The sequence below is a fragment of the Candidatus Methylomirabilota bacterium genome (assembly GCA_035709005.1).
In the GTDB taxonomy this organism is placed as follows: Bacteria; Methylomirabilota; Methylomirabilia; order Rokubacteriales; family CSP1-6; genus 40CM-4-69-5.
Genome location: DASTFB010000110.1, coordinates 1 through 43,102 on the forward strand (window position 1 = coordinate 1; position 43,102 = coordinate 43,102).

General features: G+C 68.5%; 33 protein-coding genes. 31 read left to right on the forward strand and 2 right to left on the reverse strand.

Features of this window, described 5'->3' with window-relative positions; genetic code table 11:
- Positions 1–369: 369 nt before the first annotated feature.
- From VFR64_20240 to VFR64_20330, 19 genes are all read left to right on the forward strand, one after another.
- On the forward strand, positions 370–1,791 hold the full coding sequence (locus tag VFR64_20240; protein ID HET9492067.1) for a putative porin: 1,422 nt from the start codon (positions 370–372) through the stop codon (positions 1,789–1,791).
- A 69-nt stretch (positions 1,792–1,860) separates the two neighbouring features.
- Complete coding sequence (locus tag VFR64_20245; protein HET9492068.1) at positions 1,861–3,819, forward strand: hypothetical protein; 1,959 nt, start codon at positions 1,861–1,863, stop codon at positions 3,817–3,819.
- Between the two features lie 120 nt (positions 3,820–3,939).
- The gene (locus tag VFR64_20250) at positions 3,940–5,151 is read left to right on the forward strand and encodes a hypothetical protein (GenBank protein ID HET9492069.1); all 1,212 of its coding nucleotides are present in this window, start codon (positions 3,940–3,942) and stop codon (positions 5,149–5,151) included.
- Between the two features lie 20 nt (positions 5,152–5,171).
- Positions 5,172–5,837 carry a hypothetical protein gene (locus VFR64_20255; protein ID HET9492070.1) on the forward strand — a complete coding sequence of 222 codons (666 nt, stop codon included), beginning with the start codon at positions 5,172–5,174 and terminating at the stop codon, positions 5,835–5,837.
- 17 nt (positions 5,838–5,854) lie between these two features.
- Positions 5,855–6,838 carry a hypothetical protein gene (locus VFR64_20260; GenBank protein ID HET9492071.1) on the forward strand — a complete coding sequence of 328 codons (984 nt, stop codon included), beginning with the start codon at positions 5,855–5,857 and terminating at the stop codon, positions 6,836–6,838.
- A gap of 80 nt (positions 6,839–6,918) precedes the next feature.
- Entirely contained in the window at positions 6,919–8,532 is a 1,614-nt protein-coding gene (locus VFR64_20265; GenBank protein HET9492072.1) for an FAD-dependent oxidoreductase, read from the forward strand.
- 384 nt (positions 8,533–8,916) lie between these two features.
- Complete coding sequence (locus VFR64_20270) at positions 8,917–9,756, forward strand: transketolase (GenBank protein ID HET9492073.1); 840 nt, start codon at positions 8,917–8,919, stop codon at positions 9,754–9,756.
- The gene (locus VFR64_20275; protein ID HET9492074.1) at positions 9,753–10,742 is read left to right on the forward strand and encodes a transketolase C-terminal domain-containing protein; all 990 of its coding nucleotides are present in this window, start codon (positions 9,753–9,755) and stop codon (positions 10,740–10,742) included. The genes VFR64_20270 and VFR64_20275 overlap by 4 nt, the downstream gene beginning before the upstream one ends.
- Positions 10,743–10,751: 9 nt before the next feature.
- Positions 10,752–13,607: a bifunctional transaldolase/phosoglucose isomerase gene (locus VFR64_20280; protein HET9492075.1), complete on the forward strand. Its 2,856-nt coding sequence runs from the start codon at positions 10,752–10,754 to the stop codon at positions 13,605–13,607.
- A 10-nt stretch (positions 13,608–13,617) separates the two neighbouring features.
- The gene (gene gnd / locus VFR64_20285) at positions 13,618–14,514 is read left to right on the forward strand and encodes a decarboxylating 6-phosphogluconate dehydrogenase (GenBank protein HET9492076.1); all 897 of its coding nucleotides are present in this window, start codon (positions 13,618–13,620) and stop codon (positions 14,512–14,514) included.
- A 15-nt stretch (positions 14,515–14,529) separates the two neighbouring features.
- Entirely contained in the window at positions 14,530–16,071 is a 1,542-nt protein-coding gene (zwf, locus tag VFR64_20290) for a glucose-6-phosphate dehydrogenase (GenBank protein HET9492077.1), read from the forward strand.
- Positions 16,056–17,174 carry a glucose-6-phosphate dehydrogenase assembly protein OpcA gene (locus VFR64_20295; protein ID HET9492078.1) on the forward strand — a complete coding sequence of 373 codons (1,119 nt, stop codon included), beginning with the start codon at positions 16,056–16,058 and terminating at the stop codon, positions 17,172–17,174. Before zwf ends, VFR64_20295 begins: the two co-directional genes overlap by 16 nt.
- Before the next feature lie 7 nt (positions 17,175–17,181).
- Positions 17,182–17,937: a 6-phosphogluconolactonase gene (gene pgl, locus VFR64_20300; GenBank protein HET9492079.1), complete on the forward strand. Its 756-nt coding sequence runs from the start codon at positions 17,182–17,184 to the stop codon at positions 17,935–17,937.
- Positions 17,934–18,932, forward strand: coding sequence for a class 1 fructose-bisphosphatase (gene fbp, locus VFR64_20305; GenBank protein HET9492080.1), 999 nt, complete (start codon positions 17,934–17,936; stop codon positions 18,930–18,932). Before pgl ends, fbp begins: the two co-directional genes overlap by 4 nt.
- A 14-nt stretch (positions 18,933–18,946) precedes the next feature.
- Complete coding sequence (locus tag VFR64_20310) at positions 18,947–19,864, forward strand: class I fructose-bisphosphate aldolase (GenBank protein HET9492081.1); 918 nt, start codon at positions 18,947–18,949, stop codon at positions 19,862–19,864.
- Positions 19,861–20,853, forward strand: coding sequence for a glucokinase (gene glk / locus VFR64_20315; GenBank protein HET9492082.1), 993 nt, complete (start codon positions 19,861–19,863; stop codon positions 20,851–20,853). Before VFR64_20310 ends, glk begins: the two co-directional genes overlap by 4 nt.
- A gap of 260 nt (positions 20,854–21,113) precedes the next feature.
- Complete coding sequence (locus VFR64_20320) at positions 21,114–23,768, forward strand: glucosidase (GenBank protein ID HET9492083.1); 2,655 nt, start codon at positions 21,114–21,116, stop codon at positions 23,766–23,768.
- Positions 23,769–23,926: 158 nt separating this feature from the next.
- Positions 23,927–25,762 carry a glycoside hydrolase family 15 protein gene (locus tag VFR64_20325; GenBank protein ID HET9492084.1) on the forward strand — a complete coding sequence of 612 codons (1,836 nt, stop codon included), beginning with the start codon at positions 23,927–23,929 and terminating at the stop codon, positions 25,760–25,762.
- A gap of 100 nt (positions 25,763–25,862) precedes the next feature.
- Positions 25,863–26,582, forward strand: coding sequence for an alpha/beta hydrolase (locus VFR64_20330; GenBank protein HET9492085.1), 720 nt, complete (start codon positions 25,863–25,865; stop codon positions 26,580–26,582).
- 9 nt (positions 26,583–26,591) lie between these two features.
- On the opposite strand, the gene VFR64_20335 is transcribed toward VFR64_20330, so the two are convergent.
- Both VFR64_20335 and VFR64_20340 read right to left on the reverse strand, forming a co-directional pair.
- On the reverse strand, positions 26,592–28,652 hold the full coding sequence (locus VFR64_20335) for a caspase family protein (GenBank protein ID HET9492086.1): 2,061 nt from the start codon (positions 28,650–28,652) through the stop codon (positions 26,592–26,594).
- Positions 28,653–28,744: 92 nt separating this feature from the next.
- Positions 28,745–30,115, reverse strand: a complete 1,371-nt coding sequence (locus tag VFR64_20340; GenBank protein ID HET9492087.1) for an autotransporter outer membrane beta-barrel domain-containing protein — start codon at positions 30,113–30,115, stop codon at positions 28,745–28,747.
- Positions 30,116–30,326: 211 nt separating this feature from the next.
- On the opposite strand from VFR64_20340, the gene VFR64_20345 reads away from it, so the two are divergent.
- The 12 genes from VFR64_20345 to VFR64_20400 all read left to right on the forward strand — a co-directional run bounded on the left by VFR64_20345 (position 30,327) and on the right by VFR64_20400 (position 42,669).
- Positions 30,327–30,989, forward strand: coding sequence for a hypothetical protein (locus VFR64_20345; GenBank protein HET9492088.1), 663 nt, complete (start codon positions 30,327–30,329; stop codon positions 30,987–30,989).
- Positions 30,990–31,010: 21 nt separating this feature from the next.
- On the forward strand, positions 31,011–33,098 hold the full coding sequence (locus VFR64_20350; protein HET9492089.1) for an adenylate/guanylate cyclase domain-containing protein: 2,088 nt from the start codon (positions 31,011–31,013) through the stop codon (positions 33,096–33,098).
- A 296-nt stretch (positions 33,099–33,394) separates the two neighbouring features.
- Positions 33,395–34,954 (forward strand): ribonuclease Y, encoded by a 1,560-nt coding sequence (gene rny, locus VFR64_20355; protein HET9492090.1) that lies wholly within the window; start codon positions 33,395–33,397, stop codon positions 34,952–34,954.
- A 4-nt stretch (positions 34,955–34,958) separates the two neighbouring features.
- Complete coding sequence (locus VFR64_20360) at positions 34,959–35,735, forward strand: TIGR00282 family metallophosphoesterase (GenBank protein HET9492091.1); 777 nt, start codon at positions 34,959–34,961, stop codon at positions 35,733–35,735.
- 13 nt (positions 35,736–35,748) lie between these two features.
- Positions 35,749–36,597 (forward strand): bifunctional 5,10-methylenetetrahydrofolate dehydrogenase/5,10-methenyltetrahydrofolate cyclohydrolase, encoded by an 849-nt coding sequence (locus tag VFR64_20365; GenBank protein HET9492092.1) that lies wholly within the window; start codon positions 35,749–35,751, stop codon positions 36,595–36,597.
- A gap of 319 nt (positions 36,598–36,916) precedes the next feature.
- Positions 36,917–38,206 carry an exodeoxyribonuclease VII large subunit gene (xseA, locus tag VFR64_20370; GenBank protein ID HET9492093.1) on the forward strand — a complete coding sequence of 430 codons (1,290 nt, stop codon included), beginning with the start codon at positions 36,917–36,919 and terminating at the stop codon, positions 38,204–38,206.
- The gene (xseB, locus tag VFR64_20375; GenBank protein HET9492094.1) at positions 38,187–38,429 is read left to right on the forward strand and encodes an exodeoxyribonuclease VII small subunit; all 243 of its coding nucleotides are present in this window, start codon (positions 38,187–38,189) and stop codon (positions 38,427–38,429) included. Before xseA ends, xseB begins: the two co-directional genes overlap by 20 nt.
- Positions 38,426–39,322 (forward strand): farnesyl diphosphate synthase, encoded by an 897-nt coding sequence (locus tag VFR64_20380; protein HET9492095.1) that lies wholly within the window; start codon positions 38,426–38,428, stop codon positions 39,320–39,322. The genes xseB and VFR64_20380 overlap by 4 nt, the downstream gene beginning before the upstream one ends.
- Positions 39,323–40,612 (forward strand): phosphopyruvate hydratase, encoded by a 1,290-nt coding sequence (eno, locus tag VFR64_20385; GenBank protein HET9492096.1) that lies wholly within the window; start codon positions 39,323–39,325, stop codon positions 40,610–40,612.
- Positions 40,609–40,890 carry a septum formation initiator family protein gene (locus VFR64_20390; GenBank protein ID HET9492097.1) on the forward strand — a complete coding sequence of 94 codons (282 nt, stop codon included), beginning with the start codon at positions 40,609–40,611 and terminating at the stop codon, positions 40,888–40,890. Before eno ends, VFR64_20390 begins: the two co-directional genes overlap by 4 nt.
- A gap of 16 nt (positions 40,891–40,906) precedes the next feature.
- Complete coding sequence (locus tag VFR64_20395) at positions 40,907–42,409, forward strand: glycosyltransferase (GenBank protein HET9492098.1); 1,503 nt, start codon at positions 40,907–40,909, stop codon at positions 42,407–42,409.
- On the forward strand, positions 42,406–42,669 hold the full coding sequence (locus tag VFR64_20400) for a hypothetical protein (GenBank protein HET9492099.1): 264 nt from the start codon (positions 42,406–42,408) through the stop codon (positions 42,667–42,669). The genes VFR64_20395 and VFR64_20400 overlap by 4 nt, the downstream gene beginning before the upstream one ends.
- The last annotated feature ends 433 nt before the right edge of the window (positions 42,670–43,102 follow it).

The following is a 43,102-nucleotide window of genomic DNA, read 5'->3' on the forward strand; positions in this document are numbered from 1 at the left end:
ATCGCTCGCATAGCGAGTGCTGCGAGTGGGTCACCGCTCATGGCCGCGCTCCACGGGCTGAAGATTCCCCTTGACAAGGGACACTATAAATGGTGTTTTTCCGGTCCCGTGCTCTCGACATCCCCGACGAGGTGAGAGGCATGTTGAAAAACGGCCTGCGCAACGCAGCAGCCTGCGCCGACGCGCCTCTTACCCTACACCCTGACCGGGAGCGCCGCTATCGTACTCAAGGGGCGGGCGCCGCTCACCGTCCACCCGCCCCACATCGAGATGGCCCCAACCCATGGTGACCACGAGCCATGGCCGGCCCCGGCTTTCCGTCACCATGCCTCGTCAGGACCCTTCGCCCTCCGGGTCGAGGAGGTCTCCATGAGACCGTTTTTCGGCGTGGTCGTGGCCTTACTGGTGGCTCTGCTGCCAACCGCTCCCGTCCGGGCTCAGCAGGAGCAGGCGAACGCGGAGCGGATCCGAGAACTGGAGCGCGAGTTGGAGAGGATCCGGACGGAGTTGGAAGCGCTCAAGGCGCAACAACAGGCGGCGCCGACCCCTCCACCGCAGGCGGCGCCGACCCCTTCACCGCCGAAAGAGCCGGCGAGATGGCCCCTCAGGTTCGGCGCCAGCGTGACGTTCCGTTACGACAGCACCGAAGTGGAGGATCAGACCGATCTGTTCCAGGACGAGAACGAGATCAATGGTTTTCGTACCCGGATCCGGCTTTTGGTGGACTACAATCTCGACGGCGCGGCAGGCGCGGGGCTGCGGCTGTCGACGGGTGAAGATCCGAACCCCGCCTCGCCCTTCATTCGCCTGGGCGACGTCTTCGTGAGCAAATCGTTCAACCTGGATCAAGCCTTCATCCTCACCCGCCCGCTGAAGTTCTTCGGGGAGCCCTACGACGTCCTCAAGCCCGTCGAGAATCTCTCCCTGACGTTCGGAAAGATGCCCCTGCCCTTCTGGCGCGGGGACCGTGGCACCTGGCGCAGCGAAATCATCTGGGATGACGACATCAACCCCGAGGGAGCCTTACTGAAGTTTCCCATCCCCACCGGCCTGCCCTTTCTCAAGCTCGAGAACACCTTCGGCTACTTCATCGTGAGCGAGGTCACCGATGTGCGGTTCGCGGGCCTGACGAACGACACCTACCTCCTCGCCAACCAGTTCAAGCTTCAGGTCGATCCGGTGACCCTGGCCATGGCTGTCTACGATTACAACAATCTCAATGCCGGGCTCAGGGCGCCCAGCTTCGTCCCGGGGCAGGGCGCGTTCCTTTCCCCCGGAACGAGCGCCCTGCTCATGCGGCCGGGCCTTCAGGCGACCAACAACCGCATCAACTTCGGACCCGGCGCCGAGGGGTTCGTGGAGGAGGATTTCACCATCCTCAACCTCACCGGTCAGGCGTATCTGCCCATCCCTCCCCGCTGGGTCGACCCCGTCGGATTCGCTTTGCTGGAGCCCTTCGTGGCGGGGGACTGGGTGAAGAACACGAGCGTGGACCGGGACGATGAAGGGTACGGGTTGACGGTGGGGCTCCGGGGCGCCGGAAAGCGATTCCTGGACGGCCTCTTCAACGTTTGGTTCACGTACCGCGATGTCGACGCCGATGCGACGATCGCGACCTTCGCCGACTCGGACCTCGGCGCGGGGACGGCGTATCGCGGCTACGAACTGGGGGTCAACTACCGCATCCTTCCGGATCTGATGATTGTGTTTTCTTACCTCAACTTCGAGGGATTCCCGAGAAAAGACAACGGCGTGGAGCGCTGGTTCGTCGATTTGGTGTGGACCTACTGACGGACTCGCCGGCGATGGCGACGGCGGTTCCGTGCGACCACCCGGCCGGTCGGGCCGGGGGAGGGGACCATGAAAGCGCTACGGGGTGACATGCGGCGGAGCGTGTGGCTCGTGGCGGGACTGCTCACTTCGCTGATCCTCGCTGGATGCAGTGACAGCGGGGGAAGCATCACCGAAGACCCTAACACCGTCGGCGACCGTGATCTCTCCGGCATCGCCGGTCCCCCCGACCCGGCCCAAACCCAGCCCGTCGAGCGCGTGCCGCGCGGGACCTTCGGGACGGCGAACACCGCGGCCGCCCTGGCCTACCCGAGCTTGAGTTCCGACGAGCGGGGCGTCTTCGACCGCGCCCTGTCGTTTTTCATCACCGACCGCACCCCGGACGATGGACTGGGCCCGATCTTCAACCAGCCCATCTGCCTGGGTTGCCACCGGAACTCGGAACAACTCGTGGGACTTGCCCCGGTCACGACTCCGACGCCGGCTTCCCGCGCGGCCCGGTCCGGACTGACGAACCACGCCCTGATCACGAAGGCCTCGGCGGCGAACACCCTGGATCCCGAGCACCCGCCGACCGCAGCCTTTACGCTCTTCGGGACCTTCTTCCCGGCCTCGGGCGGGTTCGATCCGCTGAGCTTCTTCGGCGGGCCGATCCAGCACGTGCGGGCCACCTTCGACTGCGCGACCGACATCATTCCCGATGAGTCGATCGACCCCACCCTGCGGGGCGGCATCGACCCCGCCACGGGCCTCAGCGCCCTGGGCGGGCGGCGGGCGGTGGGAGAACGGGCGGCGCCACCTTACATCGGCCGCGGGCTGATGGAGGCCATTTTCGCCGGCGACATCGTCTTCAATGATGCGCTGAACCCGGGCCTGGGCCTCCGGGAAGATCCCAGCGACACTCAAGGTCACAGCTCGTCGCTGGCCGCAGCCTCGGTCACCAACCCGGAATGTCCCGGAGACTGCATCTCCGGCCGGCACAATGAAAACCACGCCGATGCCGCCTTCATCGGGGGTGATCCCGTCGTCCGGCTTTCGCGCTTCGGGCTGCGCGCGGCGGGCCCCACGCTGTTTCAGTTCATGATCGGGGGCACGCAGGGGGAAGTCGGGCTCACGAGTCCGTTCGCTCCCTTCGAGCAGAACAACAATCTGAACGTCGGCCGGAACTGCGACGTCGCTCCGGATCCGGAACTCAGGGCCGAGGAGGTGACAAATCTCCGCAGCCTGATCCGAATGATCTCGCTCCCCGACCTCGATGCGTGCTTGCTCGTCGGCGGAGGTGGCTGTGCGAGCATCGAGAACGGAGCGGTGCTGTTCGGTGTCGACCTGGCTGCATTCCGGAGCCGGTTGATCCCGGGCATGGTCCCCGTCGGTGATCCGAACGGGATCAACCAGGCCGACCGCCAGTTGAACTGCGTCGGCTGCCACACCCCGATCATGCGGACAGGCCAGTCGCCGGCCCGGGTCGGGGCCGGGCATCTGAGCAACAGGTGGTTTCCGATCTTCTCGGACCTGCTCATCCACAATATGGGGCAGCTTCCCCAGGGGCGTTCCAATCCAGTCCCGCCGACTCCCTTTTCTCTGCTGGCGGGTACCGTCGAGATCTCGCGGAATCTCGCCGACTTCGCCCTCCCGGGCCAGGGGCTGGCCTTCGGCACCGAGTGGAGAACGCCACCCCTCATGGGGATCGGCCTGATCGGTCCGCCGTTCCTGCACGATGGGCGGGTCTTCCTGTCCACGTTCTCCCGTGGCGGGATCCGTGGCCGCACGGTTCAGACCAGTACGGCCGGGACGAACATCCCTCTGATCGTGGATAGCTTCGACAACGCGCTCCTCGCTGCCATCGAGCTGCATGATCTGCCCCAACCGGGCGCCGGCTGCCCGGTGCCTCCCGGGGGAAGCGACGCCGACGTCTGCCCTCCGCTGGCCAGCGGCAATCGCAGCGAGGCGCGGAACGTGATGCAGCGGTGGCGCGTTTTGACCCCGGCACAGCAGCAGGACGTGCTGAACTTCCTGAAGGCGCTTTGATACCGGGAGCACATCGGCCCAGGGTTGGCGACCCGGCAGGAGCGGGTTAGCCCGGGCGGCAGCGCCGTCCGGGCCCTCGCCACGCCGGCGTTCTTCGATCCCTGGAGGTCGTCACTTCGGATGAAGGCCGCAGTCCTTCGGCTCCACCACGGGCAGGCCTGGGCCATCGCCGGGCTCATGGTCCTGCTGCCCGGCCTGGCCCTCGCCCACGAGCGGTTCATCAAACACGACATCCTCCGGCCGCTCCACCGCGAGTTCTTCCGCCGCCTCGACCCGAACATGCTCGACGTCGCCGTGCGCATCGCCGCGCTCCTGGCCGTGATGCTGTTCATCTGGTTCCTGCGAAACCCGCTCGACAACTTCATCGAAAATCGGCTCCTGTGGCGGCTGCAAGGCCGGGCCAAGCGGTGGGTGCACCTCATCGCCTCGTTCGTCACCGACAAGCCGGTCGACCACCCGTGGTTCAAGAAGGTCGGCGAGTGGGTCGTCATCCTGTTCCTTCGGAGTCCGGCGCTCGTGCTCATGTTCTCGGCGGTCAACGACTCGCTGGTCATGCCCAGCTACCCGCTGGAGCCCTCGACCGCGCTGGTCTTCAAGTACGCGCAGGTCGTCATGGCCATGGGGATCATCACCCAGGCGTTCCTCCCGTTCGGCGGGGCGACGATCTTCGGGACCTTCGTCTATCTGCTCTATGCGTTCGACTGGAAAATCGCCGTGGACGTGCTGCCGGTGCTCACGGCCGCCGTGATCTACGTCTCGTCCCCCTGGTATTCCCACAAGCAGATCATCACCAGTGTCACTCCTCGCCAGATGCGCTGGGTGCGCCTCACCCTGGGCTTCGGATTCGTGGCCCTGGGCTGGATGAAGCTCTACAACCACGATCTGACCGCGGGCGTGGCCGACAATTACCCGAGCGTCCTGGAAGACCCGCTGATCAAGATGTTCTACGCCGGCACCGATCCGGCGTACCACCGGGAGGCCTGGATCGTGGCTTTCGGGCTGACGGAAGTCCTCACCGGCTTCCTCATCATGGTGGGAGCCTTCACCCGGGTCTGGTCCGTGATGATGGTCTACGTGTTCACGAAGCTGATGGTGATCGATTTCGGCTGGGCGGAGATTCCTCACCTCTACCCGATCGGCGCGTTTCTGGTCGTCATGTTCTCCAATAGCCACTCGGACGAGTTCTACCAGATCGAGGAAATGGAGGAGTACCAGGCCCGGAAAGGCAAGACGGGCTTCCAGATTCTGATCGCGCTCGTCGGATCCGTTTTGATCGCTGCGCTCGTCATCTTCCCCATGCTGTATCTGCTGACCCGGGTCGAGCACCCGTGAACGACGCGCAGGAGTCCTCGGTGCGTTTCAGCAACGCCAGGCAAATCATCGCCATGACGGTCGCCTGGGCGCTCGTGCTCATCCTCACCGACCTGTTCTTCAGCAAGCAACTGTTCGCCCCCAGTCCGGAGGCGCTGGCGAAGTTCACCAGGCCGGAGGTCAGGGTGTGGATCGACCATGTCGGTTGTCGCGGGGCGCTGGAGGACGTGCGTCGGGCGATGGAGGACCTGGGGTGGGCGGGCAAGGTCGAGGTGGTGGGCGAGGGCGATGCCGGGAGTCCACCATCGCGTTCCTCCTGCGGCAGGGGATTCGTCCTGAATGCGGCGGACGTGCAGCAGGCCGACTTCATCGGGCTCACCAGCGCGCTCCGGAAGGCCGGGGCGGTTCCGGGAGCGATCGAGTTCGGAGGTGTCCCCCATTTCGCACTGAGAGCCGAAGTGGCGGAGCTCGTCGGCTGCCCGGAGTGTACGTTCGCGGCCCGACAGGCGATGACCCCGGAGCGCGATCCCCGGCTCGGCGGCACCTTGCAGTGGCTGGACAGCGCGAGGGTGAGCGCGGAGGAGGGGACGATCACCGCCTATGTTCGCTTCGGCTACGTGGCGGACGTGCGGGAGATGCTCCAGAAGCTGGAGCAAGCAGGCTTCGCGCCTCGGTCCCTCCGCATCGAGATCGGCCCCCGGGCATAAGAGAGGAGAACGTGGCGATGAGCCGGATCATGGGAGCCGTCGGTGTCCTCGTGTTGGCCGCGTGCTTGTCCGTCGTCGGGGAGGCGGCTGCAGCGGAGCTCCAGACGGGCGCGCGGCCGGCGCAACAGGACGATCGGTCCCGCGCCGCGCGACCCGAGGCGGGCAGGGTCGCAGTCAAGCTTCCCACCCCGACTGCGTACGCCGTCCTGCGCCACCCGGACGGCCGGGGCACACTGCACGCGACCGGGGAGGCGGTCTTCCATCCGGGTCGATCGAGCCCGATCGTGACGGTCGTGGTCGAGCGCGTCACCGCCGACCGCCTGACGCTGCGGAACACCGCGACGGACGTCCGGCATGTCGTCAAGAGAGGTCAACCGCTGCCGGGGCTGGGCGGATTGATCTTCGTCAGGGCGGCGGTGATCGAGGAGCTCGAATACTGGTACCGGGCCGTCGACGGCACGCCGAAGCTCGACCGGTCCGTCATCGCGCTGGAGGCGTCGCGCGCTCGCGTGGAGGTCGAAGTGCACCGTCGTCGAGGCGGCCGCACGGATCATCTCGACGACTACCGTTCGCAGGGAGACTTCAGCCCGTTGCGCGACCCCATCGAAACATTGTCGATGATCCCGGTGGAACGCACAGGCCCCACCACCTATGCGGTTCGGGAGGGCTACTGGCTGGCCATCCAGTGGGCCACGAGCCGGATCGCGACCACGATTCGCCCGTCGTTCTTCCTGGAGGGAGGGCCGGGCGTCTCGATCGCCTCGCAGGTGGCGGCGGGAGATCTCAATGCCCGCGGGTTCGTCGTGACCGATCCCAGGCTGGTCGGCCGGCTGGGCCTCGAGGCCGGCGACATCATCCGGCGTGTCAACGGGCAGCCCGTCGACGGCATGGCCGGGCCCCAGCAGCTCATGTCGCAGGCCCGGAGGACCCGCCCCTCGACCGTCGCGGTAGAAGTGGAGCGGCGCGGCAAATCCTTCACCCTGACCTATCGGCTCAGGTAGGAGGCGTACGATCGCCTCCTCGGAGTCGGTCCGGAGGGAGGGCGAGCAGAAGGGTGAGTTCTGCGATACTATGACCGCTCGTGGCCGGGTCGCGACGCACCAAGATTCTCATCCTCGGAGGCGGCTGCGCCGGGGTCTACGCAGCCATGGCGCTGGAAAAGCACCTCGGCCGAGACGCCGAAGTCGAGATCGGCCTGGTCAGCCGGGACAACTACCTCGTGTTCCAGCCGCTGTTGCCCGAGGTGATCTCCGGCAGCATCGGTATTCTGGACACCATCGCGCCGATTCGTCGCCTCTGCCCGAACACCAACCTCTACGTCCGCACGGTCGAGGGCATCGATCTGGAGAAGCGCGTCGTGACGACCAGCTCGGGATTCCGCCCTCGCCCGTATCAGCTGGAATACGACCACCTGGTGCTCGCTCTGGGGAGTATCACGGACTTCGCCAGCCAGCCCGGGCTCCGCGAGCACGCGTTTCCGTTCAAGTACCTGGGCGATGCTCTCGTGCTCCGCAACCACATCATCCATGCTCTCGAAGAGGCCGATATCGAGCAGGACCCCCAGCTCCGTCAGGCGCTCCTGACGTTCGTGGTGGCCGGCGGGGGCTTTTCCGGTGTCGAGGTGGTGGCCCAGATCAACGACTTCGTCCGCAAGGTGGCGGGGAGCTTTCGCCACATCGAGAGGGACCGGATCCATGTGGTGCTGCTCGCGGGGGCGCGGATCCTGCCCGAGCTTCCCGAGGACCTGGCCGCTTTCGCGCACCAGGTGCTCCAGCGCAACGGCGTGGAGATTCGTTTGAACACGCGCCTGGCCGGGGCGACGGCCGACTCGGCGCTGCTGCAGCGGGGCGAGAAAATCCCCACCAAGACACTGGTAAGCACCGTTCCTTCCGCGCCCAACCCGCTCCTCGCCGCGCTCGCATGCAAGAAGGATCGCGACCGCATCGTCGTGAACGACTATCTGGCGGTGCCGGACTTCCCCGGAGTCTGGGCCATCGGGGACTGTGCCTGGGTTCTGGATCGCCACACCGGGCAGCCTTGCCCGCCGACCGCCCAGCACGCGACGCGCCAGGCCGTCTGCTGCGCCAACAACATCCTGGCGACACTCCGCGGTCGGGCGCCGCAGCCGTTCTCCTTCAAAGCCCTCGGAAAGTTGGGTGGCCTCGGCCATCATTCGGCGGTCGCCGAGATTCTCGACCTGAAGCTCTCCGGGTTCTTCGCCTGGCTCCTCTGGCGGCTGATCTACCTGATGAAGCTTCCAGGCCTCGATCGAAAGGTGAGGGTGGCAACCGACTGGTTCCTCGACCTCCTCCTCAAGCCTGACATCGTCCAGCTCCGGACCCACGACGCACCGGCCGTCGGCCGCGAGCACTTCGAGCCCCGGGAGACCATCTTCGAGCAGGGCGACCGCGGGGATCGCCTCTACATCGTCGTGGACGGTGAGGTGGAAGTGGTGAAGCGGGACGCGGGCGGCAGCGAGGTCGTCCTCGCGGTGCTGGGCCCCGGGGACTGCTTCGGCGAGATGGCGCTGGTCAGCGACCTGCCACGAATGGCGTCCGCACGCAGCCGAACGAGCGTTAACCTTCTGACCGTGGACCGCACCGCGTTCTCCGCGCTCTTCGGCGCCCTGCCCCCGCTCCGCGGCCTGTTCCAGCAACTCATCGAGCAACGGAGCGCCGCCGTCGCCGAGCGATAACGGTTCGCGATACGGCCGCAGAGCCCCCGGATGCCGGCGGCGCCGTGTGGCGCGACGGACCTTGCGTTATCTCCTCGGGCCCGGCCATGTCGACGAGCGGTGTTCGTGTGCTCGTCCCGGGCGACAAAGCATGCGCTCTCTACAGTCATCTCGAATGGTGTTGTCAAAGCGCTCGACCTTATGTAATGTAGCGCCCTCGCTCGAAACGGGAGGATCGGCCCGACGCCCGTTGGGGAGGGCCGCAATGAAGGGATGGTCGGTCGCCCAGGGTGTTTCTTCCCTCGTGTCTCTTCCTTGCTGTCTCGCCGAGTGTGTTGCCCGCAGTCGGGTGCCCGCCACCCAGACCGGTCCGGCCTGGGAGCGCAGGTGAAAGGAGCTTGAACGATGGCCTCTGAGAACATCGACGTCGCCGCAATCGCCACCCGGGCCCGCAATCTCCGGCGCCTCGTCATCGAGATGCTCGCGGCGGCCGCCTCGGGCCACCCTGGCGGGAGCCTTTCGGCGGCGGACATCATCGCCTGCCTCTATTTCGGGGTCATGCGCCACCGGCCGCAGGAGCCCTTCTGGGTGGATCGAGACAGGCTGGTCCTCTCGAAAGGGCACGCGTGCCCGGTCTTCTACGCGGCGCTCGCCGAGGCCGGCTACATCACTCACGATCTTCTGACCTCGCTGCGCCGGCTCGGCTCACCCCTGCAGGGCCATCCCGACCGGCGAAAGCTCGGACTGGTCGAGGCCTCCACCGGGTCGCTCGGCATCGGGCTGTCGATGGGCATCGGGATGGCGATCGCCGCCCGCCTGCGCGGAAGCCCCTGCCGGACCTATGTCATGCTCGGCGACGGCGAGTGCGAAGAGGGGCAGATCTGGGAAGCGGCAATGTACGCGCCGCACATCAAGCTCGGAAATCTCTGCGCGATCATCGATTTCAACCGTCTCCAGCTCGACGCGCGCGTCGACGAGATCACGGATCTCCAGCCGCTCGCGGACAAGTGGCGCGCGTTCAACTGGCATGTGCTGGAGATCGACGGGCACGATTACGACCAGATCCTGGACGCCTTCGCGAAGGCCGAGCGGGTCACGGAGCGTCCCACCGTCATCATCGCGGCGACCGTGAAGGGCAAGGGAGTGTCGTACATGGAGAACCAGCTCAAGTACCACGGCACTGTCCCCGACAAGCCGGAGGATGTTCTCAAGGCCCTGGCCGAGCTGAGCGGGGGCAGGTCATGATCCGCCGCTGGACGTCACCGCTGGAGCCCGGCCTGGCCACGCGCGAGGCGTACGGCCGGACGCTCGCCGAGCTCGGCGAGGAGAACCCGCGCATCGTCGTGCTCGACGCCGACCTCTCAAAGTCGACCTACACCTCGCTCTTCGGCAAGAAGTTCAAGGACCGGTTCTTCGACGTGGGGATTGCCGAGGCCAACATGTGCTCGATGGCCGCGGGTCTCGCGGCGGGGGGCTTCATTCCGTTCGCTTCGAGCTTCGCGTCCTTCCTGATGTGCAAGGGCTACGAACAGCTCCGCGTCTGCTGCGCCTACATGGAGTTCAACGTGAACTTCGTGGGCAGCCACGGCGGAATCACACTCGGTGAGGACGGGCCGTCGCAGCAGTCGATCGAGGACGTCGCGCTGGCCTGTTCGTTGCCCGGCTTCACGGTGGCCGTGCCGGCGGATGAAGTGTCGACCGCGGCGTTGGTGCGGGCCGCGGCCGAGCACTACGGTCCGGTCTACATCCGGGTCGGGCGACCGCGTGCGCCCAAGATCTATGCGGCCGGCGAGCGGTTCTCCTTCGGCCGGGCCAAGACCCTCTCGTACGGGCGCGACGTCACGGTGGTCGCGAACGGCCTGATGGTCGGGGTCGCGTGTGAGGCTGCCGAGCTCGCCGAGCGCCGTGGCATCGACGTGCGGGTGATCGACTGCCATACCGCCAAGCCACTCGATGAGGCGACCATCGAGATCGCCGCCGCCGAGACCGGGGCGATCGTCGTGGCCGAGGAGCATCTGTCGCGGCCGGGACTGGGCAGCCTCGTCGCTCAGGCCGTCACCCATAGGCACCCTGTTCCCATGGAGTTTGTCGGGATGCCGGACGTGTTCGCCGAGTCCGGAACGCCCGAGGAGCTTCTCCGGGTCTACGGTCTCACGGCGGAACACATTCTCGGGGCCATCGATCGCGTCCTCACCCGGAAGGTCACGGGTGCGGCGGTCGTGGCCCACTAGGAGGGCGAGATGGCGCTCACCGACCTCCGACACTACGGCCAGAGCGTCTGGTACGACTACATCAGTCGACACCTGCTGGCCTCTGGCGAGTTGTTGCGGATGATCACGGAAGACGGCCTGGGGGGCGTGACGTCCAATCCCACCATCCTCGAAGCGAGTGTGAACTACGGCAATGCGTACGACGAGGAGATCGCCATCCTCGCCCGGCGCGGGATGTCGGTCCAGGAGATCTACACCCGCATCGTGGTCGCCGATATCGCCGAGGCAGCGGATGTGTTGCACCCGGTCTATGATGCGACGAACGGGGCCGATGGCTACGTCAGCCTCGAGGTGTCCCCGGCCCTCGCGCACGACGCGGATGGCACCGTGGCGGAGGGGATCGCTCTGTGGAAGCTGCTCAACCACGACAACGTGATGATCAAGGTTCCCGGCACGGACGCCGGCTTCGATGCGGCCCGCCGCCTCATCGCCGAGGGCGTGAACGTCAACATCACCACGCTGTTCTCCGTGGCGGACTATGAGGCGGCCGTGCAGGCCTACCTCGATGGGCTGAAGGACCGCACGGCGAAGGGGCTGGACGTCTCGAAGGTTGCGTCCGTAGCCAGCTTCTTCGTGAGCCGTGTGGACACCGCGGTGGACAAGGCCCTGGACCGGATGATCACCGCGGCGCGCGCCGCGGGCGACAAGGGGCGCCTGGAGGCGTTGAAGGGGAAGGCGGCGATCGCCAACACGAAGCTGGTGTACCAGCGCTTCCAGCAGCTCTTCTCGAGCCCCGAGTTCCAGAAGCTCGAGTCGTTGCGCGCGCGTCGGCAGCGGCCGCTGTGGGCGTCAACGGGGACCAAGAATCCCAAATACAGCGACGTGCTCTACATCGAGGAGCTGGTCGGGGCCGACACCGTGAATACGATGCCGCCTGGCGCCCTCAACGCCTTCCGTGACCACGGCAAGGCGCGCCCCACGATCACCAGCGACGTGGACGCTGCGCGCAATGTGTTCAGCGAGCTGGCGAAGGCGGGCGTCGACACGTCGGCGATCCTGAAGCAGCTCAAGGCCGATGCCGTTACCACGTTCGCCGATTCCTTCACCCTGCTCCTGCTCGGCATCGACACCAAACGCAAGGCGGCGCTGCTGCGGGGCCGTTACGAGGTCGCGGGCGCGGGTCTCGGCAAGGCGCTGGATCGATTCAATATCGAGTTCCAGCTGTCCGGCTTCGCCAGAGGCCTCTGGTCCAAGAAGGCCGAGCTCTGGTCGGACGACCCGGACGAGCAGAAGCGCATCGCCAACCGCCTGGGCTGGCTCGAGGTCCCCGAGCTGATGGCCAAGAGTCTGGGCCGCCTCACGCGCTTCGCCGAAGGCGTGCGCAAGGACGGCATCAAGCACGTCGTGCTGCTGGGCATGGGCGGCTCGAGCCTCGCGCCCGAGGTGATGCGCGCCGTGCTCGGCGTCCAGCCCGGGGCGCCGGCCTTCGCCATGCTCGACTCGACCGATCCAGGGGCGATCGATGCGGTGGAGCATTCGCTGGCAATCAGGGAAACCCTCTTTCTCGTCGCGAGCAAGTCGGGGACGACGATCGAGCCCAACACGCTGGCCGCCTATTTCAAGCGGAAGCTGGAGGCCGCGGGAGTCAAGCAACCGGGCCGTCACCTGGTAGCGATCACCGACGAGGGAACGCAGCTGCACGAGCTCGCCCAGCAGGAAGGCTACCGTGACATCTTCGTGAACCCGTCGGACATCGGTGGGCGCTACTCGGCGCTGTCCTTTTTCGGGATGGTGCCGGCTGCGCTCATGGGTCTCGACGTCAGCGGGCTGCTGGCGTGGGGGCGAGGCATGGCGCTCCTGTGCGGCCCGACGAACGCCATCGGGCAGAACCCGGGCGTGGCGCTGGGGATCGTCATGGGTAGCGCGGCCCGGGCAGGACGGGACAAGCTCACGCTCATCACCGGCCCGCGGCTCAGATCGTTCGGCCTCTGGGTCGAGCAGCTCATTGCCGAGTCCACCGGCAAGAAGGGCACAGGCATCGTCCCCATTGCCGGCGAAGCGCTCGGTACGCCGGAGGTCTACGGCAATGACCGGTTGTTCGTACGGCTGCGCCTGCATGGAGGCGATCCCGAGGAGCACGACCGCGACGGCAAGGTCGAGCGGCTTCGAGCGGCCGGCCACCCCATCGTGACCATCCGGCTCGTCGAGCCCCTCGGGATCGGCGCCGAGTTCCTGCGCTGGGAGATCGCGACGGCGACGGCCGGGGCCATTCTCGGGATCAATCCCTTCGACGAGCCGAACGTGCAGCAGGCCAAGGACGCCACCAAGGTGCTCCTCAAGCAGTATCTGGCGGAGCGGAGCCTGGCCGCGCCGGGGCCCCAGTTCACCGTCGACGACGTGAGCCTCACCTTCAACAAGGTCGTTCTCGACAAGATCGGTCAGGAGCACCGGGCTACGGGCCCGGCCCTGCGGGCGTTTGTAGACCTCATCCAGCCCGGTGATTACGTGGGGCTGCTCGCCTATCTGCCCCCCCGGCCGGACGTGGAGAGCCGACTCGAGCGTGTCCGCGGAGCGTTCAGGAGCAGCAAGCGGGTGGCGACCACCCTGGGGTTCGGGCCGCGCTACCTCCATTCCACGGGACAACTCCACAAGGGGGGCATGAACAGCGGTCAGTTCGTCGTGATCACCGCGGACCCCAAGCAGGATCTCACGATTCCCGGCGAGGCGTTCTCGTTCGGCGTGCTCGAACTGGCGCAGGCGCTCGGGGACTTCGCCTCGCTGGAGGCGGCGGGTCGTCGCGCGCTCCGTCTCCATCTTCCCGCCGCCGATCCAGCGGCACTCGACCGAGCCTGCGGCCTCCTCGAGGCCGCGCTCGGGCACAAGTAGGAGGAGACCGATGGAACTGGGGTTTGTCGGACTCGGCAGGATGGGCATGAACATGGTGCGCCGGCTGCAGCGGGACAAGCATCGCGTCGTGACCTACGACCGGTCGCCGGACACCGTGAAGGAGTCGATGCAGGAGGGCGCCGTTGGCGCCACCTCCCTGAAGGACATGGTCGCCAGGCTGACACCGCCCCGGGCGGTGTGGGTCATGGTACCGGCCGGGCCGCCGACCGAAAGTACGGTCAGCGAGCTGGTGGACATCCTGCAGGCCGATGACGTGATCATCGACGGAGGGAACTCCTACTACAAGGACGACGCGCGAAGGGCCGAGGCGCTGAAGGGCAAGGGCCTTCACTACGTCGACGCGGGCACCAGCGGTGGGATCTGGGGGCTGAAGGTGGGCTACTGCCTGATGATCGGCGGCGAGGAGGCGATCTTCCGGCGCCTGGAGCCCATCTTCAAAACGCTGGCTCCCGAGAGCGGTTACGCCTACATGGGCTCGGCCGGCGCGGGCCACTACGTCAAGATGATCCACAACGGCATCGAGTACGGCATGATGCAGGCGTACGCCGAGGGGTTCGAGCTGCTCCACAAAAGCAGCTTCAAGCTGGACCTTCCCAAGATCGCCGACCTGTGGATGCAGGGGAGCGTCGTCCGGTCCTGGCTCCTGGAGCTCGCCGGCTCGGCCCTGCAAGACGATCCCAGGCTCGAGAAGATCAAGGGGCACGTGGACGATTCGGGCGAGGGCCGCTGGACGGTGCTGGACGCGATCGAGAAAGACGTGCCGGCCATGGTGCTGACTTCGTCCCTCTTCACGCGGTTCCGTTCGCGGCAGGAGGAGTCGTTCGCCGACAAGATGCTGGCGGCGCTCCGTAACGCTTTCGGTGGGCACGCCGTCAAGAAGGCGTAGCGAGGGGATACGTCCATGGTCGAGGTGCGCGCGCCGAACCCTCTCACGGCAGGACTCGCGCAGAACCTGATCCCCCAGCCCTGCACGCTGGTGATCTTCGGTGGGGCCGGGGATCTGAGCGCTCGTAAGCTGCTGCCGGCTCTCTATAATTTGTCGGTCGACGGGTTACTGCCGGCCAACTTCGCGACGGTCGGCTTCGCCCGCGAGGAAATGGACGACGCGGCCTTCCGCGCTCACGCCCGAAAGGGCATCGAGCGCTTCTCGCGCCGTCCTCTCGACGAAGCGCACTGGGGGCAGTTTTCGCGATCGCTCTTCTACGTGCCCGGGATCTTCACGGACGCCCAGGCCTATGCTCAGCTCAGGCGGCGGCTGGAAAAGGTCGAGGCGGAGTTTGGGATTCCGGGAAATCGGGTCTTCTACCTCTCGATCCCGCCGAGCTTGATCGCCGCGTGCCTCCAGCAGCTGCGCGCGGGGGGGTTCGTGGCGGACCCGCACGAGGGGCCGATCTCCCGGGTGATCGTGGAGAAACCGGTCGGACGCGATCTGGCGAGCGCGCGTGAGATCAACGCCACGCTGGCCCAGACCTTCGATGAGTCGCAGACCTTCAGGATCGATCACTATCTCGGCAAGGAAACGGTCCAGAACATCCTCGTGCTTCGATTCGGGAACTCGGTGCTCGAGCCGCTGTGGAACGCGAAGTACGTGGATCACGTCCAGCTCACGGTCGCGGAGGAAGAGGGCGTCGGAGTCCGCGCCGGCTACTACGAAGAAGCGGGCGCGCTGCGCGACATGGTGCAGAACCACATTCTCCAGGTCCTGGCCCTCATCGCCATGGAGCCCCCCTGGTCGCTGGATGCCGAGAACGTCCGGGATGCGAAGCTGAACCTGCTGCGGTGCCTGCGGCCGCTGCGGGGGAGCGACGTGGATCGGCAGGTGGTGCGGGCCCAGTACGGTCCCGGTTACCTGCACGGCGAAGAGGTGCCGGGCTATCGGCGTGAGGACGGGGTGCGCCGGGATTCGACGACCGAGACGTACGTCGCCCTGAAGCTCTTCATCGACAACTGGCGCTGGGCGGGGGTGCCCTTCTACGTTCGAACGGGCAAGCGCCTGCCCAAGCGCGTCACCGAGGCGGCGATCCAGTTCAAGCCGGTGCCCGAGATCCTGTTCAACACCAGCCGGGATGCCCCGCTCGACCCGAACGTCCTGGCGCTCCGCATTCAGCCGGACGAAGGCTTCTCGATGCGCCTGTCGTCCAAGCTGCCCGGCCCCAAGGTACGGATCTACCCCGTCAAGATGGACTTCCGATACGGGGCCACCTTCGGGGACTCCTCGCTGGAGGCGTACGAGCGTCTGCTGCTCGACGTCATGGCCGGGGACGCGACCCTGTTCATGCGTCGGGACGCCGTGGAGGCGGCGTGGGCGTGGGTGACCGGCATGCTCGAGGCCTGGGAAGCGAGTCGCTCGCGCTATCTGCCCGAGTACCCGGCGGGCAACTGGGGCCCGGTCGAGGCCGATCGACTCATCGAGGCCGACGGCCGCACGTGGAGGACCCTCTGACGTCGGCGGCCGTGGTGGCGCGCGGGCCGGAGGCAGTGGGCCTCCGGGCGGTCGAGCAGGAGTTGGGGCGGCCGTGGTCATCGCCCGACGCCCTGGCCGGGGCGCCGAGCGCGCGGGCCCTGATGGGCAATCTCGTGATCGTTTGCCGGCGCGAGGAGGAGAAGGCGGACGTCGAGGAAGAGCTCGCGACGATCGTCTCGCAGTATCCGTCGCGCGTCCTCCTGCTCGTCGCCGATGCGGGGAGCCAGTCGGCAGAGATCGACGCCTCGGTCACGGTTTACCGCCGGGCGGGAGAAGCGTCCCAGCCAGCCTGCGGCGAGTGCGTGACCATCCGCGCGGGCAGCCACGCCATCGCGCGCCTGCCCTCCGCGGTTCGCGCGCTGCTGCTCGGCGACTTGCCGACGACGCTCTGGTGGGTCACGCCCGAGGCGCCGCCGCTGGCGGGCGAGCTGTTCGTCCAGCTCGCCGAGCTGGCCGGCCAGGTGATCTACGACAGTTTTGCCTGGACCGATCCGCTCAGGCAACTGGTCGTTGTCGCGAACTGGGTGGGCGGCGGCCGCCAGCCGGTGACCTCGGATCTCGCGTGGCGGCGCCCAAAGCTCTGGCATCGCATCATCGCCCAGTCGCTCGACCCCGGGCTAGCGCCGGGCGCTTTCGAGGCGATCAGCGCGGTGGCTGTCGAGCACGGCCCGCACGCGCTCACGCAGGCCTGGCTCCTCGCGGGATGGCTGGGGTTCCGCCTCGGATGGGTCCCGCGGGGCGGGAAGGTGCTGCCGGGCCCCGAGGTCTCGTGGGCATTCCAGTCGGCGCAGGGCGCGCCCCGCGTGGAGATCAGGCGCCTCGCCACGGGTGCCACCGATGTCCAGTCCGTCCGGGTCGTGACCAAGGTGAACGGGCGGCCGGTCACATTCCGGTTCACGCGAGAGGGACCGGGCCAGGTCACCGTGTTCGCCGAGGGGCTTGCCGATCGAACCCTGGGGCTGGCCGGCCCCGTGCAGAGCCGCGCCGCGCTCGTGGCGCGCCAACTCCCCGATCTCGCACGCGACCGACTCTTCGAGTCAAGCCTCGCGCTCGCGCGGACGATGGCCGAGACTGTTCTGTGACACCGCCATGAGTGCGGTTCGGATCCTGCCCGACGCCGAGACGTTGAGCCGCGCGGCGGCGCGGGAGTTCGTGGAGCTCAGTCAGCGGGCCGTCGTGGCCCGTGGACGCTTCGGCGTGGCGCTCGCGGGAGGCGTCACGCCGCGCCGCATCTACGAGCTGCTCGCCGAGCCCGAGCATCACGATCAGGTGGACTGGGCCCGCGTCGAGGTCTTCTGGGGTGACGAACGTCCCGTGCCGCCCGAGCACCCGGACTCGAACTACGGGATGGCCGCCGCGGCCTTGCTCACGAAGGTCGACCTGCGGCCGGAGCAGATTCATCGGATTCAGGCCGAGCGGCCGAACCGCCAGGCGGCGGCGTGCGACTACCAGGTCGAGATTGGCCGGGTCCTCGGGGTGAGCCCGGACGGGTCCCCCCCGGTATTCGACCTGATCCTGCTCGGGCTGGGAGCCGACGGCCACACCGCGTCGCTGTTCCCGAACACCGAGGCCCTGCGCGAGCGGCACCGCCACGTGGTGGCAAACCTCGTCCCGAAGCTCGGATCCGAGCGGATCACGCTCACCTTCCCGGTCATCAACCAGGCCAGCGATATCCTGGTCGTCGTGACGGGCGCCGAGAAGGCAGGGACCCTCCGGGCGGTGCTGGAAGGGCCGCGTGACGTCGAACGACTGCCCTCACAATCCCTCAACCCGGTGGCGGGGCGGCTCACGTGGCTGGTCGACCGAGCGGCAGCGAGCGAGCTGACCCCCTCAGGTGGCGCATGAACGAGATCAGCGCGCGCTTCGAACAGCACCTGCGAACAGACGCCGGAATCGGCGACCTGGCCCTCGTGTTGAACCAGATCGCCGTAGCCGGCAAGCTCCTCGCCCGGGAGTTGTCGCGGGCCAGCCTGATGGGCCGCCTCGGCACGACCGGTGAGGTGAACGTGCAGGGGGAGGTGGTCAAGAAGCTCGACGTCTGGGGCAACGACGTGATGGTCGGGGCGCTCAAGGCCAGCGGGGTCGTCTGCACGATGGTCTCCGAGGAAATGGACGAGCCGCTGCACGTCGCCGATCGCTGCGCCGCAGGCAAGTACGTGGTGTGCTTCGACCCGGTCGACGGGTCCTCCAACCTGGACATCAACGGCATCGTGGGCACGATCTTCTCCATCCGCCGCCAGCATGGACACGGAGGCGATCACGTCGCGCCGGACGCGATGCAGCCGGGGACGGCCCAGGTCGCGGCCGGCTACGTCATGTACGGGCCGAGCACGATGCTGGTCTACACGGCGGGGGCCGGTGTTCATGCCTTCACGCTCGATCCGACGATCGGCGAGTTCGTGCAGTCGTACCGAAAAATTCAGATTCCAAATCGCGGGCGCATTTACAGCGTGAACGAGGCGCACGCGCCGGCCTGGCAGCCGGGCATTCTCCGGTACATCGACTACCTGCGAGCCCGGGATCCGGCCACGGGACGCCCCTACACCGGGCGCTATGTGGGCTCGATGGTCGCCGACGTGCACCGCACGCTGCTCGAGGGGGGCATCTTCCTCTACCCCGCGGAGGTCGGCGCCGACGGAAAGGCAACCGGGAAGCTGAGACTCCAGTACGAAGCCGCGCCGATGGCGTTTGTCATCGAGCAGGCCGGTGGTAAGGCGAGCACAGGACGCGAGCGAATCCAGGACATCCGCCCCGGCTCCGTGCACCAGCGGATTCCGCTGGCCATCGGCAGCGCGGAGGACGTGGCCGTTGCAGAGGAGTTCGTGGCGGGTCGTCGCTGACACGGGGGCTGCTCATGAGCGATCGGGTCAAAGAGATCATCAGCTGGTACGGCGCCGACAATCCCGGCACTCTCACGAATCTCGCCTGTTTGATGAATCACGGCCGGCTGGCCGGCACGGGCCGGATGGTCATCCTGCCCGTGGACCAGGGCTTCGAGCACGGGCCAGCCCGGAGCTTCGCGCCGAATCCGCCGGCCTACGACCCGCGGTACCACTTCGAACTGGCGATCGAGTCCGGATGCAACGCGTATGCGGCGCCCCTGGGCTTCCTCGAGGCCGGGGCGCGCGAGTTCGCCGGGGAGGTGCCGCTGATTCTCAAGCTCAACGATCACGACGTCCTACTCGAGGAGCCGGATCCGACTCAGGCTCTGACCGGCAGTGTGGGCGACGCGCTGCGCCTCGGCTGCGTCGGCGTCGGGTTCACGATTTACCCGGGGTCGATTCATCGGCTCGAGATGTACAGCCAGATCCGGGCGCTCGCCGAGGAGGCCAAGCGCTACGGTCTCGTCGTGGTGATCTGGTCCTACCCGCGCGGCTCAGGGCTCTCGAAGGCGGGTGAGACGGCGATCGACGTCACCGCGTACGCGGCGCACATCGCGGCGCAGCTCGGTGCCCACATCATCAAGGTGAAGCTACCGACGGCCCACACTGAGCAGGAGGCCGCCAAGAAGGTGTACGAGAAGGAACGAGTCCCGGTGGGCACACTGGCCGAGCGCGTGCGTCATGTCGTCCAGTCCACCTTCAACGGGCGTCGGGTGGTGATCTTCTCGGGCGGGCCGACGCAGGAGCGCGACGAGGTGGTCTTCGAGGAGGCCCGAGCGATCCGCGACGGTGGGGGCTTCGGCTCGATCATCGGTCGGAACTCGTTTCAGCGCAAGAAGCCGGAAGCCCTGGCGTTCCTGAGGACGATCATGGAGATCTACGCGAAGTGACGACGATCCTGGCCGGAGACGTCGGCGGCACGAAGACGGTGGTGGCGCTCTTCGAAGAGGCGGAGGGCGCGCTCCGGCTGGTGCGCGACATGACGCTGCCGAGCCGCGAGTTCCCCGGTCTGGAACCGATCATTCGCCACTTCCTCGAGGCCGGCCCTACGCCGACGGTCGACGCAGCTTGTTTCGGCGTGGCCGGTGCGGTCATCGACGGACGATGCGAGGCGACGAACCTGCCCTGGGCGCTCGAGGAAAAGAGCCTGCTGGACACCATCCCGACGCCCCGGGCGATGCTCCTCAACGACCTCGAGGCTGCTGCCTGGGGGGTGATGGAGCTGCCCCCCAGGGACCTGCTGACACTGCAGGTCGGCGCCCCCCGGACGGGGAACATGGCGCTCATCGCCGCTGGCACGGGGCTCGGGGAAGCCCTGATCGTTTGCGACGGCATGCGTCGGATCGTGGTCGCGTCAGAGGGCGGTCACGCCGACTTCGCCCCCCGTACCGAGCGCCAGAGCGAGCTGCTTGCCTACCTCCGTGGCGAGTTCGGTCATGTCAGCTACGAGCGCCTGCTCTCCGGGCCCGGGCTGTTCAACATCTACCGCTTTCTGCGCGAGAGGAGCGGCGCGGCCGAGCCGCGGTGGCTCACTGAGCGCATGGACCGCCTGGGCAGTAGCGCCGCCATCTCGGAGGTCGCGCTCGCCGGCGAGCATCCACTTTGCGTCGAGGCGCTCGACCTGTTCGCCTCGATCTACGGTGCCGAGGCCGGGAACCTGGCTCTCAGGGCGCTCGCCGTGGGCGGCGTCTACGTCGGCGGGGGGATCGCGCCCAAGATCCGGACGAAGCTCGCCGGCGGCAGCTTCATCGCGGCATTCCGCGACAAGGGCCGCTTCGCTGGTCTGATGGAGTCGATCCCGGTGCGTCTGGCGCTCGATCCGCGAGCCCCGCTGCTCGGGGCGGCCCGCGTCGCCAGCGACGCGCACCTCGCGCGATAGCGCCCGGCCGATCGTCCCCTGTTCGCCCCAGGCCCGCGACCGGGATCAGCCCTTGACGCTCCGCGGAGCCTCCTTTTCTCGCGGGCGCCGACGCGCCGGGCCCGAGTTCCGGCGGAGGCGACCTCCGCCGCGCTTGACAATGATCGTTGGCGTCTCTAGTAATCGACCTCCGGAGGCACTCATGACGCATCAGCAACTGAACGGCCGCAACGGCGCTCGTCATCGGCATGAGGTTGAGCGCCCGGAAGGGATGCTCCCCGATGGCCGCCCGTTCTGAAGAGGAAAAGCGCCTCGCCGAGGCGCGCGCGCGGACAGCGCACTGGAAGCGGTGGGGCCCCTACCTGGCGGAGCGTCAGTGGGGAACGGTCCGCGAAGATTACTCCCCGCACGGCACCGCGTGGGACTACTTCCCGCACGACCACGCGCGGCGGCGGGCGTATCGCTGGGGCGAGGACGGCCTGCTCGGGATCTCCGACAATCACCAGTACCTGTGCTTCGCGCTAGCCCTCTGGAACGAGAAGGACCCTTTTCTCAAAGAGCGGCTATTCGGACTGTCGGCCCCCCAGGGCAACCACGGCGAGGACGTCAAGGAGTACTATTTCTACCTCGACTCGACGCCGACCCACTCCTACATGCGCGCGCTCTACAAATATCCCCAGGCCGAGTTCCCGTATGCCTGGCTCGTGGAAGAGAACGCGCGGCGAGGCCGCGAGGACCCGGAGTTCGAGCTGCTCGATACCGGGATCTTCGACGACGACCGCTATTTCGACGTGTTCGCCGAGTATGCGAAGGCCGCGCCCAACGACGTGCTGGTCCGCCTGACCGTGGTCAATCGCGGGCCGGAGACGGCCCCGCTCCACCTCCTGCCGACGCTTTGGTTCCGGAACACGTGGGCGTGGGACCGCGACGCCGAGCGACCGAGCCTCGGCTTCGGCGGCACGGTAGGCGGCGCCGGGCACCTGCGCGCCGAACACCCCGCCCTCACCGGGCTCTACCGCCTCTTCTACGAGGGCAACCCCGAACTGCTCTTCACCGAGAACGAGACGAACTTCCGGCGGCTGTACGGCACCGAGAATGCCCAGCGCTTCGTGAAGGACGCCTGCCACGACGCCGTCATTCACCGCCGGGCGTCAGCCGTCAACCCTGTGCCGGAGGGCACCAAGGCCGCGCTTCATTATTCGTTTCGCATCCCGCCCGGTCAGGCCGTCGTCGTGCGCCTCCGGCTCACCGACCGCTATCCGGAGGGTAACCCGTTCGGCGCCCTCTTCGACGCGGTGTACGCGCAGCGCCAAGAGGAGGCGGATGCCTTCTACGCCTCGGTCATCCCCCAGAAGCTCAGCGCTGACGCGCGAAGCGTCATGCGTCAGGCTCTGGCGGGGATGCTGTGGTCCAAGCAATGGTATCACTACGACGTGCGCCGTTGGTTGGACGGCGACCCCACACAGCCGCCGCCGTCCCCGGACCGCAAGCGGGCCCGTAACCGCGATTGGGCCCACCTCTACAACGACGATGTCATCTCGATGCCCGACAAGTGGGAGTACCCGTGGTATGCGGCCTGGGACCTCGCATTTCACACCGTGGCGCTCGCGCTGGTGGACCCGGATTTCGCCAAGGAGCAGCTCGTCCTGTTCCTGCGCGAGTGGTACATGCATCCGAACGGCCAGATCCCGGCCTACGAGTGGGCGTTCTCCGACGTCAACCCGCCCGTGCACGCCTGGGCCGCCTGGCGCATCTATAAGATCGAGCGGCGAATCCGCGGCCGCGCCGACCCTGAGTTCCTCGAACGCGTCTTCCACAAACTGCTCCTGAACTTCACCTGGTGGATCAACCGCAAGGACCCGGAAGGGAAGAACGTCTTCCAGGGCGGGTTCCTCGGGCTCGACAACATCGGCGTCTTCGACCGGAGCGCGCCGCTGCCTACCGGCGGAACGATCGAGCAGTCCGACGGCACGGCCTGGGTCGGCATGTACTGCCTCAACATGCTCGCCATGGCCCTCGAGCTGGCGCGCGACAACCCCGCCTACGAGGACGTCGCGTCGAAGTTCTTCGAACACTTCGTCTACATCGCGTACGCCATGAACAACATCGCCGGGGAGGGGATCCAGCTCTGGGACCGAGAGGACGGGTTCTTCTACGACGTGCTCCACTTTCCCGACGGCTTCGTCTGCCCGCTGAAGATCCGCTCGATGGTAGGGCTGATCCCCCTCCTCGCCGTCGAGACCCTCGAGCCCGAGATCATGACGGCGTTGCCGCGCTTCTCACGCCGGATGATGTGGTTCCTCAAGAACCGGCCGGATCTGCAACACCACGTCGTCCGGCAGGACACGCCCGACGGGACCACCCGCCGGCTGCTCGCGCTCGTCACCGACGTGCGGCTCGCGAGCGCGCTGCAGTACATGCTGGACGAACGGGAGTTCCTCGCCCCCCACGGGATCCGGTCGCTCTCCGAGTACCACCGCGATCACCCCTACGTCTTCCGCGTGCACGACCAGGAGTATCGGGTCCAGTACGACCCGGCGGAATCGACGACCTCGTGCTTCGGTGGCAACTCGAACTGGCGCGGCCCGATCTGGTTCCCGGTGAACTTCTTGTTGATCGAGGCGCTCCAGAAATTCGACCACTTCTATGGCCACCGCTTCAAGGTCGAGTTCCCGACGGGGTCTGGCCGACTGCTCACGCTCTGGGAAGTCGCCGCCGAGATCTCCCGGCGGCTGACCCACCTCTTCCTGCTCGGGCCGGATGGCCGCCGGCCCGTCCACGGCAGCGCGGAGAAGTTTCAGAGGGATCCGCACTGGCGCGACCTCGTTCTCTTTTACGAGTACTTCCGGGGCGACAGCGGTGCCGGGCTCGGCGCCAGCCATCAGACGGGCTGGACCGGCCTCGTGGCCAAGCTCCTCCAGCAGAGCGGCGAGTAGCGTTGCCGGGCCGCGACGATGGCGATCACCACGAACACGCGCTCAGCGGCGTCCCGGCCGCGGTGGCCTGGGGACACCAGCCGCCGAGTCCTGGCGCGTCGATGCCTGCTCTGGCGGGCGAGGGGGCCCGTGACCGAGCCCTGTAGGAGAGGCGGACTATGGCGTATCAGCCCATCGAGAACTACGGCATCATCGGGGACCTCCACACGGTGGCCCTGGTCGGCGTGGACGGATCCATCGACTGGCTCTGTCTCCCGCGGTTCGACTCGCCAAGCGTGTTCGCCGCCATCCTTGACGACACGAAAGGTGGACATTTTCGGATCGCGCCCGTGTACGGGGACGTGAGGCGGAAGCAGCTTTACTGGCCGGACACCAACGTTCTGATCACGCGCTTCCTCTCGCCCAACGGGGTGGCGGAGCTCACCGACTACATGCCGGTGGGGCGGGGGCCCGACGGAGACGGCCACCACCGAGTGGTGCGCCGTGTCACGGCTGTCCGGGGGAGCATCCCCTTCCGGATCGAGTGCTATCCGGCCTTCAACTACGCCCGCGATCCGCACGACACCTACGTGAGCACAGGGGGGGCGGTGTTCCGCTCGGCAGGTCTCAGTCTCGGCCTCGCCACACCGATCCCGCTCAAGGCCGACGACCGTGGCGTGGCCGCGGAGTTCACCCTCCACGACAACGAGAGCGCCACCTTCGTCCTCCAGCAAGTCCCGGCCGGGGTCGGCTGCGGGGTCAGCCTCTCCGAGACGGAGTCGGAGATGCTGTTCGAAGCGACGGTCGAGTACTGGCGACGGTGGATTGCCAAGTGTACCTATACCGGGCGCTGGCGGGAGATCGTTCGCCGCTCGGCGCTGGCGCTCAAGCTCCTCACGTACGAGCCCACCGGCGCGATCGTGGCGGCGCCGACGTGCAGCCTTCCCGAGTGCCTGGGCGGCGAGCGGAACTGGGACTATCGGTACACCTGGATCCGCGACGCGGCGTTCACCGTCTACGGGCTCCTCAGGCTCGGCTTCACCGAGGAGGCGGCTCGCTTCATGGGATGGATCGAGGCCCGCTGCCACGAACTGAATCCAGACGGATCGCTCCAGATCATGTACGGGATCGACGGGCGCCACACCCTCACCGAGGAAAGCCTCGATCACCTGGATGGCTACCGGGGCTCTCGTCCCGTGCGCATCGGCAATGGCGCGTACAGCCAACTCCAGCTGGATATCTATGGGGAGCTGATGGACTCCGTCTACCTCTACAACAAGCACGGCAGCCCGATCTCCTACGACTTCTGGGTTCATCTCCGCCGGCTCACCAACTGGGTCTGCGACAACTGGCAGCGCCAGGACGATGGGGTCTGGGAGTCCCGTGGTGGCCGGCAGCACTTCGTCTACTCCAAGCTCATGTGCTGGGTCGCGGTGGATCGCGCCTTGCGTCTCGCCGACAAGCGCTCGTTCCCGGCCGACCGCGAGCGGTGGTCGAAGACCCGCGACCAGATTTACGAGGAGATCATGACCGAGGGGTGGAGCCCGGGCCGACAGGCCTTCGTCCAGCATTACGGCAGCGCCAGCCTGGACGCCGCGAATCTCATCATGCCCCTCGTGTTCTTTCTGTCGCCGACCGATGGCCGCATGCTGAGGACCCTGGAGGCCATTCTCGCGCCCCCCGAGCGCGGGGGGCTCGTCTCCAACAGCCTCGTCTACCGCTACAACGTGAACGAGACGCCCGATGGGCTCACTGGCGAGGAAGGGACCTTCAACATCTGCACGTTCTGGTTAGTCGAGGCCATGACGCGGGCAGGGCGGAATGACCGCGCGCTGCTCGAGCGGGCACGCCTCATGTTCGAGCAAATGCTCGGCTACGCCAGTCACCTGGGCCTGTACGCCGAGGAAACGGGCCCGACCGGCGAGGGGCTGGGGAACTTCCCCCAGGCCTTCACACACCTGGCGGTGATCAGCGCGGCCTACAACCTGGACCGGGCGCTCGGCGCCCGCGGGTAGCGCGATCGATCAACGACAACTGGCCACGGCTCTGCTGGCCACCGTTCTCGTCGCGCCAGCGTGCCGGGCGCCGGCCCAGATCTTCGCGGAGCGCGCGCTCGTGTCTAGGATGCGCGCGGAGATCGTCCCTGGCGCGCCCTTCGACCATGTGGTGTTCTGGCCGCCTGGCCCGGCCTCGCGAACCCTGCACGTTTACATCGACGGCGATGGCACCCCGTGGGTCCAGGGCCGCCCCGCCCACGACCCGACGCCCCGCAATCCGCTCATGCTGCGCCTGATGAACCTCGATCCGAACCCGCGTGTCTACCTCGGCCGGCCGTGTTATCACGGGCTCGCCACAAGACCGCCCTGCTCGGCCGCAATGTGGACCCGAGAGCGCTACTCGGAGCGGGTGGTCGTGAGCATGGCCGCCGCGCTCCGCCAGGTGATCGGCAAGCGAGGGGTCACCCGGGTCGCCTGGTTCGGCTACAGCGGGGGAGGGACTCTGGTCCTGCTGCTGGCTCCGCGATTCGCCGAGACGGCCGCCGTCGTCACCGTAGCGGGCAACCTCGACATCGACGCGTGGGCGGACCTGCACGGCTACTCTCGCCTCGTCGGATCGCTGAACCCCGCCACGCACTCCTGGGCCTTCAGCCAGGTGTACGAGCGCCATTACGTCGGCGGTGTCGATCGGATCGTGCCGAGGACCATCGTCGACCGAGCCGGGGTCCGGCCGGAGACGGTGACGGTGATCCCGACCTATGACCACGTCTGCTGCTGGGAGACGATCTGGCCGGCTGTCGTGTCGCAGGTCACGCAGGCGCTGGGGCCGGAACGCTGACCCAGCAGCTCAGGGGGCTTGCTTCTCGTCGATACGGTTCGAAGCCCGAACGAAGAAGAAGTCCCCCGACTCGTGACCCGCGAACTTGATCGGCGCGTACTCGGGAACCTGTTGAACGTCCACCCCGTGTGCGACCGAGGTGACCCTCAGCCGTAGCAGCTGGAACAGTTCCTGGCCCGACAGCACGCCCACGTTGCTCCGGAGCAGCTCGAGGAAGATCTGGGCGAAGGCCGAGTGCGGACCGCCGGCGCTGTCGATGACGGGCTCCACGCCGCCGGAGGTCATCACCATTCGCGAGCGCTTTTCCGCCATGAGCTGCAGCAGCTTGGCGAACTTCTCGTTGCTGATCCCTGGTTCCAGCTGGCCCAGGACCGACCGCGTGAGAGTGCCGGCGTAGCAGGAGTCGGCGACCACCAGCAGCTGCCGAACCGCCATCGCGTTCAGGATGTCGGTGATCGCGATGTTGGAGATCCAGTTCGCCGAGCTGTTGGGCTCGGCGTCGACCGGGAGCCAGTGCCCACGCTGGTTGCGCTGGTCCAGCTCGCCGTGTCCGGCGTAATAGATCAAGAAATTGTCCTTGTCCGTGAGCCGCTCGCGGATCTGGTTGAGGGTGGACAGGGTCTGGTAGCGGTCCGCGTTGAGCAGGAGCGTGACCTCGAAGCCGTACTGACTCTCGAGGACGCGCGCCACCTCGCGGGCGTCGTTGACCGCCGTCTTCAGCTTCCGCAGGTGCCGGTACTCGTTGTTCCCGATGACCAGCGCCCGGTAGTTGCCGACGGCGATCTTGGGCGGCCGGGGCCGGCCGATCCGGTCGCGTCTTCCGTCGGGGGCGGGGGAGGTGGCCCTGTTCGCCACGACAAACTCGAGCACGGCCTTCAGGCCCGCCCGGTCGACGGCGACGATCCGGACGCGCTCGGAGGGCTGCCGGACGGCGACATCACTCCTGAAGAGGTTGCCGCCCTTGAGCGCCTCCTCCCGGCCGTTGACGGTGACCGACAGCAGACCGTCAGCGCTGGTGACGCGGCCGACGACGGTGATCCGCTCGCCGGCCACCGGCACCCGGGCCTCGGGGAGCGTGGCCGTCGCGCTCCGGGTGAGCACCAGCTCCGGCTCGATCAGCTCGATCTGGGGCGGCGTCCCGGCCGTCCGCCTTCGCAGACGCTCGAGCTCGGAGCGCCGGGCGGCCGATTCCGATTCCAGTCGCGCCAGCGTCGCCCGCAGCTCCCCCAGCTCGCGGTCTTTGCCGACGAGCCGCGCCTCGCCCTCGGCGACCAACCGCTCGAGGTCGCGAAGCTCCGCCGTGGCCGCCTTCCCCTTGGCTCGCGAGGCCTCGAGCTCCTTGCGCATCCGCGCGACGTCCGTGCGCTCCCGTTCAGCCTCGCTCCCCCGCTGCTCGAGCTGCTGGCGCAGGGCCTTCACGTCAGAGAGCGTGCGGTTCAGTTCGTCCTGCTTGGTCTGCAGGTCACGCTTCAGCCCCGCGACCTGTTCCCGGAGCTGTTGCACCTCGGCCGCCGCCCCGCTGGTGGGGGCGGTGATCTGGAAGTCGACATCCGGCAAGCCTGCGGCGCGGCGATACCACTGCAGGGCCTGGGAGGGATCCTTGGGAACGCCGAGCCCCCGTTCGTACAGGTTGCCGAGGTTGATGGCGGCGCGCGAGTGGCCCTGCGCGGCGGCACGCCGGTACCACTCCGCGGCCGCCCCGTAATCGGGCGGCACGCCGAGGCCTTTCTCGAAGATCTCGCCGACGTACGTTTGGGCATCCGCGTCGCCCTGTTGCGCGGGCGCGAGCCAGACCTTCAACGCGGTCGCGTAGTTGGCCCGGTCGAACGCGACGTACTCGCCGCCGCGGATCTCGCAGTCCCGGGCCGATGTCTTGACCGGCCGGCGGGGGGCGAGGAAGGTCAAGCGACTCCCGAGGCGTCGGACCTGCCCCGGGAGCAGGCAGTCGATGATGAGGAATTCGTCGACCTTGGCTGTTCCGGTCTGCTTGGCGACGGCCTCGTCCACGCCTCGCGGGGCTCCCGGAAGACCGGTGCCGACCAGCGCGAGCACCAAGGCCAACGCCGTCACCGCCCGGCCCCCTCGCCATCGTGGGGATCGCTCTCTCAAACCGCGTGCCGTCCGCTCATGCATGACATAACCCCAACAACGCCCGCGTATGACTAGAACTCCATCCGGACCCCGCCGGTGAAGGCGTGGTGAGTCACATCCCGTAATCCTAGCACTGTCTCATAATTCACGAACGCCGACACGCCTCGGCTGAACACGGCTGACGCGCCGGCGGCCACCGCGACGTAGTCGCGGTCGGGATCATCGGTGGGGATCGCAAAGAACGTGTTGAAGGGGTCGTTCGCATACTTCGCCGTGATCGTCGTGCCGTTGTTCTCGAATTCGTGCCGCCATTCCGACCGTATCTGGGGGACGAGGACCCCGAAGGGGACACTGAAGGCCATCGACGCCTGCGCCCCCACGGCGGTCACCAGCGACTCCACGTCCTGCTCGCCCACGTCGAGGTCGAGCCCTTCCGCGCCGCGCTCGCGATAGCGATCGACCTGGAGGTTGAGATACTCGGCCCGCACCAGGGGGGTGATGGTCACCCGGCCGACCGGGATCTCGTAGCCGACGCCCAGGTTGACCGTGTACTGGTCGCCGTCCGTCTCCCCTCGGGCGGTGCGGTCGAACGTCGCGTACACGATCCGCCGGGTCGTGTCGTAGTCGATGAACTCGTAGCTGCCGTGGGCGTCGACGAAAAACCTGCCGAGGTAGTAGGTCCCGTACAGCGAAGCCCCGTAGGCCTGGCTGTCGACTTCGCCCAAGCCGAGATCGATGTCGACATCGGTCTGCGAGTAGTGGAAGGCGAGGCCGAGGACCAGGCTGTCAGTGACGCGGTAATCGGCGCCCGCCGTGAACCCGAACCGGTCGAAGTCGAATCCTTCTTCGCGGGAGGTGCGGTCCCTGTCGCCGAAATCGTATTCCCCGTTCAGGAAGATGCCGAGGCGCCCGAAGGGGCCGCGGTCGGCGCTGGCCCCGCCACCGCTCTCGGTCAAGCCGAGCAGGCGCCCTGCGGAGACCATAGCCTGGTCGACGCCGATCTTCAGGCCGCTGAGGCTGAGGCCACTGGCCCCCGCCCGCACCGCGCGCAGGCGGGCCCCGATCGCCCGGGCTGGAGTCGTCCCCGTCTCGACCGACAGCGTCCCCAGGGTGCTCGCCTCCTCGGGCGCGACCGCCCCCAGGGCATCGGCCAGCTCGGCATTCGAGAGGCCGAGGGAAAGGTTGGTCGGCATATCCCCCTGGAGCTCGTTCGCGGTCTGGCGCATCTCGCTGCAGCGGTCCAGAAGGTCGATCTGGACCGGGTTCAGCGTGGACCTCGCCGCGGCGAGCCTCGGACAGACGATGTCGATGGCGGCCGCCATGGCGAACTGAAACGGCGTCAACCCGGGCACCAGCCGCAGCTCGCCCCCCTCACCGAGGGCGGGCCAGCTTACCACGACGATCCACGCGGTCAGCAGGATCGCTGCGCGACGGGTTCTCACGAAGGGTCGCCCTCGCCCCAGCATCGTCCGGTCTCCTCGCCGATGATCGTGAGCACCATCTACTGTTCCGCGTCCCTGAAAGCTCAGGAAATCTACTATGAAGCCTGCCCCACCGCAACAGTGGTCTTCCTGCCGGCGCCGTCGCCTGAACGCCCTTTTAGTCGCCTGAACGCCCTTTTAATTGTCGGCGTTTCGTCGCAGAATAGGCCTTGTGCGCGGCACGCGGTTCTGGCCCCTCTCCCTCATGCTCGGCACGATGCTGACCGTGCTGGTTGCCGTCGCCCCGGCCCAGCTCCGGCAGGCGGCGGGCTTCGTTCTCGAGGTCTCCGGGCCCAGCACGCCCGCCCTCATTCCGTACACCGAGATCGCGGACCAGACCACGATCCGCCTCGGCCCCCGGAGCCGCCTCGTGTTCGTTCATTACCGCACCTGCCGCACGGTGACGCTCGTGGGGGGCCAGCTGACCGCCGGTGTCGAGGGGTATCGTGTCTCCGGTGGCACGCAATCCAAGAAGGACACGCCGTGCCCTCGCGCCATCAAGCTCGTGGCCGCGGGCGAGACCGCCGGCGTCCTGCTCCGAAGCGGGGCCGAGGTGCGGCTGCCGGTGGAGCCCGCGTTCGTCGTCGTCGGCCCGCGAGCCGGCGATGTCGCGTCGGTCCGGATCACGCGCGGCGACGAGACGTTGGTCGAGGCTGCGCTCGAGAACCGGCGCTTCCGCTGGCCGAGCGGCAGCCGCGCGCTCCGCCCCGGCACGCAGTACGACCTCGTGTTCACCTTCAAGGAGCAGGGGACCAAGCCGCGCACGCTCGCGTTCCTGACCGATCCAGGCGGTACGGTCGTCGAGCCGCGACTCACGCTGATCACCGTGGAGTAGGGCCCCGGCAGGCCTGCCTGGATGTCCGCGAGGCGCCGGTATCGGGAGCTCGCCACGCTCGCGTACGCGCTCGCGGCGCTCGTCCTGCCCCTGCTGGCCGATGGCCCGACCGCACCCGACGGTCCCCTCCTCGACGTCCTGGTGGCGGCGCGGGCCGCCCTGGCCGGGCCGGCGGCGAGCCTGGACGAGCCGTCGTCGGTCGCCGTCATCGCGCTCGACGAGGGAAGCCTCTTTCGCTCGGAGCTCAGCGCCTACCCCAGGGTGTTGCTCGCCCCGGTCTGGGCTCCGATCCTGGACGGCCTTGCCGCTGCCGACGTACGGGCGGTGGGCTTCGACATCATCCTCGCCTGGAGCGCCAGCGTGCTGGCGCCCCAGTTCGATCGCCCCTTGCTCGAGGCCCTGGCGCGCCACGGGGAGCACGTCGTGCTGGCGCGCTCGGCGGCGACGCTTCCGGCGCGCCCGTACCTGGCGGCGCTGCGCTTCGACGAACGCGCCCTTGGCGTGGTCGACCTCGTCGCTGATCCCGACGGGAGTTACCGCCGCGTGCCCTCGAGCCACCCGACGGAAGCGGGTGAATCCCACCCGAGCTTCGTGGCGGCGCTGCTCCGTCGGTCCGGGGCCACGATGCCGGCTTCCCTCGTGCTCGCCCCGCGCCGCCACCCCGAAGGGGTCCCCACCTACGCGCTGGCGGACGTCTACCGTTGTGCGCGCGAGGCGCCCGAGGCACTGGTCCAGGCGTTCCGGGGCAAAGTCGTCCTAGCCGGGACCGTGCTCCCCGAGGAGGACCGCAAGATGTCCACCGGCCGCTTCCTCAAGCCGCCGACAGCGCCGGGGCCCCTGCTCCATCCCTGTGGACTGCGCCGCCTCCCGGCCTCGGCACCGCACAGCGCGTCCGTTCCGGGCGTCTCTCTGCACGCTGCGGCAGTGGCCGCCGTGCTTGAAGGCCGTGTCACCGCCACGGCGGGGCCTCTGGTGGTTGCGGCCGCCGCAGCCCTCGCCGCGGCGGGTGGCGCCGTAGCCGGGCTCCTGCTCTCTCCGTGGATCGCTGCCCTCGCGGTCGTCGTGGGCGCGCTCGCCATCATGGCGTCCGCCATCGCCGCGCTGGCGCGTGACCTGTGGATCCCGGTGGCAGTGCCTCTCCTGGTCCTGGTCGGCGCCCCACCGCTCGCGTACGTCGTCAGGTACTTCGTGGAGGAACGCGCCCGCCTGCGACTCCAGCGTGCGTTCGGCCACTACGTGAGCCCGACGCTGGTCGCGCGCCTGGCGCAGGACCCTTCGGCGCTCCGACTCGGCGGGGAGCGTCGCGAGGTCACTGTGATGTTCGCTGACCTCTCGGGCTTCACGGCCCTGTCGGGCAAGGTCGAGCCGGAGGTGCTGGTGCGGCTCACCAACGAGTACCTCGGCTACATCGCCGACGCGGTCGAGGCGACCGGCGGATACGTGGACAAGTTCATCGGGGACGCGGTGATGGCGATCTGGGGCGCCCCCCTGGCGCATCCCGAGCACGCCGCCAGCGGCGTCCGCGCGGCGCTGGCGGCCGCCGCCCGCGTCGAGGACGCGCGGCAGGCGGCTACGGCGCGGGGCGAGCCGGGCTTTTCCGTCAAAATAGCGCTGAACTCCGGCGAGGTGATCGTCGGCAACGTCGGCACCGATCGGCGCTACAACTACACCGCTGTAGGCGAGACGGTGAACCTCGCGTCCCGCCTCGAGAGCGTCCCGGGACTCTACGGCTGCAAGGTCGTGCTCGGCCCCTCCACGGCGGCCCTGGCGGGCAAGGCTTTTCTCGTGCGTGAGCTCGACTGGATCAAGGTCAAGGGCGCCGACCTACCGCTCACAATCTTCGAGCCTCTCGGCGAGCGCGCCCAGGCCGACCCCGCACTCGTCGAGCGCGCGCGGCGCTTCGCAGAAGCCCTCGAGCATTACCGGGCCATGCGCTTCGAGGTGGCACGATGCATTTGGGAGGAGCTCGCTCGCGCCGAACAGAACGCCGGGGAAGCTCCACGACAGCTGCCGACGCCCGCCGCCGTGATGGCGGCGCGGGCCCGTGCCTACGCGGCGGCGCTGCCGCCGGCCCCTTGGGACGGCGTCTGGGTCCTCAGCGGGAAGTGACCTGAGACGCTACGGGCTTCGCCGTCAGCGTTGGGAGGATAGGTAACACACGGCCCCGCCACAGCCTCACGGCCTGAGCCATGCGCAGATCACCGTCGACGGCAGCCTCAGCCCCGCGAGCCGCTGACCTGACCTCCGACCGTTCTTCACGCGCTACTCCACACTCGAGGTGGTCGCGCTCCCCTGCCCCACTAGGGGCTGGGTATTTGACTCACCCTGCCCCCCACCCCTATACTTGTCAAGTCTGTCGGGCATTTGCGGCTCACATTCGCCCTGACGAAGGGATGACATAGGCGATGGAACCCATCATCTGGCTCTTGGTCCCGATCGCGATCCTCCTCGCCGGCCTGCTCGGGTACTTCCTGCACAAAGGGTTCAGTGAGCGCAAGCTGGGTGACGCCAGCCTGCGCGCCAAGCGGGTTCTCGACGATGCCGAGCGCGATGCCACCGCGCGGCAGCGGGCCGCCGAGCTCGAAGCCAAGGAGATCGTCCTGCGGGCGCGCACCGAGCTCGACACCCAGGCGCGCCAGCGCGAGCGGGAGCTGAGCCAGATCGAGCAGCGCGTCCTGGGCAAGGAGGAGCTGCTGGCCCGCAAGCTGGAGGAGATGGACCGCCGGCTCACCGACTACACGGCGAAGGAGAAGAGCCTGAGCCAGCGGGAGCGCGGCGTCGAGGAGAAGGAGCACCGAGTGGCCAACGCGGTCGAAGAGCAGCGCCGCCGGCTCGAGGTCATCGCCGGGCTGACCGCCGAGGAGGCCCGGCGGCAGCTGGTGGCCCAGATGGAGGAGGAGGCGCGGCGGGAAGCCGCCCTGATCGCCATGCGGCTGGAGGAGCAGGCCCGGGAGACGGCCCGCGAGAAGGCCAAGGAAGTCCTGGCCACCACGATCCAGCGCCTGGCTCCCGACTACACGGTGGAGACCTCGGTGTCGGTGGTCGACCTGCCCTCCGACGACATGAAGGGCCGCATCATCGGTCGCGAGGGACGCAACATCCGCGCGCTCGAGATGCTGACCGGCGTGGACCTCATCGTGGACGACACGCCAGAGGCGGTGCTGATCTCGGCCTACGATCCCTACCGGCGGGAGATCGCCCGGCGGGCGCTGGGCATCCTGATCGTCGACGGCCGCATCCACCCGGCGCGGATCGAGGAGGTCGTAGAGAAGGTCAAGAAGGAGATGGAGCAGCACCTCAAGGAGGAGGGCGAGAAGGCCTGCTTCGAGGTCGGCGTGCACGGCCTGCACCCCGAGCTGGTCAAGCTGGTGGGGCGGATGAAGTTCCGCACCTCGTACGGCCAGAACTGCCTGCAGCACTCCAAGGAGGTGGCCTGGCTGTCCGGGATGATGGCCGCGGAGATCAAGGCCGACGTCAAGCTGGCCAAGCGGATGGGGCTGCTCCACGACATCGGCAAGGCCCTCACCCACGAGCAGGAGGGCAGCCACCCCGAGCTGAGCCTGCAGGTGCTGACGAAGTACAACGAGAGCCCCGAGGTCATCAACGCCGCCCTCTGCGGCCACGAGAACGTCGAGCCCCAGACCACCGAGGCTGTGCTGGTGGAGGCGGCCGACGGCATCTCGGCGGCGCGCCCGGGGGCCCGGCGCGACGTGCTGGAATCGTACATCAAGCGGCTGGCCAAGCTGGAGGAGATCGCCCTGAGCTACCGCGGGGTGGAGATGTGCTACGCCATCCAGGCGGGGCGCGAGCTGCGGGTGCTCACCAAGGCCGACGTCATCTCGGATCTGGACGCCCACCAGCTGGCCCGGGACATCACCAAGCGCATCGAGACCGAGATGCAGTATCCGGGACACATCAAGGTCGTCGTCATCCGGGAGACGCGCGCCGTCGAGGTGGCCAAGTAGTGACATGAACGTCCTCATGATCGGCGACGTTTTCGGCGAGCCCGGGCGGACCGCCCTGGCCACGCTGCTGCCGCGGCTGCGCGAGCAGCACCACGTGGACTTCACGGTCGTGAACGTCGAGAATGCGGCGTCCGGCTTCGGGGTGACGCCGCAGATCGCCCGCGGCGTGCTGGACCTGGGCGTGGACGTGATGACGTCCGGCAACCACATCTGGGACCGCCGGGAGATCATCGACTACATCGCGCGGGAGAACCTGCTGCTGCGGCCGGCCAACTACCCGCCGGGCACCCCCGGGGTGGGCCACGTGACGGTGAAGGCCGGGCCGCATCGGGTCACCGTCATCAACCTGATGGGCCGCGTGTTCATGAACCCGATCGACTGCCCGTTCAAGAAGGCCGACGAGATCCTGGCCGACGTGGGCAAGGACACGCCCATCATCCTGGTCGACATGCACGCGGAGGCCACGTCCGAGTCGGTGGCCATGGGCTGGTACCTGGATGGGCGCGTCAGCGCGGTGGTGGGCACACACCGTCACGTGCAGACGGCGGACGAGCGCGTCCTGCCCGGGGGGACGGCCTACATCACCGACCTGGGCATGACGGGGCCTATCGACTCCGTCATCGGCGTCGACAAGGACCTGATCCTGCAGCGGTTCCTCACCCAGATGCCGATCCGCTTCGAGCCGGCCCGGGGGCCGGCCATGCTCTGCGGTGTGCTGATCACGATCGACCCCGAGAACGGCCGCGCCTCGAATATCCAACGCCTTCGCGTCCCCGCGTGACCGCCGAAATCCGTTGATCCTGGACGGTCGGGTCGTCGCCGAGAAAGTCCTGGGAGAGGTCCGTGACGGCGTGCAGCGGCTGCGCGCCGCCACCGGGCGGGCGCCCACGCTGGCCGTGGTGCTGGTCGGGGATTTCGCGCCGTCCCGCATCTACGTCGCGAACAAGAAGAAGATGAGCGATTCCGTCGGCATCGCCACCCGCGACGCTATCTATCCCGAGGGGCTGTCGCGACAAGCGCTGCTCCGGACGCTCCGCGAGCTCAACGACGACCCCGGCGTGCACGGCATCCTGCTCCAGCTGCCCCTGCCGCCGGGCCTCGACGAATCCGAGGCGATCGGGGCGATCTCTCCCGACAAGGACGTCGACGGGCTCACGCCGGTGAACCTGGGGCGGCTGCTGGCCGGCGAGCCCGGGCTCGTGCCGTGCACGCCGGCCGGGTGCCTGCAGATCCTCGACCACTACGGCGCCGAGCTGAAGGGGGCCGAGGCCGTCGTGGTCGGCCGCTCACGGCTGGTGGGCAAGCCGCTGGCCCAGCTGCTCCTGGCGCGCCACGCCACGGTGACGATGTGCCACACGCGCACCCGGGAGCTCGCCGCCCACACTCGCCGGGCCGACGTCCTCTGCGTGGCGGCCGGCCGACCGGGCACGATCACGGGCGACATGGTCAAGCCCGGCGCCTGGGTGATCGACGTGGGGATCAATCGCCTGCCCACGGGCAAGCTCGCTGGCGACGTCGACTTTCCCTCGGTGTCCGCGCGCGCTCACGCCGTGACGCCGGTCCCCGGCGGCGTCGGCCCCATGACCGTCGCTATGCTGATGCGCAACACACTGCTCGCGGCGGAGCGCCAGCTCGCGCGATGAACGCGGCTCGCGCGGTGAACGCAGCCCAGTGGCGGGGAGGGCAGGGGGTGGGCGATACCACGCCGTCGGCGTTCATCAGACCCGCCGCGGCTGGGCTCCATCTGACACGGGGCGGCCCTTCGCCAGGCGAGGGAAACGGGTCTCGCCACCCCCTGCTCTCCCCACCACCGGGCTGCTTCACCAGGCGTCCAGCCGTCGCAACGCCAGGGAAACGGGTCTCGCCACCCCCCTGCCACCCCCTCCCCGCCGCCGCTCCACCACGGGGTGTTTGTCATCGCGATGCCGATGACTCGCGCAGGTCGCGCGCAGGAAACGAAGGATGACGGCCGAGCGCGCGGTGATGACGGTGTCGCAGCTGACCGAGCGCTTGCGCGCGGTGGTGGAGGAGCGCTTTCCCGCGGTCTGGGTCGAAGGCGAGATCTCCAACTTCCGCTTCTACAACTCCGGGCACGCCTACTTCACCCTCAAGGACGAGACGGCGCAGCTCCGCGCCGTGCTCTTCCGCACCCGGCTGCGCCGGCTCCGCTTCGAGCCCGGCGACGGCCAGCACGTCCTGGCGTTCGGCAGCCTCGAGGTCTACGTCCAGCGGGGTGAGTACCAGCTGGTGGTGGAGCTGCTGGAGCCGCGAGGCCTGGGAGCGCTGCAGCTCGCGTTCGAGCAGCTCAAGAAGCGGCTGCAGGCCGAGGGCCTCTTCGACGCCGGGCGCAAGCGCCCGCTGCCGCGCTTTCCGCGGAAGATCGGCATCGTGACGTCGCCCAGCGGGGCCGCCCTCCGCGACATGCTGCGCATCATCGGCCGGCGCTTCGCGGGGCTGGGCATTTTGATCGCGCCGTGCCGGGTGCAAGGCGACGGCGCGGCCGGCGAGATCGTCGACGGCATCGCCTCGCTCAACGCCATGGGCGACGTCGACGTCATCATCGTGGGCCGCGGCGGCGGGTCGCTGGAAGACCTCTGGGCGTTCAACGAAGAGTCGGTGGCCCGGGCCATCGCCGCCTCCAAGGCGCCGGTCATCGCGGCGGTGGGCCACGAGGTGGACTTCACCATCGCCGACTTCGTGGCCGACCTGCGGGCGGCCACGCCATCGGCGGCGGCCGAGCTGGTGGTGCGCGAGAAGGCCGCCGTGGCCGAGTCGCTCGAGCTGCTGCGCTCCCGGATGCAGCGGGCGGCCACCCGGCCCCTGCGCGATCTGGTCCGGCGCGTGGACGAGCTGCAGGGGCGGCTCCAGCATGCCGGACGCGGCTCCCACCGGCGGGCCAGACACCGCATCGAGCTGCTGGTCGCCCGCCTGCGCGCGGCCAGCCCGTTCGCCCGGCTGCGGGCCGACCGTCACCGGCTGGAGCGCCTCGAGGGCCGGATGCGCGAGGCGGTGAGTCGCCGAACCGTGGAGCGGCGGCACCGGCTGGCCGGGGCCGTCGGGCGGCTCGACTCGCTGTCCCCGCTGGCGGTGCTCGGACGTGGCTACAGCCTCACGCGCACGAGAGATGGGCGCATCGTCCGGACGGCCAGGGAGGTGCGGCCGGGCGATCCGCTGAGCGTGCTGCTGCACCAGGGCCGCCTCGACTGCCGCGTGGAGCGGGCGAGGGAGGACGATGAGCGACCTCAAGTTTGAGGACTGCCTGGCCCGGCTCGAGCAGATCGTCAACGCGCTGGAGTCCGGCAACCTGCCGCTGGAGGAGTCGCTCCGGGTGTTCGAGGAAGGGGTCGCCCTGTCCCGGCGCTGCGCCCGGTACCTCGACGAGGCCGAGCGCAAGATCGAGATCCTGACCAGGGACGAGGCCGGTGGGGTGAGCCCGCGGCCGTTCACCGAGTGGGAGAGCGAGCCCGAGCGGTGAGCGGCTTCGATCTCAAGGCCTATCTGGACGAGCGCCGCGCCCTGGTCGATGCGGCGCTGGCCCGATGCCTCCCGGCCGAAGACGCTCCGCCCGCCACGATCCACCGGGCCATGCGCTACAGTGTGCTGGCCGGCGGCAAGCGGCTGCGTCCCATCCTCGTCATCGCCGGAGCCGAGGCCGTGGGCGGCCGGGCCGAGGCCGTGCTGCCCACCGCGTGCGCGCTCGAGCTGATCCACACCTACTCCCTGATCCACGACGATCTGCCGGCGATGGATGACGATGACTACCGTCGCGGTCGCCCCACCAACCACAAAGTGTTCGGCGAGGCGATGGCCATCCTGGCCGGCGACGCGCTGCTCACGCTGGCCTTCCAGCTCGTCGCCAGCAACGTGACTCAGGTACGCGAGCCGGAGGTGATCTGCGACGTGGTGGCGGAGATCGCCAGCGCCGCCGGCACGGCGGGCATGGTGGGCGGCCAGGTGGTCGACATCGAGTCCGAGGGGCGCGCCGTCACGGCCGAGACGCTCGACTACATCCACGCCCACAAGACGGCGGCGCTCATCCGGGCCTCGCTGCGGGTCGGGGCGATGCTGGGCGGCGCCCGGGCCGAGCATCTTGCCGCCATCAGCACGGCCGGGGGCAGCCTGGGTCTGGCCTTCCAGATCGTCGATGATATCCTCGACGTCGAGGGCAGCCTGGAGGAGCTCGGAAAGACGGCGGGGAGCGACGAGCGCAAGGGCAAGGCTACCTATCCGGCGATCCATGGCCTCGAGGCCTCCCGCCGGCGCGCGCGGGCCCTGATCGAAGAGACCCGGGCGGCGCTGAAACCGCTCGGTCCCAGGGCCGAGCCCATCGGCGCGCTCGCCGAGTTCGTGCTCGAAAGGAGATCCTGAGTGTCGGCCATCACCGGTGTCTTCGCGCGCGAGATCCTCGACTCCCGGGGCTTTCCCACCGTCGAGGTCGAGGTGCAGGTGGAGTCCGGAGCCTGGGGGCGGGCTGCCGCTCCGTCGGGCGCTTCCACGGGGAAGCGCGAGGCCCTGGAGCTGCGGGACGGCGACAACCAGCGTTACCGGGGCAAGGGCGTCCAGCAGGCGGTCCGGAACATCGAGGAGACCATCGCCCCCGAGATCGATGGCATGGAGGTGACCGAGCAGGTCAAGATCGACCAGGCGCTGCTGGAGCTGGACGGCACCCCGAACAAGTCCTCGCTGGGCGCCAACGCGATCCTCGCCGTCTCGCTGGCCGTGGCCCGCACCGCGGCCGACGACGTGGGCTTGCCTCTCTACACCTACCTGGGCGGGCCCGGGGCGCGCCTGTTGCCCGTGCCCATGCTGAACGTGCTCAACGGCGGCGCCCACGCCGACAACGGCATGGACATCCAGGAGTTCATGCTGGTGCCGGCCGGCGCGGAGAACTTCTCCACGGCCCTGCGCATGGGCGTGGAGTGCTTCCACGCCCTCAAGGACCTGCTCAAGGACAAAGGGCTCTCCACGGGCGTGGGCGACGAGGGCGGGTTCGCCCCGGCCCTCGGCTCGAACACCGCGGCCCTGGACTTCTTCGTGCAGGCGATCGAGCGCGCCGGCTACCGGCCGGGTGAGGACGTCTTCATCGCGCTCGACGTGGCGGCCAGCGAGTTCGCCGAGGCGGGCGGCCGCTACCGGCTGAGCCGTGAACAGGCCGTTTACAGCAGCGAGGAGATGATCGCCCTGTACGAGCGGCTCTGCGACCGCTACCCGATCGTGTCCATCGAGGACGGGCTGGGCGAGGACGACTGGGGCGGCTGGGGCGCGCTCACCCGCCGCCTGGGCTCGCGGGTGCAGCTCGTGGGCGACGATCTGTTCGTCACCAACCCGGCCATCATCCAGCAAGGCATCAAGAACGGGATCGCCAACGCGGTGCTGGTCAAGGTCAACCAGGTCGGGACCCTGACGGAGACGATGCAGGCGATCGAGCTCAGCAAGCGGGCCGGGTACGGCACGATCATCTCGCACCGCTCGGGCGAGACGGAGGATACCTTCGTCGCCGACCTGTCCGTGGCCGCCAACGCCGGCCAGATCAAGACCGGCTCGGTGGCGCGCGGCGAGCGGACCTGCAAGTACAACCAGCTGCTGCGCATCGAGGAGGAGCTGGGCCACGCCGCCTCCTTTCCCGGGCGCAGCCTGTACGATCGGATCAGTCGGTGAGCCGACGCCGGCTGGTGGTGGTGGCCGCGGGGGCGGTCGCCGCCGTGGCGCTGGCCAGCGGCACCGTCAGCGGCATGCTCGGGATCCGGGCGATCCAGCGAGAGATCGCCGCCGCCGAGAAGGACCTGGCGACGCTGCGGGCCCGCGCCGAGACGCTCACCCGCATGATCGACCGGCTCCGTCACGATCCCGCCTATATCGAGAAGCTCGCCCGGGAAGAGCACGGATTCGTGCGCGAGGGCGAGAGCGTCTTGAAGTTTCCGCCGAAGGCGAAGTAACCTTCGACTCGTCACCATGGAATGGCTCTGGACGGCGCTCTTCGCTCTCTGCTCGTTCTTCAACGGCCGGGCGGCGTTCAAGCTCCTGCTCGACTGGACGGGCATGGTCAGGACGTGTCGCTGGGTGGCGGAGGCCTATGCCCGGCTCGACGCGCTGCCCGACGAGGCGACGCTGGAGCGGACGCCGGCGGTGCCGGTCTTCGTCCACGTGGTGCCGGCCTGGGAGGAGCCGCGCATCGCCGCCACGCTGCGCGCGCTGCTCGGCTCGCGCTATCCGCACGGCAAGCTGCACGTGGTGGTGGTGACCCGGGAGGACGAGGAGCGCGAGCCCCACCCCGGAATGGAGGCGCCCACCGCCGACCTGGTGCGCCGGCTGCGCGCCGAGCTGCCGCCGTACCAGCAGAAGATGCTGTCGGTCGTCGCCATGCCGGGCGCGCGGCGCAAGGCGGATCAGCTCAACTGGGCGCTGCGCCCCGCGTTCCTCGCCGCCCTCCTCAACGGCTCGTACGATCCCGGCCACACCTACGTGGGCGTGAGCGACGCCGACTCCATCCCCGACCCCGACACCTATCGATGGATCGCCGCCGACGTGATCGCCGGTGGCGGCAGCCCCGCCTATCAGGGCGTCACGCTGTCGCTGGCCAACTTCGCCCAGCTGAACCACCGGTCCCGGGTCTGCGCGATGCAGCAATCGTCGATCTTCATCCGCGTCTCGATCGCGCGGCTCATCAACGAGAAGCGGCGCGTGGCGCTCTTCGCCGCCCTGGCGCGGGGGGCGCCGCGGCTGGCCCGGTGCCTGCGGCCGCTGTTCGAGCTGTGCTTCCGGCGCTCGCAGATCTGTCTCGGCCACAACCAGTTCGTGCGTCTGGACGTGCTCCAGGCCCTGGGCGGCTTTCCCACCTCGGGGGCCACGGAGGACTCGACGCTCGGCTACGCGCTGGGCGCGCGGGGCATCCTGCTCACGCCCATGCCCCTGCTCGAGCTCACCGATCTGCCCGAGACGACGGAGAAGATGGTGCGCCAGAACGCGCGCTGGTACCAGGGCGTGCTGGACGATGTGAGCTTCCTCTGGCGGACGTGGCGCCGGGCGCCGTCCGCCTACAACCTCGGGCAGCTCATCCGGCACGTGGGCAACAAGGTCGTGGAGTGGCCCGCCGCGGCCGTCGTCTATCCCACCGCCGGCTTTTTGGGCTGGCACCTCGCCTACGGCTTCGGCGAGCTGCCGTGGCTGCTCGCGCTCGGCGTCGCGCTGCCCTCGATGTCGCTCGGGCTCACGGTCTGGGTGGGCGGCATCGTCACCCAGGACCTCATCGAGGAGCTGGCGCCACACTTCCCCCGCGCCGTCGACGTCACGCGCACCTCGCTGCGGGCCAAGCTCTGGGGGATCTTCCGCTGCCAGACCTACTGGCTGCTGGCGACGCGGGGGGCCTGGCGGGTGCTGTGGACGGTCGCCCGGCGGCGTCGCTACGAGGCCGGCAAGACCGACCGCGTGCTCATATCGTCCGGGGCCCGCGGATGAGACGTGCGGCCACGCCCAGCCTGATTCTGGCGGGGATCCTCAGCACCGGCTGTGGGATGACGCTGGCGCAGGAGAGCGAGCCCGCCGCGGCCGTCGGCCGCGTCGAGATGGTCGACGTCAAGGACAGCGTCGTCGTCGCCGAGTTCCCGGAGGGCACGCGGCTGATCCATGTCGACACGAGGCAGGCCGCCCGCTACCGACCCGGTGATGAGATCCGCCTCGACCGGGCCGGTCGGCCACTGCCCCCCCGGCCGTACTGACGTCTCGGCCACCATGACCGACGCCTGGGCATCAGTGTTCGACCGCATGCTGGCGCGGCTCGAGACCACCGGCAGGACGGTGACCGAAGGCTTTCCCCACTACGCGGATCCGGCGACTTCGACGACCCCGCCATCCCGGCGACGGACCGGGACACGTCCGCCACCGCCATCGTCGCCGCCGCCCTGCTCAAGCTGGGCGCGCTCCTGCCGGACGAGCCATCGCAGCCTGCAAGGTCTCGGAGCCGCCCCGCAAGCCTCCGTGGCACAGCGAACGTGCGACAGTCCCGCCCATGAGACCCGGATTACCGAGACGGACCGCAATGTCAGCTTGCGTCGGTGATCCGAGAACCCCGCATCCAATATGCCGACGACCCTGGCACCACGCCTGCATTGACGACGCGGCGAGCCGCTGGCGCATTGGGCGCCTCGGCTC

What these genes read in the sequence shown, in the direction of transcription:
- VFR64_20245 (HET9492068.1), top strand. Translation starts at nt 1,861, where the DNA reads ATGAAAGCGCTACGGGGTGACATGCGGCGGAGCGTGTGGCTCGTGGCG.
- VFR64_20325 (HET9492084.1), top strand. Translation starts at nt 23,927, where the DNA reads ATGGCGTATCAGCCCATCGAGAACTACGGCATCATCGGGGACCTCCAC.
- VFR64_20275 (HET9492074.1), top strand. Translation starts at nt 9,753, where the DNA reads ATGATCCGCCGCTGGACGTCACCGCTGGAGCCCGGCCTGGCCACGCGC.
- VFR64_20270 (HET9492073.1), top strand. Translation starts at nt 8,917, where the DNA reads ATGGCCTCTGAGAACATCGACGTCGCCGCAATCGCCACCCGGGCCCGC.
- zwf (HET9492077.1), top strand. Translation starts at nt 14,530, where the DNA reads ATGGTCGAGGTGCGCGCGCCGAACCCTCTCACGGCAGGACTCGCGCAG.
- pgl (HET9492079.1), top strand. Translation starts at nt 17,182, where the DNA reads ATGAGTGCGGTTCGGATCCTGCCCGACGCCGAGACGTTGAGCCGCGCG.
- fbp (HET9492080.1), top strand. Translation starts at nt 17,934, where the DNA reads ATGAACGAGATCAGCGCGCGCTTCGAACAGCACCTGCGAACAGACGCC.
- gnd (HET9492076.1), top strand. Translation starts at nt 13,618, where the DNA reads ATGGAACTGGGGTTTGTCGGACTCGGCAGGATGGGCATGAACATGGTG.
- xseB (HET9492094.1), top strand. Translation starts at nt 38,187, where the DNA reads ATGAGCGACCTCAAGTTTGAGGACTGCCTGGCCCGGCTCGAGCAGATC.
- VFR64_20395 (HET9492098.1), top strand. Translation starts at nt 40,907, where the DNA reads ATGGAATGGCTCTGGACGGCGCTCTTCGCTCTCTGCTCGTTCTTCAAC.
- rny (HET9492090.1), top strand. Translation starts at nt 33,395, where the DNA reads ATGGAACCCATCATCTGGCTCTTGGTCCCGATCGCGATCCTCCTCGCC.
- VFR64_20360 (HET9492091.1), top strand. Translation starts at nt 34,959, where the DNA reads ATGAACGTCCTCATGATCGGCGACGTTTTCGGCGAGCCCGGGCGGACC.
- VFR64_20320 (HET9492083.1), top strand. Translation starts at nt 21,114, where the DNA reads ATGGCCGCCCGTTCTGAAGAGGAAAAGCGCCTCGCCGAGGCGCGCGCG.
- VFR64_20240 (HET9492067.1), top strand. Translation starts at nt 370, where the DNA reads ATGAGACCGTTTTTCGGCGTGGTCGTGGCCTTACTGGTGGCTCTGCTG.
- VFR64_20350 (HET9492089.1), top strand. Translation starts at nt 31,011, where the DNA reads ATGTCCGCGAGGCGCCGGTATCGGGAGCTCGCCACGCTCGCGTACGCG.
- VFR64_20280 (HET9492075.1), top strand. Translation starts at nt 10,752, where the DNA reads ATGGCGCTCACCGACCTCCGACACTACGGCCAGAGCGTCTGGTACGAC.
- VFR64_20310 (HET9492081.1), top strand. Translation starts at nt 18,947, where the DNA reads ATGAGCGATCGGGTCAAAGAGATCATCAGCTGGTACGGCGCCGACAAT.
- xseA (HET9492093.1), top strand. Translation starts at nt 36,917, where the DNA reads ATGACGGCCGAGCGCGCGGTGATGACGGTGTCGCAGCTGACCGAGCGC.
- VFR64_20250 (HET9492069.1), top strand. Translation starts at nt 3,940, where the DNA reads ATGAAGGCCGCAGTCCTTCGGCTCCACCACGGGCAGGCCTGGGCCATC.
- VFR64_20260 (HET9492071.1), top strand. Translation starts at nt 5,855, where the DNA reads ATGAGCCGGATCATGGGAGCCGTCGGTGTCCTCGTGTTGGCCGCGTGC.
- VFR64_20400 (HET9492099.1), top strand. Translation starts at nt 42,406, where the DNA reads ATGAGACGTGCGGCCACGCCCAGCCTGATTCTGGCGGGGATCCTCAGC.